This window comes from Streptomyces sp. NPDC050619 (genome assembly GCF_040654815.1).
GTDB lineage: Bacteria > Actinomycetota > Actinomycetes > Streptomycetales > Streptomycetaceae > Streptomyces.
Genome location: NZ_JBFAIR010000001.1, coordinates 171275 through 228945 on the forward strand (window position 1 = coordinate 171275; position 57671 = coordinate 228945).

The 57671-nt window shown below is 71.1% G+C and carries 48 protein-coding genes, 1 tRNA gene and 1 pseudogene (2 of these 50 running past the window's edge); 28 read left to right on the forward strand and 22 right to left on the reverse strand.

Annotated elements, in window-relative coordinates; genetic code table 11:
• Window positions 1-546, forward strand: the 3' portion of a protein-coding gene (locus tag AB0I77_RS00775) for a phosphotransferase (protein WP_363280095.1). Its footprint begins 447 nt before the window's first position; 546 of the gene's 993 nt are visible here — the last part of the coding sequence; its start codon lies beyond the left edge, outside the window; its stop codon occupies window positions 544-546.
• Between the two features lie 170 nt (window positions 547-716).
• On the opposite strand, the gene AB0I77_RS00780 is transcribed toward AB0I77_RS00775, so the two are convergent.
• Window positions 717-2174 carry an SDR family NAD(P)-dependent oxidoreductase gene (locus tag AB0I77_RS00780; RefSeq protein WP_363280096.1) on the reverse strand — a complete coding sequence of 486 codons (1458 nt, stop codon included), beginning with the start codon at window positions 2172-2174 and terminating at the stop codon, window positions 717-719.
• A gap of 68 nt (window positions 2175-2242) precedes the next feature.
• Between AB0I77_RS00780 and AB0I77_RS00785 the strand changes: the two genes are divergently transcribed.
• The 6 genes from AB0I77_RS00785 to AB0I77_RS00810 all read left to right on the forward strand — a co-directional run bounded on the left by AB0I77_RS00785 (window position 2243) and on the right by AB0I77_RS00810 (window position 9089).
• Window positions 2243-2962: a hypothetical protein gene (locus AB0I77_RS00785; RefSeq protein ID WP_363280097.1), complete on the forward strand. Its 720-nt coding sequence runs from the start codon at window positions 2243-2245 to the stop codon at window positions 2960-2962.
• 323 nt (window positions 2963-3285) lie between these two features.
• The gene (locus AB0I77_RS00790; RefSeq protein WP_363280098.1) at window positions 3286-4452 is read left to right on the forward strand and encodes a 3-dehydroquinate synthase family protein; all 1167 of its coding nucleotides are present in this window, start codon (window positions 3286-3288) and stop codon (window positions 4450-4452) included.
• A complete protein-coding gene (locus AB0I77_RS00795; RefSeq protein ID WP_363280099.1) occupies window positions 4449-6578 on the forward strand; it encodes a DegT/DnrJ/EryC1/StrS family aminotransferase in 2130 nt (709 codons plus the stop codon). The genes AB0I77_RS00790 and AB0I77_RS00795 overlap by 4 nt, the downstream gene beginning before the upstream one ends.
• Complete coding sequence (locus AB0I77_RS00800) at window positions 6575-7279, forward strand: hypothetical protein (RefSeq protein ID WP_363280100.1); 705 nt, start codon at window positions 6575-6577, stop codon at window positions 7277-7279. Before AB0I77_RS00795 ends, AB0I77_RS00800 begins: the two co-directional genes overlap by 4 nt.
• On the forward strand, window positions 7276-8019 hold the full coding sequence (locus tag AB0I77_RS00805) for an SDR family oxidoreductase (protein WP_363280101.1): 744 nt from the start codon (window positions 7276-7278) through the stop codon (window positions 8017-8019). The genes AB0I77_RS00800 and AB0I77_RS00805 overlap by 4 nt, the downstream gene beginning before the upstream one ends.
• 35 nt (window positions 8020-8054) lie before the next feature.
• Window positions 8055-9089, forward strand: coding sequence for an alcohol dehydrogenase catalytic domain-containing protein (locus tag AB0I77_RS00810; protein ID WP_363280102.1), 1035 nt, complete (start codon window positions 8055-8057; stop codon window positions 9087-9089).
• Between the two features lie 7 nt (window positions 9090-9096).
• Here the strand turns inward: AB0I77_RS00810 and AB0I77_RS00815 are convergent, their stop codons facing one another.
• A complete protein-coding gene (locus tag AB0I77_RS00815; protein WP_363280103.1) occupies window positions 9097-9873 on the reverse strand; it encodes an aminotransferase class IV in 777 nt (258 codons plus the stop codon).
• 56 nt (window positions 9874-9929) lie between these two features.
• Between AB0I77_RS00815 and AB0I77_RS00820 the strand changes: the two genes are divergently transcribed.
• Window positions 9930-10496: a nucleoside monophosphate kinase gene (locus AB0I77_RS00820; RefSeq protein WP_363280104.1), complete on the forward strand. Its 567-nt coding sequence runs from the start codon at window positions 9930-9932 to the stop codon at window positions 10494-10496.
• Here the strand turns inward: AB0I77_RS00820 and AB0I77_RS00825 are convergent.
• Window positions 10493-11587: a nucleotidyltransferase family protein gene (locus tag AB0I77_RS00825; protein ID WP_363280105.1), complete on the reverse strand. Its 1095-nt coding sequence runs from the start codon at window positions 11585-11587 to the stop codon at window positions 10493-10495. The two genes, AB0I77_RS00820 and AB0I77_RS00825, sit on opposite strands and share 4 nt — an antisense overlap.
• 326 nt (window positions 11588-11913) lie before the next feature.
• Here AB0I77_RS00825 and AB0I77_RS00830 point away from each other — a divergent pair, with 326 nt between their 5' ends.
• From AB0I77_RS00830 to AB0I77_RS00885, 12 genes are all read left to right on the forward strand, one after another.
• Complete coding sequence (locus tag AB0I77_RS00830) at window positions 11914-12120, forward strand: hypothetical protein (RefSeq protein ID WP_363280106.1); 207 nt, start codon at window positions 11914-11916, stop codon at window positions 12118-12120.
• Between the two features lie 5 nt (window positions 12121-12125).
• A complete protein-coding gene (locus AB0I77_RS00835; protein WP_363280107.1) occupies window positions 12126-13190 on the forward strand; it encodes a nucleotidyltransferase family protein in 1065 nt (354 codons plus the stop codon).
• A 397-nt stretch (window positions 13191-13587) separates the two neighbouring features.
• Entirely contained in the window at window positions 13588-14856 is a 1269-nt protein-coding gene (locus AB0I77_RS00840; protein WP_363280108.1) for a radical SAM protein, read from the forward strand.
• Window positions 14853-16379 carry a radical SAM protein gene (locus AB0I77_RS00845; protein ID WP_363280109.1) on the forward strand — a complete coding sequence of 509 codons (1527 nt, stop codon included), beginning with the start codon at window positions 14853-14855 and terminating at the stop codon, window positions 16377-16379. The genes AB0I77_RS00840 and AB0I77_RS00845 overlap by 4 nt, the downstream gene beginning before the upstream one ends.
• A complete protein-coding gene (locus AB0I77_RS00850) occupies window positions 16376-18040 on the forward strand; it encodes an AMP-binding protein (protein WP_363280110.1) in 1665 nt (554 codons plus the stop codon). The genes AB0I77_RS00845 and AB0I77_RS00850 overlap by 4 nt, the downstream gene beginning before the upstream one ends.
• 22 nt (window positions 18041-18062) lie before the next feature.
• Window positions 18063-18338, forward strand: a complete 276-nt coding sequence (locus AB0I77_RS00855) for a phosphopantetheine-binding protein (protein ID WP_363280111.1) — start codon at window positions 18063-18065, stop codon at window positions 18336-18338.
• Between the two features lie 12 nt (window positions 18339-18350).
• A complete protein-coding gene (locus tag AB0I77_RS00860) occupies window positions 18351-19598 on the forward strand; it encodes a beta-ketoacyl-[acyl-carrier-protein] synthase family protein (RefSeq protein WP_363280112.1) in 1248 nt (415 codons plus the stop codon).
• 31 nt (window positions 19599-19629) lie between these two features.
• Complete coding sequence (locus AB0I77_RS00865) at window positions 19630-20073, forward strand: PaaI family thioesterase (protein ID WP_363280113.1); 444 nt, start codon at window positions 19630-19632, stop codon at window positions 20071-20073.
• An 18-nt stretch (window positions 20074-20091) separates the two neighbouring features.
• Entirely contained in the window at window positions 20092-20829 is a 738-nt protein-coding gene (locus tag AB0I77_RS00870; RefSeq protein ID WP_363280114.1) for an enoyl-CoA hydratase/isomerase family protein, read from the forward strand.
• Window positions 20830-20852: 23 nt separating this feature from the next.
• Window positions 20853-21896 carry a N,N-8-amino-8-demethyl-D-riboflavin dimethyltransferase RosA gene (gene rosA / locus AB0I77_RS00875; RefSeq protein WP_363280115.1) on the forward strand — a complete coding sequence of 348 codons (1044 nt, stop codon included), beginning with the start codon at window positions 20853-20855 and terminating at the stop codon, window positions 21894-21896.
• Window positions 21897-21924: 28 nt separating this feature from the next.
• Window positions 21925-22593 (forward strand): 8-demethyl-8-aminoriboflavin-5'-phosphate phosphatase, encoded by a 669-nt coding sequence (rosC, locus tag AB0I77_RS00880; RefSeq protein WP_363280116.1) that lies wholly within the window; start codon window positions 21925-21927, stop codon window positions 22591-22593.
• Between the two features lie 13 nt (window positions 22594-22606).
• Window positions 22607-23389, forward strand: coding sequence for a phytanoyl-CoA dioxygenase family protein (locus tag AB0I77_RS00885; protein ID WP_363280117.1), 783 nt, complete (start codon window positions 22607-22609; stop codon window positions 23387-23389).
• Here the strand turns inward: AB0I77_RS00885 and AB0I77_RS00890 are convergent.
• The 4 genes and pseudogenes from AB0I77_RS00890 to AB0I77_RS00905 form a co-directional block, all read right to left on the reverse strand.
• On the reverse strand, window positions 23283-23747 hold the full coding sequence (locus tag AB0I77_RS00890) for a nucleotide disphospho-sugar-binding domain-containing protein (RefSeq protein ID WP_363280118.1): 465 nt from the start codon (window positions 23745-23747) through the stop codon (window positions 23283-23285). The two genes, AB0I77_RS00885 and AB0I77_RS00890, sit on opposite strands and share 107 nt — an antisense overlap.
• A gap of 47 nt (window positions 23748-23794) precedes the next feature.
• Window positions 23795-24139, reverse strand: a pseudogene (locus AB0I77_RS00895) (IS110 family transposase); the annotation flags it as partial.
• A 244-nt stretch (window positions 24140-24383) separates the two neighbouring features.
• Window positions 24384-24611 carry a hypothetical protein gene (locus AB0I77_RS00900; protein ID WP_363280119.1) on the reverse strand — a complete coding sequence of 76 codons (228 nt, stop codon included), beginning with the start codon at window positions 24609-24611 and terminating at the stop codon, window positions 24384-24386.
• A 372-nt stretch (window positions 24612-24983) separates the two neighbouring features.
• Window positions 24984-25059 (reverse strand) — tRNA-Arg (locus AB0I77_RS00905).
• Window positions 25060-25380: 321 nt separating this feature from the next.
• On the opposite strand from AB0I77_RS00905, the gene AB0I77_RS00910 reads away from it, so the two are divergent.
• The 4 genes from AB0I77_RS00910 (at window position 25381) to AB0I77_RS00925 (ending at window position 31416) form a co-directional block, all read left to right on the forward strand.
• On the forward strand, window positions 25381-26988 hold the full coding sequence (locus tag AB0I77_RS00910) for a dynamin family protein (RefSeq protein ID WP_363280120.1): 1608 nt from the start codon (window positions 25381-25383) through the stop codon (window positions 26986-26988).
• 3 nt (window positions 26989-26991) lie between these two features.
• Window positions 26992-28977, forward strand: a complete 1986-nt coding sequence (locus AB0I77_RS00915) for a YfjP family GTPase (RefSeq protein ID WP_363280121.1) — start codon at window positions 26992-26994, stop codon at window positions 28975-28977.
• Window positions 28978-29248: 271 nt separating this feature from the next.
• Window positions 29249-29719: a single-stranded DNA-binding protein gene (locus AB0I77_RS00920; RefSeq protein WP_363280122.1), complete on the forward strand. Its 471-nt coding sequence runs from the start codon at window positions 29249-29251 to the stop codon at window positions 29717-29719.
• 284 nt (window positions 29720-30003) lie between these two features.
• Window positions 30004-31416, forward strand: coding sequence for a Cys-Gln thioester bond-forming surface protein (locus tag AB0I77_RS00925; RefSeq protein WP_363280123.1), 1413 nt, complete (start codon window positions 30004-30006; stop codon window positions 31414-31416).
• A 109-nt stretch (window positions 31417-31525) separates the two neighbouring features.
• Here AB0I77_RS00925 and AB0I77_RS00930 read toward each other — a convergent pair whose 3' ends face one another.
• Complete coding sequence (locus tag AB0I77_RS00930) at window positions 31526-31930, reverse strand: pyridoxamine 5'-phosphate oxidase family protein (RefSeq protein ID WP_363280124.1); 405 nt, start codon at window positions 31928-31930, stop codon at window positions 31526-31528.
• Window positions 31931-32050: 120 nt separating this feature from the next.
• Here AB0I77_RS00930 and ettA point away from each other — a divergent pair, with 120 nt between their 5' ends.
• From ettA to AB0I77_RS00945, 3 genes are read left to right on the forward strand one after another with little or no spacing between them, the layout of a single operon-like run.
• Window positions 32051-33715 carry an energy-dependent translational throttle protein EttA gene (gene ettA / locus AB0I77_RS00935; protein ID WP_363280125.1) on the forward strand — a complete coding sequence of 555 codons (1665 nt, stop codon included), beginning with the start codon at window positions 32051-32053 and terminating at the stop codon, window positions 33713-33715.
• Window positions 33716-33719: 4 nt separating this feature from the next.
• Complete coding sequence (locus AB0I77_RS00940) at window positions 33720-34172, forward strand: thioesterase family protein (protein WP_363280126.1); 453 nt, start codon at window positions 33720-33722, stop codon at window positions 34170-34172.
• Complete coding sequence (locus tag AB0I77_RS00945) at window positions 34169-34837, forward strand: hypothetical protein (protein WP_363280127.1); 669 nt, start codon at window positions 34169-34171, stop codon at window positions 34835-34837. Before AB0I77_RS00940 ends, AB0I77_RS00945 begins: the two co-directional genes overlap by 4 nt.
• On the opposite strand, the gene AB0I77_RS00950 is transcribed toward AB0I77_RS00945, so the two are convergent.
• The 4 genes from AB0I77_RS00950 to AB0I77_RS00965 form a co-directional block, all read right to left on the reverse strand.
• The gene (locus AB0I77_RS00950; protein WP_363280128.1) at window positions 34824-35849 is read right to left on the reverse strand and encodes an ABC transporter ATP-binding protein; all 1026 of its coding nucleotides are present in this window, start codon (window positions 35847-35849) and stop codon (window positions 34824-34826) included. The genes AB0I77_RS00945 and AB0I77_RS00950 overlap by 14 nt on opposite strands.
• An 81-nt stretch (window positions 35850-35930) precedes the next feature.
• Entirely contained in the window at window positions 35931-38639 is a 2709-nt protein-coding gene (locus tag AB0I77_RS00955; protein WP_363280538.1) for an FtsX-like permease family protein, read from the reverse strand.
• 154 nt (window positions 38640-38793) lie between these two features.
• The gene (locus tag AB0I77_RS00960) at window positions 38794-42069 is read right to left on the reverse strand and encodes an FtsX-like permease family protein (RefSeq protein WP_363280129.1); all 3276 of its coding nucleotides are present in this window, start codon (window positions 42067-42069) and stop codon (window positions 38794-38796) included.
• Window positions 42070-42173: 104 nt separating this feature from the next.
• Window positions 42174-42587 (reverse strand): globin, encoded by a 414-nt coding sequence (locus AB0I77_RS00965; protein WP_363280130.1) that lies wholly within the window; start codon window positions 42585-42587, stop codon window positions 42174-42176.
• A gap of 121 nt (window positions 42588-42708) precedes the next feature.
• Here AB0I77_RS00965 and AB0I77_RS00970 point away from each other — a divergent pair, with 121 nt between their 5' ends.
• Entirely contained in the window at window positions 42709-43698 is a 990-nt protein-coding gene (locus AB0I77_RS00970; RefSeq protein WP_363280131.1) for a methyltransferase domain-containing protein, read from the forward strand.
• A gap of 35 nt (window positions 43699-43733) precedes the next feature.
• Here AB0I77_RS00970 and AB0I77_RS00975 read toward each other — a convergent pair whose 3' ends face one another.
• From AB0I77_RS00975 to AB0I77_RS01020, 10 genes are all read right to left on the reverse strand, one after another.
• Entirely contained in the window at window positions 43734-45143 is a 1410-nt protein-coding gene (locus AB0I77_RS00975; RefSeq protein WP_363280132.1) for an FHA domain-containing protein, read from the reverse strand.
• A 48-nt stretch (window positions 45144-45191) separates the two neighbouring features.
• A complete protein-coding gene (locus AB0I77_RS00980; protein ID WP_363280133.1) occupies window positions 45192-46538 on the reverse strand; it encodes a VWA domain-containing protein in 1347 nt (448 codons plus the stop codon).
• 124 nt (window positions 46539-46662) lie between these two features.
• Window positions 46663-48057 (reverse strand): PP2C family serine/threonine-protein phosphatase, encoded by a 1395-nt coding sequence (locus AB0I77_RS00985; RefSeq protein ID WP_363280134.1) that lies wholly within the window; start codon window positions 48055-48057, stop codon window positions 46663-46665.
• Window positions 48058-50562: a tetratricopeptide repeat protein gene (locus AB0I77_RS00990; RefSeq protein ID WP_363280135.1), complete on the reverse strand. Its 2505-nt coding sequence runs from the start codon at window positions 50560-50562 to the stop codon at window positions 48058-48060.
• Between the two features lie 25 nt (window positions 50563-50587).
• Complete coding sequence (locus AB0I77_RS00995) at window positions 50588-51919, reverse strand: hypothetical protein (protein WP_363280136.1); 1332 nt, start codon at window positions 51917-51919, stop codon at window positions 50588-50590.
• 52 nt (window positions 51920-51971) lie between these two features.
• Window positions 51972-53033 carry a glutamate ABC transporter substrate-binding protein gene (locus AB0I77_RS01000; RefSeq protein WP_363280137.1) on the reverse strand — a complete coding sequence of 354 codons (1062 nt, stop codon included), beginning with the start codon at window positions 53031-53033 and terminating at the stop codon, window positions 51972-51974.
• 14 nt (window positions 53034-53047) lie between these two features.
• Window positions 53048-54529 (reverse strand): hypothetical protein, encoded by a 1482-nt coding sequence (locus AB0I77_RS01005; RefSeq protein ID WP_363280138.1) that lies wholly within the window; start codon window positions 54527-54529, stop codon window positions 53048-53050.
• Window positions 54530-54815: 286 nt separating this feature from the next.
• A complete protein-coding gene (locus AB0I77_RS01010; protein WP_363280139.1) occupies window positions 54816-55838 on the reverse strand; it encodes a BadF/BadG/BcrA/BcrD ATPase family protein in 1023 nt (340 codons plus the stop codon).
• Window positions 55835-57106: a 6-phospho-beta-glucosidase gene (locus AB0I77_RS01015; protein ID WP_363280140.1), complete on the reverse strand. Its 1272-nt coding sequence runs from the start codon at window positions 57104-57106 to the stop codon at window positions 55835-55837. Before AB0I77_RS01015 ends, AB0I77_RS01010 begins: the two co-directional genes overlap by 4 nt.
• Window positions 57103-57671, reverse strand: the 3' portion of a protein-coding gene (locus AB0I77_RS01020; RefSeq protein ID WP_363280142.1) for a carbohydrate ABC transporter permease. The gene runs 349 nt beyond the window's last position; only the last 569 of its 918 coding nucleotides appear in the window; its start codon lies off the right edge, out of view; it ends in the stop codon at window positions 57103-57105. Before AB0I77_RS01020 ends, AB0I77_RS01015 begins: the two co-directional genes overlap by 4 nt.

The window sequence follows — 57671 nt, forward strand, 5'->3', positions numbered from 1 at the left end:
GGGCTCGACCGACTGCCGTGGCTGCCCGACTGGCATGGCCCCCAGGTGCGGCGCTACACGCGGTTCGAGCTGGACCGGATCGCCCGGGCCGTCGCACGGGGGCGACTGGCGCACGCGCGCCCTGTGCTCCCCCTGGTGGCCCAACTGGGCGAAAACCTGGACGAGTTCTTCGCCCTCGCGAGGGCGAGCTCGCGGACCGTCGTCCATGGCGACCTCCATATGGATCAGGTGCTTCTCCCCGAGGCCTCGGGCGCCGTGATCGTCGACTGGCAGCTCGTGCAGCGAGGCAGTGCGGGCCTGGATGTTGCGCGGCTCCTCGCCATGGGTCTGCCGACCGAGGAGCGGCGCAGGCATGAGGCCGAGTTGTTGGGCGCCTACCGAGAGGAGGCCGGCGGGGGCGTCCTCCTCGACGAGTACCGCAGGGGGATCGTCTGGACGGCGTTCATGAACACCTCGTACGCCCTGTCCAGTGGGCCGGAGACCTTCTCCAACGTCCTGTTCGGCAGGGTCGCCGCGGCGGCCGCCGACCATGGCCTCCTAGCTTGATCTTTAACGTGCGGCGTCGAACGCTCCGGCGAACTTGATCACTCGGTTCCGGGGCGAGTTCTACGCCTGTCTGACCGCTCGTTCGGACGCGTTGTTCGAGCTGGCTGATGCCGCGTACGCCAGCTGCCGAACCGAGTGATCAAGTTCGACGCCGCACGTTAAAGATCAAGTTAGGCCGCCAGGGCTCGCAGGTCCTCCCATGTCAGCGGTAGGGGAACCGACCGGTCGACCACTCCGGGCCGGTAGAGGTCGACGCGCCGACCGCCCGTGCCGACAAGGAGCCCGCTTGCCGCCTGAGGACCGCACAGCCAGCTGATCGCGGCCACATTGTTCTCGGGGTCCTGCTCCGGCGAGTTCCGGTAGGCGACCGGGTCGGTGATGCCGTGGTGCCGGGCGCGCAGGAGCTCGATCCGTCGTCGGCGGGCGCCGGGCGCCTCCGGCGCGGAGGCCCGGGTCCGGCCGCTGGGGAGCACGACGTTGACGCGGACTCCGCTGCCCGCTACCTGCTCGGCGAGCGAACGGCCGTACGCGAGCACCGCTCCCTTGGCGGTCGAGTACGTGCTCAGCCCCGGCGAGCCCGTGACCGAACGCGACGAAAACAGGACGATCCGGCCGTGTCCCCGCTCGCGCATGGGCCCGAGGCAGGCATCGACCAGGTGCCGTGCGCCCGCGACATGGACACCCAGTGCGGCGTCCCAGTCCTCGTCCGTGGCTTCCTGGACGAGCGCCTGGCGGACGACACCGGCCGCGTGGCACAGCGCATCGACCCGGCCGAAGGCGCGCACGGCGTGTGACACCAGGTCCCGGCACTCGTCCGGCCGCGAGACATCCGTACAGAACGCGAGGGCGCGTCCGCCGCGCCGCGTGATCGCGTCGGCGGTTTCCTCGGCGAAGGCCGGGTCCCGGCCGCGGCCGTCCGCGTCACAGCCGAGGTCGGCCACGACGACGGTCGCGCCCTCTTCGGCGAGTCCGGTCGCCACCGCGCGTCCGATCCCGCCGCCACCCCCGGTCACGATCACCACCCGGTCTGCCAGACCGTGTTCGGCCGGTGCCCCGAACGCCTCCGCGACCTGCGCGGTGGTCGGACGCCCGTCCGCGCGCAGGAGTTCGCGTTCCACGCTCGGGGCCGCAACCCGGCTGACGTCCGTGCCGCTGACGAGGTAGATCTGCCCCGTCGCGGCCGGGTCGGGCCGATCCGTCAGCAGATGGACGAGCCGCGCCCCCTCGGTCCTCTCAGCCATCAGCACGCCCTGGACCGACACGCCGTAGAACGACAGCTCGGCCGCCGCCGACCGCACGAATCCGGACAATGACTCGCAAGCCGTTCGACCGGTTTTGACGGCGTCTTCGGGCAGCAGCAGAACGCAGACGAGGACTCCGCCGCGCTGCCCGGCCAGCAGCCGGGCGGCCCCGCGAGCGCGCCGCGCGGCGGCCGCGACACAGCGAAGCTCATCGCCGTCCGCCATGGTCAGGGCAGCCCCCACCACGACGGCACGCACCGGGCCCGCCGCGGGCAGGGAGGCGTGGATATCGCCGCCGAATGCGGCGGACAGGGGCTCGATGAGGGGTTCGTCGGCCAGAACCGAAACGATCCCGTCGCCCTCGCGGGGCTGATGGTGCCGTTTCATGGCCGCACCATCGATGTCGCCCTATCGTGGGTCAGCACGACGATTAACCGAGACATAAGGACGATTCCATGAGTGAATCCGACTGGCTCGACCACATATCGATCGACTGGAACGACTTCGACGGTGCGAGCCGGATCTCAGGTGAGATCGTGCGGCATCTGGCTGCCGACCGGGCCTCGCTGCGGCGCATGGTGATGGAGGCTCAGCAGGACGAACGCCTGCGCCCGCTCGCCGAAAAGCACTACGAACTCACATACATCGTACTGTACGACGCTCTGGACCGGGGCCTGCGCGTGCGCCTCCATCGCTTCACCAAGGGCCTGGAGGACATCCCCCACAACCACCGGTTCTCCTTCTCCTCCGCACTGTTGGCGGGCTCGTACGTGCACACCATCTTCGACCTGGAGCGGCCCGAGGACGCCGAACCGGGGAGCCGGCTGTGGACCCTCGACCAGCCGCAAGGCACCCACGAGGGCGCATCCGTCCAGCAGTTGGAGATGGTCGGACTGCGGCCGGCGCTGGCCACCGTGCAGAACGCCGGAAGCTCCTACACGCTCCATCACTCCACGATCCACAAGACGGCGATGCCCGACGAGACCGCCTTCTCGGTCTTCTGCCGCGGTCCGGCCCAGAAGCCCTGCGCGCTCCAGCTGCAGCCCGACAGCGAGAGCTACCTGTGGAAGTTCGGCCGGGCGAACGAGACGCCCGACGTGCTCGCCTCCCGCGGACTGAGCGACGAGGAGTACCGCGGCTTCATCACGGTGCTCGAAGAGGCGGAAGTCATCTGACATGCCGCATCGCCGCTCCCGGCTGGCGCGTAATGAGCCAAAGGGGTTGATGGCACTGGGCAGTTCATTCAAGATGAGGGGCCGCACCGCCCGGCGCGCCGAGCGGCCGGACGGCCGCGGCCTCATGAGAGCGGCTCTGAATCACCGCCCGCTCGGATCGCGTACGGAGAGCAGGACACCATCGCAACGATCCGTCGCTCTCGCCGCGTCGCCCCGTTCCAGCCTGGTACCTCCGTGTGTTCGCACCAGGACTACCAGGACGGTCATGCGATGCCCGGTCATTGAGACCGCCAGCAGGGTCACCCACGAGGAGGAGACAGCCGATGCCACTGGGACACGGGACGCTGGACTTACGTGAGGACCCCGACGGCACGCTCTCCGTCGAGGTGACACGGCAGGACACGTACCCGGTGATCATCGGCCCAGGCAAGCTCGATACTCTGCCCGCGCTGACCGAACAGATGGGCCTGAACGACTCGACGTTCGTCGTCACCGACACCGATGTCGCCGACGTGCTGCTGCAACGCACCCTCGACGTGTTCCGGGACAGCGGTATCAGGGCAGAGCCGATCATCATCCCCGCCGGTGAGGCCTCAAAGTCCTGGCCCGTGCTCCAGAGCGTGATCGAGGCGCTGCTGGCCCGGGGCGTGAAGCGCCGCTCGGTGCTGGTGGCCCTGGGCGGCGGTGTCGTCGTCGACTCGGTCGGGTTCCTCGCGTCGGTCGTCATGCGGGGACTGCCGTACATCAATGTCCCGACCTCACTGGTGGCCCAGCTCGACGCGGCCATCGGGGGCAAGACGGGGATCGACCACGACGGCTCCAAGAACCTCCTCGGCGGCTTCTATCACCCGGCGGCCGTCCTCATCGACCCCGAACTGCTGCGCACCCTGCCCCCACGGGAGATCAGAAGCGGCCTGGCGGAGGCGGTGAAGGTGGGCATCCTCCATGCACCGCTCTTCACCAAACTGGAGAAACTCGACCCGGGCACCCCGTACGACATCGAGGCCCTCACCGCCATCACCCGCGACGCGGCCACCTACAAGATGCACCTGCTGAAGGACGACCCCTTCGAGCGGTCACTGGTGCGAGTGCTCAATCTGGGCCACTCCTTCGGACACGCCCTGGAGGCGGCGACCCGGTTCGAGGTGTACCGCCACGGCGAGGCGATAGCCGTGGGCATGGCGCTGGCCACGATGATGAGCCGGCACCGCGGACTGTGCAGCGCCGAGACCAAGGACCGCATCCTGGCCTGCCTCGCGCACTGCGGCCTCCAGGTTTCGCTGCCGCTGTCGCAGACGGCCGCGACCTGGGACGAGATCGACGTCATCCGCCGGATCCGCAACGGCGTGCTCAACGAGGTGCTGCCCGTCTCGGTGGGCGAGTGCGTGGTGGTCGACGAGGTCTCCCGCGACGAATTCATGTCGGCCGCTGACGCGTTGACGGCCCTGGCAAGGACCTTTCCCCCGCGAGCCACAGCCGGCCAGCGGTGAGCGCCGCCCGGCTCCTCGTCGACGGAGGCGGCACCACCACCCGCGTCGCCCTCTGGCGCCAGGGGGACGACACACCGTCCGTGCAGTGCGACGGGCCCAGTTGCAACCCCCGTAGCGTGGGACGGGCCCGTGCCCTGGCCAACCTCGACGATGTGATGCGCACGGCGTGGCAGAGCCGTCCCCACGGGATCGACGCCCTGGATTCGGCCTGGCTGTGCCTGTCCACGGCCTCGACCCGCAAGGCGCTCGACGACTTCGCGACGGGGCTGCTGGACCTGCCCTCCTCGCTGCTGGACCAGGCAGGCGAGGTGTGGCTCGTCAACGACATCGCGCCCCTGCTGGTGCACGACGGGCGGGTGGTCGACCGCGTGGTCGTCATCTGTGGTACCGGCACCGGCTTCTGTGCCGTGAACGTCGCCAAGGGCCTGACCGCGCGCGCCTCCGGCAAGGACTATCTGCTCGCCGACGAGGGCGGCGGCTTCGACATCGGCCTGCAAGGGCTGCGCGCGGCCGTCCGCGACACCGACGGACGCGGCCCGCGCACCCGGTTGACCCAGTTGGTACGGGAGTGGCGGGACGTCGGCCAGGAAGAGCTCTTCGACCTGGTGTACGACTCCGAGGAACCCAAGGTGCTCATCGGCTCCTTCGCCCCGTATGTGCTGGCCGCCGCGGCGGAGGAGGACGAGTGCGCCCGGACCATCGTGGACCGCGCGGTGGATGAACTCGTCACCGGGGCGCGGGCCGTCGCGGAACGGGCGGGACTGTCCGGACCCCATGAGGTGGTCCTGGTCGGCTCCAATCTGGTCGGCTCAGAACAGGCCGTATTGCGCCGCGAGTTCGAGCAGAGGCTCGGCGAGGTCATGCCGGAGGCGACGGTACGGCCCTTGCGCGGGACCACCTTGACCGCTGTACGGGACATGGCCGAGCTGTTGCCCGGGGACGAGCGTCTTCAGCAACTGCTGGGGGAGTGCGTGCCGTTGAGGCGGCTGGACCGGGGCCCGGAGTCGGCTGTCACCGTCGCCCGCGGGAACAGCCGGTTCGAGTTCGCGCGGATCCTGTCTCCCGTGCTCGCCGAGTTCGAGAGTGTGCTGCTGTCCGGCGAAGCCATCCTCTCCCTGGAAGTACGCCGGTTCGAGCAGGCGTTCGCGGACTACATCGGCTGCCGGCACGCGCTGGGCGTGAACAGTGGGACCGACGCCCTGACGCTCGCCCTGGAAGCACTGGGCATAGGCCCCGGCGACGAAGTGATCACCGTGGCCAACACCTTCCACGCGACCGCACTGGCGATCAGCCGCGCCGGTGCCACCCCGGTGCTCGTCGACGCCCGCCCCGACGACTACCTGATGAACACCGACGTCCTCGAAGTGGCCGTGACACCACGCACCAAAGCCGTCGTGGCCGTGCACCTCTTCGGCCTGCCGCTCGACCTCGGGCCGGTCGTCGAGGTGTGTGAGCGACACGGGATACCCCTGGTGGAGGACTGCGCACAGGCCGTCGGGGCACGGGTCGGCGGCCGGCGCATCGGCTCCATCGGGGCGATCGGCTGCTTCAGCTTCCACCCGAGCAAGAACCTCGGCGCCGCCGGCGACGCCGGACTGATCACCACGAACAGCACCGAACTGGCCGAACGGGTGCGAGGTCTGCGCTACTTCGGCCAGCGTCAGCGCAAGGTGCACAGCGAGCTGGGGCACAACTCCAAACTGGACGCCCTGCAAGCCGTCGTCCTGCACCACAAACTCCCGTTCCTCGACGCATGGAACGCGGCACGCGCGGAGCGGGCGGCACGGTACCGGGCGGCGCTCGCGGATCTGCCCGTCGGCTTCCAGACCCCGGGCGAAGAGCACGTGTACCACCTGTTCCAGTTGCACACCGACGAGCGGGACGCGCTGCTCGCTCATCTCGGCGGCCGGGGCATCGACGCGGTGGTCCGCTATCCGCGCCCGATCCATCTGCAACCGGCGTTCGCACACCTGGGATACGGCGAGGGCGCGTTCCCGGTCGCCGAGCACCTCGCCGACACCCTGCTCTGTCTGCCGCTGCGTCCCGATCTCGGCGAGCGGGAGATGGCCGCGGTGGTGGCGGCGGTGCGCGAGTACTTCGGTCAGGACGGGCGGCGTACGACATGACCTGGAGCGACGCACCCCAACTGCCCTTCGGACCGAATCCGGGCCCCGGCCGGCTGATCACCATCGACGGTCTGGACGGCTCCGGCAAGACCACGCTCACCGCGGCACTGCGCGACCACCTCACGGCGGCGGGCGTACCCGTGCTCACCACCCGGCTGCCGACGACGCAGATGCGCGAGACCTCGTTCTTCCGTCTGCTGCGCGACCAGGGCCGCACGGATCTGGTGGACCCGGTCGCCTTCGAGGTCGCGTACATGGTCGACCGGATCCAGCACTGCCGTACCGTCATCGCGCCCGCGCTCCGCGACGGCCGGACCGTCATCACGGACAGATACGCGCTGTCGTCCATCGGCACCCTGCTGCTGCGCCTGCCCGCGATGCGCAGGACGGTCCTGGACTCGCTGTTCAGCGAGGCATGGTTCATCGACCTGTGCCGCCATCTGATCCGGCCGGATGTGTCCTTCGTCCTGTGGACCGAGCCGGAGACCGGCGCACAGCGGCTGCACTCCCGCCCCGGGGAGGCCGACGCGGGCTTCGACCCCCTCGACTACGCGGAGCTTCAACGGCTGCTGCTGGAGCTGGCCGCGGCGAACCACATGGTCCCGGTCGACTCCGGGGGCAGCCCCGAGGAGGTGGTCGCCGTCTGTCTCGAACATCTGGACGGGAGTCGTCGGCCGGCCGTACAGCGGGGACGCGCGTGACCCCTGGGGCGATCCTCACCACCGGCGGGTCGCGCGGGATCGGGGCCGCCATCGCCTCGACGATCGCTGCGTCCGGACGACGGGTCGCGGTCCTGTCGAGGAGACGGCCGTCCCCCGACGACCAGAGCTGGGCGGAGCCGGCAGGGCAGCCGCGCGTCGACCGCGTCGAGGCCGATCTCGCGGACGCCCGGGCCACGAACGCCGCGATCCGCGCCTGGCGCGGGAGCATCGCCGAACCGCTCGACGGAATCGTCCTGAGCGCCGTGTCGTACGGACACGGTCCCAGGCACCCGGTGCTCGCGACCCCGTTGGAGGAGTGGGACGAGGTGATGGCCGTCAACCTCAGGGGACAGTTCGTCGCGGTCTCCGCCGTGCTCGCCGAACTCGTCGCCAGACCACGGGCGATGATCCTCTCGGTCAGCTCGACCGCAGCACTCGAATCCGCGCCCGGCCGCGCCCACTACGCGGCCTCGAAGGCCGGCGCGCTGGCGTTCTTCCGGGCACTGACGGAGGAACTCAGGGACACGAACGTGTCCGTGGTGCAGGTGATGCCCAGAAACCAGGTCGCCACCCCCGGGCTGGCGGCGCGCAGACCACCGGGCTTCTCGTTCGAGGGCTACGACCCGCCGACCGTGTTCGACGCGTTCGTCCGGACAGCGCTGTCGGACTTGGGAGCGCGGTTCGACGGGGCGCTCGTCACCGTCGACAGCGACGGCCGCTGGGAGGCGGCGCGCGCGTGAGGCCCGGCACCACCGAAGACAAAGGAGGGGCAGGCATGACACGCGAGGGCACCATGCGCATCGCCCGCTACTACGACAACCGGACCGTCCGCGTCGAGTCGATGCCACGCCCGGTCATCGGGGACGGAGAGGTACTCGTCCGCGTCATGGCGAGCGGCATCTGCGGCAGCGACGTGATGGAGTGGTTCCGGGTGCCCAAGAGCCCGCGGATTCTCGGGCACGAGATCAGCGGAGTGGTCGCCGAGTCGCGGACGGACGCGTTCGCGGCGGGGGACAGGGTCGTGGTCCGCAATCAGATTCCCTGCGGTACCTGTCACGCCTGCCGGTACGGCCATCAGGCCGTCTGCGAGCAGCAGGTGGAGATCGAGCCGGGCGGCATGGCCGAATACATCCGCGTGCCAGGGGAGTTGGCGGACCGTGGACTGACCCCGCTGCCGTCCGGCCTGTCGTTCCAGGCCGGCACGCTGGCCGAACCCCTGGCGTGCACCCTGCACTCCCAGGCCCTGGCCCGGATCGAACCGCACCACTGCGTCCTGGTCCTGGGCTGCGGTGTCTTCGGACTGCTGCACATCCAGGCGGCCCTGGCCGCGGGAGTGGAGCGGGTCATCGCCGTGGACAAGGTGGCGTTCCGCAGGGAGGCGGCCACGCGTGCGGGCGCGACCCTGGTCCTCGACACGGACGCCGACCTCGCGAGCGAGGTGCGCCGGATCAACGACGGGCGCATGGCGGACGTGGCGGTGCTGGCCACCGCCGCCCCGGAGGCGCTCGTGGCGGCGTCGGACGCACTCGCCCGGCACGGCACCGTCCTGCTCTTCGGCGCCCCCGCCCCGGGAACCCCGGTGCCGCTGACGCTCAACCAGATGTTCTGGCGGCGGGAGTTGACCATGGTGAGCAGTTACGGCGCCGGGGACGTCGATCTGGCCCGCGGGCTGGAACTGATGGAGAAGGGCGCCGTGGACGGCGAGGCGCTGATCACGCACAGCGTGCCGCTGGCGGAGGTGCAGCGGGCCTTCACCACCGTCACCGAGGCCCGCGACTCGCTCAAGGTCGCCCTCGACCTCTCCCCGTGAGGATGCGTCAGATCTCGTCGCCCGGAAGGGACTCGTAGAGCTCGACGAGTCCCTTCACCCGGTCCTCGGCCAGGGGCAGCGCCACGCCGTTGACCTGTGACACCGCCGCGATGCCCCGCGAGTTGGTGATGAACACGCCGTCGAACGAGGGCAGTTCAGCCACCTGGATCGGCCGCTTCGCGGAGTCCGGGCCGTGCGCGACGAGCAGTTGCATGGTGATCCCGGCGAGCAGCGGAGCCTTGGGCCAGACGACCGCCGTACCGTCGAAGAAGCCGATGTTGGCGGTGGCGGTCTCCGACACCGTGCCGCCGGGGGCCATCAGCAGGGCGTCGTCGTGACCGCCGCGCCGGGCCAGCCGCTGGTAGTAGGCCTGGCCGAAGTCACCGATGTGCTTCACCTCGGCGACGGACCGTTGGTAGGGGACGGTCATCAGGCGGCGGGCCGAGTTCGGCGGCTGCTTCGGCGGTCGTACGGCGACCAGGACCGCCGTGGCATCGCCCCGGTCCGCCGGATAGACGTGCACCCGCACGGAGGCGTCACGGATGTCGTCGCCGAGAGCGTGCCGGATGCGATGGCGGATCAGTTCGCCGTCGAGACCCGTGCCGAACAGGTCGCGGTGTGCGGTGTCGAGACGCGCCAGATGCAGCGCCAGCCCTCTGACCCGCCCTGCGCGGACCTGCATCGCGGTGAAGTGCCCGTACGCCCGCAGCACCGGCCCGAACAGGTCCTCGGCGGTGGCCACGCGGCCGTCGATCTCGAAACGAGGTAACGCGGCGTCCGTCATGACCTCAGGGTAGCGAGGCCGACCAGGACGCGGTGGGTTCGGGTAGCGTCTGCCCGGTGACATTGCCTCCCATCATCGCGGTCCTCGGCGTGCCCGGCGCGGGCAAGAGCACTCAGGCGAAGGAGGTCGCGCGCAGCCTGGGCGGCACTGCCGTCTCCGTCGGCGACTGGCTGCGGGCTCTCGCGGCAGCCGGTGACGAGGACGCCCGGTCGACCGTGGCGAGCGGCTCGGCGATCACACCGGCCCAGTACGAGCGGTTTCTGCGCCATGTACGGGAGCAGGTGTCGGCGAAGGTGCTCGTACTCGACGGATCTCCACGCGACGAGCGGCACGTCCCGGTGCTCGCCGACGGCCACCCGGGCCGGGTGTTCGGCGTGCTGCTCCAACTGCCCACCACCGTCGCCGAGTCACGCATCCGCGTCCGCAAAGACAGCGCATCCTCGGACCGGCCGGACGACTCCGACGAGGTGGCGGCCCACCGGATGGCGCTTCAGACGGCGGCGCTGGCCCGCCTGGCGGAGAGCTTCGAGGCCCGGTGGCCGCTGGTGACCATCGACGCCACCGAGGACGAGCCCCTGGTCACGCGACGGATCCTGGAGTCGCTGCCCGAGGACTGGGCCTAATACGGACGGACGGTGACCTGGTCGCCCAGGGCGCCGTGCGGGCCCAACTCGGCCACCACGCCGATGTCGAGGAACGCCGGCAGACAGTCACCGAGGTTCATCAGCGGTGCGGTCGTACTCCGAATGCTCTCCAGGTCCGGCAGTCCGGTGACCTCCATCTCGCAGATCTGGCCGGCCGCCCGCAGCGCGTAGTACAGGGTCGGCGCGATGTAGGGGAAGCGCTGCGCCTCCTCGTGGACGTGCTCGGTGTTCAACCGTCCCTGTTTCCACAGGAGTTTGAGGTGGCAGAGCGCCTTGATGTTCGGGTCGCCGAGCAGCATGCAGTCCGCGTACAGGCGGTGCAGCAGCGTCCAGGTCAGGACCCGGTCGCTCAGGGTCGCCACGTCCTGGTCCCCGACCCGGATCGTCTGGGTGTCGGCCCACCAGTCGTTCTCTGACGGTTTGACGCGGGTGCCGACGTCATCGGTCAGCAGGTTGAGGGTGTAGTGCAGATCGACGGAGAGCTTTGAGTGCAGCCGGTCGTCGACGAAACAGAAGCGGTGCGGCATCAGCGCGCGCAGCCGCGTCCCCAGGTCCGCCAACTCGGGCATCGGCACGAGCTTTTCGTGCGGCAGTAACTGTCCGAAGGAGTAGAGGGACTCCTCGGTCATGTGGGTGATTCGCGGCGGCATGCGCCGCACCTTGCCGCTGTCGATCCGCAGATCGGGCTCGTAGCCGAGGGAGATCAGCACCTCCCGTGCCTCGGCCAGGCTCTTTCGCCGTACGAGCAGGTCGATGTCACTGCTCAGCGAGGGCGCGGCGGTGTTGTCGAGGAGAAGGTCAAGGGCCAGGCCCTTGTAGGCGATCAGCGGGATGTCGCGGCCGTGCAGCACCTCGGCGACGCGGACGAGCTCGGCGCGGTGCAGCTCGCGCATGGCCAGACCGGCCGTGCGGAAGAGCTGGAAGGGGCCGTCCGGATCCTGTACGACGGGATGCCAGGCGTGGCTGACCAATGCGGCGTTGACGATCCTCCGGCGCTTCAGATAGTCGAAGACCGTACGCGGGCCGTGCGTGTCGAGGATCCGCGAAAAGCAGTCACGCTGGTAATCCACGGAAACGTCTGGAAACGGAATCAGGGTCGCCCGAACGAGATCGATCCGATCGGCAACGGGCAGTGCCGATAATTCAGCCATTTCGCCAGTCCTTGTGTGTGGCGGTGATGGTGCCTCGGTACTGATCACGCGGTTGATCAGCCTAAGTCGCGCACGTGTGCGATGCAAGGGCCGCCCCGGCCTGCTGTTGCGGGCGCAAGCCGACTCCTTCGGCGTGCTCATTCGGTAGCCATGCAATAGCCTGGACGAAGCGCTTGCGCGCTCCTCCGAGTCCGAGGAAGTGATCTGTGGTGTCCGAGGAATTCAGTGCTGAAACACCCGTTTCCGTGAGCCTGTCGCTGCGCGACTCCGCCGATGTCTCCGCACTGGTGAGGGTGTTGCGCGGCACTCTCGCGGAGGTCACCGACTCGGTCGCCGTATCGGTCAGAGGTTCGAAATCGGTGATCGTCGGTCTTCTGTCGGACCTGGAGGACAGTACCGTGGCCGTCTCGGCCAGGATTTCCCTGCGGGCGGACCGGCCCGTGAAGGAGTAGGCGGGTTGTCGAACGCCCACGCCGCATTCCAACTGCTTCGATGGTGCGCCGATCGCGGCCATGACCCTGGAATCGGTCCATCCGGCGACGGTGTCCGCCCGTTCCTGAGATCGCGGAACATCGACTCACTGCTGGCCCTGTCGTCGGGGACCGACGACGCATGGCAAACGGCCTACGACACGGTGTGGCAGCACCAGCTCTCGGCACTTCACCAGGTCGTCGACGCCCTGACGGGCACCGGAGTGCGCACGCTCACCTTCAAAGGCGGGGAGTTGCTCCCGCGGCACTTCCCCGGACATTCCCTGGGCCTCATGGGGGACGGGGACATCCTGGTACCGCGCGACCGGATCGAAACGGTCAAGTCGGTGCTGTACGGACTCGGATTTCGCCATGCCGTCTTCGACGCGGCGCAGGGAACCGTAAGGGACCGCGATCTATGCGACGTGGCGGAAACCGAGTTGCGCCATTACGAGCTCGCCTCGTTCGTGAAAACGGTCGAGGTGACTGACCCGGTGGTCCTCGAAGCGGCGCGGGCCCACCACGCACACCCCCTTTACGCGCTGCCGGACCGAGCGGTGATTCTCACCGCGATCGACGTCCACCACAATGTCGCCCTGGACGCGGACCCCGGCCCGCTCTTCGACCGCGCGGTCCCCAGTTGTCTGGGAGTGGGGGAGACGCTGTCACCGGCCGACCATGTCTGGCTCAACCTCAGCCGGTACTACAACGAGGTGGCCATCCACGGCGCGTGCTCGCTGCGTCCCTTCGCCTACACGATCCCCGAGATCGCCGCCGGTGACGTGGCGTGGGACGTCGTCGAACAGGTCGCCCGTGAGCTCGCGCTCGGCCCGACGCTGTCGTACTTCCTGCGCTTCTGCGACCAGGTGGCCCCGGGGCGGATTCCCCCGGGCACGCTCGCCGCCGTACACCAGTCGGCCGGCAGCCGGGTGCGTGACTGGGGTTGGCAGCTCGCGAAGCTCTTCGACTTCCAAGAGGCGTTTCCCGCCGACGCGTTCGCGCCTGAGCCGACGATCTCCCACGCGAGAAAACAGGCCACGCACCCCAGTTGACGAAGTCCGCGGAGGCATCCGATCCGGCCATTGGCCCGGCCACCGAAACCGTCTGCGGCATCCACGCGTCGGCCTGCCGTCGCCCGTGGCCGCGGACGCCCGGAAATCAGCAAACCACCTGGTCTTTCCCGGCGCGCTGCCAGTGATCGGAATTCGCGCCGGGGGCCACCGTCGGCCGAGCGGATGCCCTGGTGGCCGGGTGGCGTGAATTTGGTGGCCGTCATGGCCGGAGTGCTGCTCCTGGGTTGACGCCCGAGTTGACGCGAACTTAGGGTCAAAAACTCGGAGCACTCTCGAAATCGAAGTCTTTTACCGGTGCTATTGCGTGTAACGGTGTATTCGAAGCGAAGGGGGCGCGATGAAGAAAGTGCTCTTGGCGACAGCTCCGAAAGAAGCCTTGGTCGAGGCAGATGGAGTCGGTGGAAACTGGTACGACCGCACCGACACCTATATGGCCTGGACCTGTGCGGTCGACCTGGAGGACCGGCTTTCCGTCACCTGTCCGCCGACCGGGCTCCGTTTCATCAAGCACAATGTGCCGGATGTCGAGATTCTCGAGTACCCGACCTGGCAGGAATACCTCGACGCACTGCACGCCGAGGACTGGGACATGGTCGGCCTCAGCTTCTACACCTGGTCCACACCGGTCGCGATCGAGATGGCCGAGCACGCCAGGGAAGCCGGTGTGCAGGAGATCTGGGCCGGTAACTACGGCGTCCTCTCGCCCGGCATCGACCAGTACTTCACCCGGCTGGTGAAGGGCGCCGGCGAGGGCCCGATCCACCAGTACGTCTATGACGAACCGCTGCCGCGGGTGCGGCACCCCGCGATGCTGGGGGAGAGCGGATTCCGCGGGATGAGTTCGCCGGTCGGTTATCTGTACTCCAAGCGTGGGTGCAACATCGGCTGTACCTTCTGCTCGACCCCGATCTTCAATCCCAAAGAAGAAGCCATATTCATGGAGGACACGTACGCGGCGCTCGACGCGTACCGGGATGCCAAGGTCGCTCACGTCATCATCTACGACGAGAGCTTCTTCCTCACCAACCAACTGGCCGAACAGGTCGTGGACGCCCTCGCGGAACGCGAGCTGCCATGGATCTGTCTCACCCGCGCCGACCTGATCCGGGGCCGGATTCCCGAACTCACCGACCGCTATATGGACGGAGCGATCGTCGGTATCGAGTCCTATCGGGACAAGAACGTCGCCGACGTGAAAAAGCGCGACGACGTCTACAACGTACGGCAGACCGTGCGTGAGCTCATCGACAACGGCCGCCGGGCGCTCGGCACCTTCATGGTCGGCTTCGCCGAGGACAGCATCGAGGACATGCAGTACGACATAGAGCAGCTCAGCGAGGAAGGGCTGTTCGCCTGCCAGTTGACCCTGCTGACCCCTTTCCACGGCACCCGGCTCTACCGTCAGATGGAGAACCTGATCGACGAGCCGGACCTGAGCAAGCACGATCTGTACAACCTGGTGTGGAAGCACCCGAAGATGAACCGCACCGAAGCGCGCGAACTGCTCGCCTGGGCGCAGCGCCGGGTCAACGACCCGGATCGTATCGCCGCCCGGCTCAAGCAGGAGATGAAGACGAAGCTCCGCGGCGAACTCGCGCGCCGCCACGCCGAGCGGCAGGTCAGCCCCTCGGGATCGCCGTCATGAGGAAGCTGAACGTCCTCTGCGTCCAACTGGGCTTCCACGACGCCTATCCCGACGCCTCCACCCTGGCGACGACCTACAACGACGGCATCTACTACGTGGCGTCCTTCGTCCAGCAGGAGTTCCCGGACGCCCGCGTCGAGATGTGCCAGATGTTCTGGGGGGAGAAGCCCGACGACTTCCCCCTGGCCGCCTACGACTACATCCTGATCTCGGCGCTCGCCACCCACTTCTGGTCCAACCTTGAGGCGCTGGAGCTGATCCAGCGCGAGAAGCGCTCCGACTGCATGGTGATCATGGGCGGGCCGCATGCCGCGTTCGCGCCCTACGAGGCCCTGCGCTACGCCGACTACGCGGTGATCGCCGAGGGAGAGATCCCGTCCGTCCAGCTGATCAAGGCGCTGGAGGCCGGCGACCCGGTCACCGGGGTCGACAACCTCGCCTACATCGGTGCGGACGGCCAACTGGTCCTCAGCCAGGTCGCCCGGTACGGCAACATCGCCAACGCGATCAATCCCCAACTCCTGGCACGGGCGCCCAAACTGCACTGGGCCACGGTCTCCATGTCCCGCGGCTGCCCCTTCGACTGCTCCTTCTGCTACGCGATCCGCCTGCTCGGCCGGAAGTTCCGCACCAAGACCGCGGAGGACGTCCGCGGCGAGCTGGACGCCATCTACGAGCAGACCGGCTGCAACCGCTTCTACGTCACCGACCTCAACTTCACGACCCGCAAGAACTACTGCCGGGAGATCGCCGAGACCTTCCGGGACCGGGGCTACAAGTTCATCGCCATGAGCCGGGTCAACCACGCCGACGACATGGACCTCGTCCTCGACCTCAAGCGGTCGGGTTTCGAGGAGTACTGCCTGGGCGTGGAGTCGGAGGACCCGAGCGTCCTCAAGGCGTTCAACAAGCGCGTCGACCCCTCGGAACAGACCCGGCGCCTGCTGCGCTTCGCCGAGAACGACATCGCCATCCACTCGGCCATCATCTTCGGCCTCGATGTACAGGACCGCCAGGCGATCGAGGCCACCGCCCAGTGGTGCGCCGAGGCGCGCATCATGCACCCGGTCTTCGTGTGCCTGGCCGAATACCCCTTCCAGGACCTGCTGTACGGGGCCCGGCAGGACGTCGAGGACCACCGGATCATCATGGAGGTGCCGACCTACCAGCACTACTCCTTCGTCGGCATCTTCCCGCGCCAGATGCGTCCGAGCGAACTCCAGCAAGGCATCCTCGACAGCTACGACATCTTCTTCAAGCGGGCGTTCGAGATCGAGCAACGGCCGCAGAGGCGGGCCCGGTTGAAGTCCTACGCCCGCAGTGTGGACCGCGGACGCGCGGGCATGGAGCAGCACATCCGCTTCTTGGAGGACCTGGAGAAGCCGTACTACACCACCTCCGGGACGCTGAAGGAGGACCTCCTGAAAGCCGACTTCGACTCCCGTCACGGAGAGCTCCGCGACTGGCTGGCGAAGTCCTCCAAGCGTTCCGACGTCGAGTTCGTGAAGCGATACGCGCGATGACGGGGACGGTCATCCACACACTGCTCGACAGCGCCCGACACACCCCGGACCGGCTCGCCTTCCGGGTGATCGAGAGATCCGAGGAGGAGTTCGCCCTCAGCTGTGCGGACGTGGCCCGCATGATCGGCGAGACTGCGGCGGGCCTCAGCGCGGAAGGGCTCGGCGAGGGAGACGTCGTCGTCCTCGTGCTGCCCACCTCCCGCAACTTCCTGTCGGCGTACCTCGGCTGTCTCTACGCCGGGGTCGTACCGATCGTCGCCGCAGAGCCGTCGGGCGGCAGCAGCGAGCGCTATACGGCGAACCTGCGCAGGCTCGCCGAGCACGCGGGGGCCCGCCGGATCATCGCGCCCCCGCCCCTGGCAGCCGACCTGCCGCTCCCGGTCAGCACACCGGACGCGCTGCGCGGCACCTACCTCCCGCCCGACGCGCCGCGCGCGAGGCCGGAGTCGCTCGCCCATCTCCAGGCCACCTCCGGCTCGACCGGCGTCCCCAAGCTCGCCATGATCCGGCACGGCAACATCGTCGCCAACGTCCGCGCGATCGGCGAGGCGATCCGGGCCAGACCGGACGACTCGCTGGTGAGCTGGCTGCCCCTCTTCCACGACATGGGCCTCATCGGGATCTCCTACGCCCTCCAGGCCCGTATCCCGATGGTCCTGGGGGACCCCGTCAACTTCCTGCGCAACCCCATGTCGTGGCTCCGCTGGATCAGCCACTACGGCGGCACCCTCTCGCCCGCCCCGAGCTCCGCCTTCCACATCTGCGCCCGGGTCGCGCGGCGCCGCCCGCCGAGCGATCTCGACCTGTCGACCTGGCGTGTCGCCCTGTGCGGCGCGGAACCGGTGCACGAGACCACCATGCGCGAATTCCAGGCCGCGTTCGGCGGGTTCGGCCTGCCCGAGACGACGCTCAGGCCGGTGTACGGGCTGGCGGAGGCGACGCTCGCGGTGACCATCCCCGATGTCGGCCGCCCCTATGCGGTGGACCGGGTGGACGCCGAGGCCGTCGCGGCGAAGGGCCATGCCGAACCCCGCCCCGCCGATGACCCGCGCAGTGTCAGCATGATGTGCGTGGGCCCGGTGCTGCCCGGGCACCGGTTGCGAGTGGTCGACGAGGACGGCAGGACGGTGCCGGAGCGGGCGATCGGTGAGATCGAGGTGTCCGGGCCCAGCGTCATCGACGGCTACCTGCCGGGGCCGGACCAGGAGACCGACGACGAGTTCAGGACCGCGGACGGATATCTCCGTACCGGCGATCTCGGTTACCGGCTCGACGGAGAGGTCTATGTCACCGGCCGCCGCAAGGACATCGTGATCATCGCAGGCCGCAACTACATCCCGGACCAGCTGGAGCGGTTCGTGGAAACGGTCACGGAGTCCCCGCGCACCCCGGCGGTCGTGGCGGTCGGCGTCCCCGACCCGATCCTGCCCACAGAGCAGCTCCACCTGCTGCTCGACGAGCGGCTGGCCGAGGAGGGCGACCGACAGGCCGTCACCGACCGGGTCGGCCGCGCACTCACCGAGGCCTTCGGGATAGCCGGCGCCAACTTCCACTGGATTGCCCGGTCGAAACTCCCGCGGACCACCAGCGGCAAGATCCAGCGCCATCTGTGCCGAAAGATGATCGAGGAACAGCTCACCGCGCCCGGCCGACACGCATGACCGATGGGGGAGGCCCACCACGATGCAGGACGAGAAGCAGGACCTGGAACTGTTCGACAAACTCGTCGGGCACATCGGGGAGTTCGTCGAACGGGATGTCTCCCACCTCACTCCGCAGTCGCACATCAACAACTCCATCGAGGGGATGAGCTCGCTCAAGATGATCGAGCTGCTGCTCTATCTGGAGGACTGCTTCGGGATCGACTTCGAGGAGTCCGCCATGGACAGGCTGGAGACCATGCAGGACCTGGAGGATTACATACGGCAGATACTGGACGCGTCCCGGCAGCAGGCATGACCCGGTGACGACGTGCCGCGCAGCGTAGTGGTCACGGGGATGGGGGTCGTCTGCTCGCTCGGCCCGGACGTCGACGAGCTGTGGCAGGGCCTTCTCTCCGGACGCTCCGGGATCGGTCCGGTGACCCGCTTCGACCCCGACAGGTTCCGGTCCCGCCACGCCGGTGAGGTCGACGACACCCTGGTGACCTTCGAGCCGGGCCCGCTCCAGTTCGAGATCAGACGCATGAGCGCGTTCGTGCGCTACGCGGTGTTCGCCGCGGACCGCGCCCTGAAGGACAGCGGCCTCGCCGGGCCGGGAGGCCAGCAGCCGCGCGCTCACCCGCCGGGCGGCGCCGTCTACCTCGGCGTGGCCATGGGCGGACTGCCCAGCATCGAGGCGGGCGTGCTGAAACAGGAACAGCAAGGGACACGGAAGACCAGTCCCTTTCTGATTCCCTCGCTGATTCCCAACATGGCGGCGAGTGTGATCGCGCTGCGCCACGGCATCGAGGGGGAACAGGTGACGGTCGCCGGCGCCTGCGCGAGCGGCTGTCAGGCGCTGGGGCACGCGATGCGGGCGATCCGCTCCGGTGCCCGCACCTGGGCCGTCGCGGGCGGAGCCGAGGCGGTGACCACGCCGATCACCTACTCCGGCTTCGAGGCGATGAGGGCGCTCAGCCGCTGTGCGGACCCCGAGCTGACTCCCCGTCCGTTCGACCATCAGCGGGACGGAATGATCGTCGGTGAGGCGGCCGCCGTCTTCGTGCTGGAGGAGCGGGCCCACGCAGAAGCGCGGGGCGCGGTGATCCACGGCGAGCTGACCGGCTTCGCCGCGAACAGCGGCGGCGACGGCATCACGGGCCTTTCGACCCGCCACATCGTGCGGTGCATGGCGGACGCGCTGGCCGACGCCGGACTGGCACCGGACGCGGTCGACTGTGTGTTCGCGCAGGCATCCGGCCTGGTTCAGGGCGACGCGGCCGAACTGGAGGCGGTGCGGGCCGCGACCGAGGGAGCCCGCCGCAAGCCGGTGGTCACCTCGATCAAGGGGCACACCGGTTACGCGTTCGCCGCGAACGGTCCGATGAATCTGGCCGTGTCGCTCATGGCGCTGCGCCACCAGACCGTGCCGCCCACCGTGAAACTGGACCGGACCGAACCCTCCTTCGCCGACGTCGACATCGCCCGCGAGCCGCGCGGGACCGGGATCCGACGTTGTCTGATCAACGCGTTCGGATTCGGTGGGATCAATGCCAGCCTGGTGGTGTCCCGTGCATAGCCGTGCCACCGCACTCACAAGGAGCACCGTCTTGAGTTCCGCGTCCACGCATTTCGAGAAGCTGACCCGCTGCTGCATGCGCTGCAAGATCTCCAGGTTCCTCGACAAGACCATCGAGATCGAGAAGGCAGGGGGCGCGCGGGTCGCCATTCCGTTCCAGCCCGATCTGACGCAGAACGCGGACTTCCTCCACGCGGCCATGCTCTTCGAGGTCGGGGACACCGCAGGCTTCATGGCCGCCAACTCGATGGAGGAGACGTACAGCGTCCTGACGGTCGACTACCACATCAACCTGATCCGGCCGGTACAGAAGGAGGGCATCTACGCCGTCGGCGAGGTGGTCACCGCGGGCAAGACCATCTACGTCGCCCGCAGCGACGTCTACTCCGAGAGCGGCAAACTCGTGGCGGCGGGGCAGGGCACGTACACGGTGTCCAAGATCCTGCTGACCGACCTCGACGGCTATGACGACTGAACCGGCAAGGACCGCTTGGTGATCGATACGGCCGACCACGACGGCATCATCGTCCTGACGCTGCGTCATGGACCGGTGAACGCCCTGGATCTGGAGTTGCTCACCGCCCTGCCCGAGGCCCTGGCGGACGCCGCCGACTCCCGCGGTGTCGTGCTGACCGGCAGCGGACGGACGTTCTCGGCAGGGGTGGACCTGAAGCGGATCGTCGAGGGCGGTCCGCGGTACGTCGAGGCGTTCCTGCCGGCGCTGCATCGCGCGACGCTCGCCCTGTTCGGGCATCCCAAGCCGGTCGTCGCCGCGCTGAACGGCCATGCGCTGGCCGGCGGATGCGTGCTGGCCGCCGCCTGTGACCTGCGGCTGATGTGCGGCGGAACCATCGGGCTCACCGAGCTCGCCGCCGGAGTGCCGTTCCCCACGGCGTGCCTTGAGGTCATGCGCCACGCCGTCGGCCCGGCACTGGACACGATGGTCCTCGGGGCCGGCCGTCGCACGCCCGAGGAGGCCGTCCCGATCGGCCTGGTGCACGAGATCGTCGAGCCCGACCGGCTGCTGCCCGCCGCACTGCGCCGGACGGAAGAACTCTGCTCAGCCCCACCGGAGGTGTACGCCCTGTCCAAACGCCAGCTACACCGGCCCGTCCTCCGACGCATCGCCGCCGCCGCGCCGTTGGAGGACCCCGAGGTGGCGACGGTCTGGAGCGCCGAGCGCACGGCCCGGATCCTGCGCGGGTACCTCTCGTCCCTGCGCCGAACGTAACGACCCCCACCGAGAGAGGACACATGCAGTCGGAATCGATCGAGAACCCCGAACGCGCCGCGGCCCAACGGCTCTACCAGTACAACGTCGATCTCAAGGTCGCCTTCGTGCTGTATGCCGTGGCCAAGCTGAACATCCCTGATCTCCTCGCCGACGGGCCGCGCAGCACCGCGGACCTGGCGGCGGCGACCGGCTCCGACCCGCATCGGCTCCGCCGACTGCTGCGCGCGGCGGCCGGCGTCGACGCCCTGACGGAGGAACCCGACGACAGCTTCGCCCTGGCCGCGATGGGCGACCTGCTGCGCTCCGGCCACCCCCGCAGCATGCGCGGCATGACGACGTTCTTCTGCGAACCCGACGTCCTCGCCGCCTACGGAGGCCTGGTGGAGTCGGTCCGCACGGGAGTTCCGGCGTTCCAACTGCGGCACCAGGAACCGCTGTACGACTTCCTCGCCCGCCCCCAGAAGAAGGAAGTCCGCGACGAGTTCGACGCGGCGATGGTGGAGTTCGGCCAGTACTTCGCCGACGACTTCCTGACGTCGTTCGACTTCTCGCGCTTCTCCCGCTTCGCCGACATCGGCGGCGGCCGTGGGCAGTTCCTGAGCGGCGTGCTGACGGCGGTTCCGTCGGCGACCGGGGTGCTCGTGGACGGGCCCGCCGTGGCCGACAGCGCCCACAAGTTCCTCGCGACGCAGAATCTGAGCGACCGGGTCGAGGTGCGGATCGGGGACTTCTTCGACATCCTCCCCGCCGGGTGCGACGCGTACGTCCTCAGGGGAGTACTGGAGGACTGGGCGGACGCGGACGCCGTACGCCTGCTCTCGCGCATTCGCCAGGCCATGGGCGACACCCCAGGGGCCCGACTGCTCATCCTGGACTCGGTCATCGGTGAGACCGGGGAGCTCGGCAAGGTGCTGGACCTGGACATGCAGGTGCTGGTCGAGGGCGAGCACCGGACCCGCGCCCAGTGGGACGACGTGCTGGCGCGGGCGGGCTTCGACATCGTCGGCATCCACCCCGCGGGGGACGTGTGGGCCGTCATCGAATGCCGCAGCACCGCCGGCTGAACCGGTGAAGGACGGATCGGAGAACGACGTGAGCGACGGACGCGACAGCTTTCTTCAGGTCATGCGCTCGGTGTACGAGCGCTACCTCGTGGGGGTCCCCGGTGTCAGCGAGGTCTGGCTGATCCGGCACGCCGACTCCTACAAGGGGCTCGAGGACTACGAGGGCGACCCGCGCGACCCGGCGCTGTCCGACAAGGGCAGAGCACAGGCAAGGTTCCTGGCGGCCCGGCTCGCGGGCGTGCCGTTGCACGGTGTGTGGGCCAGCGGGGCCAACCGCGCCCAGCAGACGGCCTCGGCCGTCGCCGCCGAGCACGGCCTGCGCGTCCAGACGGATCCGCGGCTGCGGGAGGTGCGTACCAACTGGGACGACGGGCGGCCCAGCGAACTCAAGCCGCACGGGGTGTACCCCTTCCCCGAACCGGAGAAGGAGGTCGCCGAGCGCATGCGGGAGGCGGTCGCGGCAGCCGTCGTGGCCACCCCGGCGGCGCCCGACGGGACGACCCGCATCGCGGTGGTCGGGCACGACTCGGCTCTGGTCATCCTGCTCGGCAGCCTGATGAACCTGGGCTGGGGCCAACTGGACATGATCCTCCCGCTGACCAGCGTCTCCGTGCTCGCCGTCAAGGACGACCGCATGGTCGTACGGTCCATCGGCGACGCCACTCATCTCGCCGCGGCGCCGTCCGACGTCGTGTGAGGGTGCCCCGCCGATGAGGAGCCAGGAGACATACGCGGACCAGGGCTGGTTCGTGGCACCGCAGAGGCTCGGCCCGGACGCGCTCGCCAAGGTCCGCGCGAGCATCCGGGCGATCTCCGGCAGCGCGCGTCCGGAAGTGGTGTACGAGGAGGGCACTCGGACGGTCCGCGCCCTGCACGGCTGTCACCGCTACGACGACGTCTGTGCCGAACTCGTGCGCCACCCCGTGCTGTTGGACCTGGCGGAGGGCCTGATCGGCGGGCCGGTCTACCTCTACCAGTTCAAGGTCAACATCAAGGCCCCGCGCCAGGGCCGGGAGTGGCCCTGGCACCAGGACTACGCGTTCTGGGCCCACGAGGACGGCATGCCGGCGCCGGACGCGGTGAACATCGCCCTGCACCTCGACGATGTGCACGAGTCGAACGGCCCGCTGACCGTGCTGTCGGGCTCGCACACGCTGGGTCTCGTGGCCGCCAACGAGGCGGCGGCGAGGTCCGGCCGGGACTGGCAGGACCATGTCTCGGCCAGACTCACCTACATCATCCCGGAGGAGGAGATACACGAGCTGGCGGGGAGGTTCCCGGCGCGACGGCTGCTGGGACCGGCGGGAACCGTGGCCGCCTTCCATCCGTCGATCGTGCATTCGTCCACGAACAACACGTCCGACGACCGTCGCGCCGTACTCCTGCTCACTTACAACTCGGTGTCCAACGCCCCGACGCGCCTGACCCGCCCCGCCTTCCTGGTCGACCCGGACACAACTCCCGTACGGCGCCTGGCGAACGCCCTGGCCTGACCGGTGCCTCAGACCGCGTCGAGGAGCAGCTTCGCGGCTGCCGTCGGCGCGGACCGTGCCGGCCATGTCCTGCGTCCGTGCGGTCGTCTCGGGGGGCCAGGGCCGCCTTGAGCGCGGCCGACAGGGACTCGAAGGTCGGAGTAGGACCGTCGTGCGCCACACCGACGCCGAGGTCGGCCACCCGGCCCGCCCAGTACGGCTGGTCCGCCAACTGCGGTGCCACCTGAGGCGCGCCGGACCGTGTGGCCGTCGTCGTGGTGCCCGCGCCCCCGTGGTGCACGACGGCGGCCACCCGGCCGGACAGCACCTGATGGTTGGCCTCGCCGACGACGAAGCGGTCGTCCTGATCGTCGACCACGGGCCAGCACCAGCCGGCGGCCCTGCGCCCGGACTGAACTCGGTGACCAGTTCGTCCCCGGGCCGCACGGGCATCAGATCGCGGCGGACACGGGCCTGGTCGGCAATGACCGCCGCGTCCTTCGCGTCCGTCTTGCCGTCGCCCCGGTAGCTCTCGGAGGCCCGGTTGACGGAGCGGCCGGGGATGTAGAGCAGGTGCTGTCCGTGATTGAGCAGGATCTCGATGATGAGGGCGGCACCGCCGTCGGCCAGGTCGATGCCCCAGGCCGTCACCTTGCCCAGCGCGAGGACATCGGCCACGAGCTGGAGCAGTTCCGTCTCGTCGTTGGCCACGCGGCGGGACAGCAGCCGCTTGCCGGTGTAGTCGATCACCACACAGTGAGGTTTTCTCACAGAACTGGATCAGTCAGGTGTGGGGTCGGGCCGGGGTAGGCCGGTACAGGCGGTCCGACCAGGCCGCGCCGTGTGCGTCGCCCAGCAGGCCGGCCAGTACCGGCAGGTCGTCCGGCACGGCGTGGCGGCCTTCGACACGGGTGAACGTCGGGGTCTGAGGGGCGATCGCCGTCAGCTCCGGCTGGCGTAGCGGCCCTGCGTGGGTGGCGAGCCATCGGTGGTGGCGTCGGCAGCGGCGGCTGCCTCAGCGGTCTCGTAGCGCTTGATGAAGGTCACCACGGAACTCCTCCGCAGGCGCGGGCCACCACGTAGCGGCGTGGTCGAGCCCGGCGAACGTGAAGCGGTGCTCCTCCTCGCGGACGGTGAGGATGTCGAGGGAAGGGGCTGCGAGTGCGGCGAGGTTGCCGCTGTGGGCGCTGGCGTAGAGACGGTCGCGGTGTTCGGCGTACGGGTCGAGACCGGCGGCTGCCACCAGGGTGTCCAGCTCGCGGTAGCTGTCGAGGGACGACGACCGGGCAGCAAGACAGCGCCAGGCCCAGCGAGAGCAGCTCCAGCACACTCTCGACGGACTCTCGAACCGACAGCAGAACATTTTGCGCCAGGCCGAGACCGGCGATCCCCACGACCCCTTCACCAAGGGCTTGCGCGCGAAGTACAACCAGCTGGAGACGGAGCGAGAGGCCGCGCTCGCCACCCTCGCGGAGCTGGACGCGGTAGACGTCGCCGAGCCCGGGCGTCCGACTCCGAGGTCATCCAGCTCACGGATGCAAGAGTCCATGCATGCCATGCCGAAGCCGCAGGTCCGCCAGGGGGCAGCTACGCACCGTATACGTACAGATCCTGTTGGCGCCCCCGGCAGGACTCGAACCTGCGGCCAAGCGCTTAGAAGGCGCCTGCTCTATCCACTGAGCTACGGGGGCCGGTGTGGTGGCCTCTGTCGTGGGTGCCCGGGTGTGGGCCGATCCGTGACGTTGCCGGGGACAAGGATAGGGCTCCCGGTTCCATGTCCCTGTTGCTTCGCCTCCGTGGCTCGATGTGGAGGTTCGGTGAAGCGGTCCTGATAATCGCAGGCAGGTGCGAATCGTGCACCGCTTTTGAGCCCTCGCGCCCCCGGTGTTGTGCACTCGTTATGCCTGAACCGTGCCCGCGTCCCAGTCGCCCCTTCCGTCCCTTGTGTTCCGTCGGCGCGCAGACATGCGCATATGCTTCAGAATTCCCCTAAAATTGGGCATTCTTCGCATGTGGTGACCTTGGACGTACGGCCTCAGCTGCTCGACGCACTCTCCGCCCTGCGCGACCGTGTCGCCGCCGCACGCTTCCCGCTGCCCCTGGCGGGGGCCCCACGCGCGCGTGCCAACCGCGACGAACTGCTCGCCCAGCTCGATGACTACCTGGTGCCCCGGTTGAGGGAACCCGAAGCGCCCTTGCTGGCCGTCATCGGGGGATCCACCGGGGCCGGGAAGTCGACGCTCGTCAACTCGCTCGTGGGGCGGCGGGTCAGCGAGGCGGGCGTACTGCGGCCGACCACGCGGACCCCCGTGCTGGTGTGCCATCCGGAGGACCATCACTGGTTCAGCGGAATGCGGGTGCTGCCCGACCTCACGCGCGTGTGGGTGCCTCCGGGGGACCCGGGGGACGAGCTCCTGCTGCCCGGCGAGGACCCCACGCGCGTGCTGCGGATCGAGACCGCCGACACCGTGCCGCCCGGCCTCGCCCTCCTCGACGCCCCCGACATCGACTCCCTCGTCGCGGACAACCGCGTCCTCGCCGCCGAGCTGATCTGCGCGGCAGACATCTGGGTCATGGTCACGACGGCAGCCCGCTACGCCGACGCCGTGCCCTGGCATCTGCTGCGCACCGCCAAGGAGTACAAGGCCACCCTCGTGACCGTGCTCGACCGGGTGCCCCACCAGGTCGTGTCCGAGGTCTCGCGGCAGTACGGCGCGCTGCTCACCAAGGCCGGGCTCGGCGACGTACCGCGCTTCACCGTGCCCGAACTGCCCGAGTCGGCCTGGGGCGGCGGGCTCCTGCCGGCCACCGCGGTGGCGTCGCTGCGGACCTGGCTGGTCCATCAGGCGCAGGACCCCGTCGCCCGGCAGTACTCCCTCGCCCGTACGGCGTACGGCGTCCTCGACTCCCTCAAGGCCCGGATGCCCGAGCTGGCCGGTGCGGCCGCCGCCCAGTACGCGGCCGCGCTGCGGCTCACCACCGCCGTCGAGGGGGCCTACGACAGCGAGCACGCGCGCGTGCGGGGGCGTTTGCAGGCGGGTGCCGTGCTCGCCGGCGACGCCCTGAAGCGCTGGCGTGCCTTTCCGCTCGACTGCACCGCCGGCGAACTCCTCGACGCGCTCGTGGAGAGCCTGGCCGCGCTCCTGCTGTGCGCGGTCACCGCCGCCGACGAGCGCGTGGACGAGGCCTGGCGGCGCGAACCGGCAGCGCGGGCCCCGGAACTGGCGAACCGTGATCCGTCCCTGGAGAGCGCGGAACACCGGATCGGGATGGCCGTACGGCGGTGGCGGCGGGAGCTCGAGGAGTGCGCCGAGGAGGAGGTGCGCGAGCTCGACCGGAGTGTCGCGCCGGATCCCGAGGTGGTCGCCGCTCTCGTCGCCACCGCACTGCTGGGCGGTCGCCGCGCGCGGTCGGCCGGTGAGGGGCTCGCCGAACGGATCGGCGCGCACGGTGCGCTGCGGCTGCGCGACCGGGGCCTGCGGATGCTCGCCGACCATGTGGACCGGGTCATGCACACCGAACGCGAGCGCCGCCTCGCCCCGCTCGACGCTCTCGACGTACACCCCGAACCCCAGGCCGAACTCATCGCCGCGCTGTCCGTACTGCAGAAGGAGAGGTGACCGGTGAGCGCCGTCACAGACCAGGACCAGAATCAGCAGCACGACCACACCGAGCGTGCGGACCACGCCGGTGACGCGGGCCGCGGGGACGAGCGTCCTGAAGGCGTCGCTCCTGGCGAGCCTGTAGACCCCGCAGATCCTGTCGACCGCGTCGCCGGTGTCGTCCCTGAGGAGGATGCCGTCAACGGCGAGGAGCCCGAGGGGTCTGACGTACCCGAGAAGCGCGCCAACGCCCGCCACGCGCGCGTGGAGAGCAACGACGACACCGCCGGTCGTACCGACTCCGAGAGCGCCTGGGATGACGGCCTGATCGCGCGGCGGGTCACCGAGGAGAGCGCCGCGCAGCATGTCGCCGTCGTGGAGACCCGGCCGCCCAGTCCGCAGGCCATGACCCAGCTCGTGTACGACGGGCCGCTGCGGTCGCGGCTCGACGCGCTGCGCGAGCTGGTGGGGCTGTCCCGGACGCGGCTCGACAGCAGGACGCTCGCCCAGGCGGGCCGCGTCCTCGACGAGGCGGCGGCGCGGCGGCGGCTGTCCGGGCAGCACACCGTCGTCGCCATCGCGGGCGCCACCGGCAGCGGCAAGTCGCAGCTGTTCAACGCGCTCGCCGGAGTGACCATTTCGGAGACGGGCGTACGACGGCCCACCACGGCCGCGCCCATCGTGTGCAGCTGGAGCGACGGAGCGGCGAACCTCATCGACCGGCTCGGCGTCCCGGGCCGGCTGCGGCGGCGCCCGGTGCAGAGCCCTCAGGCGGAGGCGCAGCTGCGCGGGCTCGTCCTGGTCGACCTGCCCGACCACGACTCGGCCGCAGTGCAGCACCGCGAGCAGGTGGACCGCGTCCTGGCGCTCGTCGACGCGGTCATCTGGGTCGTCGACCCGGAGAAGTACGCCGACGCCATGCTGCACGAGCGCTATCTGCGGCCCATGGCGGGCCACGCGGAGGTCATGTTCATCGTCCTCAACCAGATCGACCGGCTGCCCGGGGAGGCCGCCGAGCAGGTCCTCGACGACCTGCGGCGGCTGCTCGACGAGGACGGGATCGCGCTGGGGGAGTACGGCGAACCGGGCGCGACCGTGCTGGCGCTGTCCGCGCTCACCGGGGACGGCGTCGGCGAACTGCGCGAGGTGCTCGGCCAGTTCGTCGCCGAGCGCGGGGCCGCGGCGCGGCGGATCTCGGCCGATGTGGACGGCGCCGCGTGGCGGCTGCGGCCCGTCTACGCCACGGGGCGGCGGACCGGGCTCAGCGAGGAGGCGCGCGACGAGTTCGCCGCCCGGCTCGCGGACGCGGTGGGCGCCACCGCGGCGGGGGAGGCGGCCGAACGTGCCTGGCTGCGCAACGCCAACCGCGCGTGCGGGACGCCCTGGCTGCGGCTGTGGCGCTGGTACGAGGACCGGGGTGAACCTGCCACCGGACGACTGCCGTTGCGCTCCCAGGCGGACGAGGAGGCGACGGCGCGCCAGCGGGTCGAGCAGGCGGTGCGGACGCTGGCCGACCGGGCCTCGACCGGGCTGCCCGCGCCGTGGGCGCAGGCGGTGCGGGAGGCCGCCGTACGCGGCTCGCAGGGGCTGCCCGAGGCGCTGGACGAGCTGGCGGCGCGGGCGGGACTGCCGCCGGGGCGCCCGCCGCGGCCGGGCTGGTGGCCGGCGGCCGTCCTGGCGCAGGCCTCCATGACGATCCTCCAAGTCGTCGGTGGCCTGTGGCTGTTGGGGCAGATCATCGGGTTCATGGCGCCGAATCTCGGGGTCCCGGTGCTGCTGATGGTGGCCGGCATCATCGGCGGCCCGCTCGTCGAGTGGAGCTGCCGGATGGCGGCGCGGGGGCCCGCGCGACGGTACGGCGTGGAGGCCGAGCGCAGGCTCAGAGCGGCGGCCGCGGGATGCGGGCGGGCCCGGGTGCTGGATCCGGTGGCCTCGGAGTTGCTGCGGTACCGGGAAGTGCGGGAGCAGTACGGGCGGGTGGTGGGGGTGGGCGCGGAGGCGAGGTGAGCCTTGCCCGGGCGGGGCCGGGCGGGGCCGGGGTGGATGGGCCGGTGGGTGGTTCGGTGGGTGGGCCGGTGGATGAGTCCCTCGTCCGGGTGACGGAGTTTTCCACAGGTGGGCGGTGGTCCACAGCGCCCAGCGGGCTCGGCCCGACGGAGGCAGTCTGGCTCTGCGGCGATCGCGACGGACGCGGTCGTCACAGCAGACGCAGCCGTACGGGACGGGCCCGTACGTGTATCCGCTCGGCGTGAGTGGCCGGGCGCGGGAGGGATTCGAGATGAACGAGACGGTCATCTGCGCGGTGGGCAACGTGGCGACACGGCCGGTGTTCCTGGAGCTGGCGTCGGGTGCGTCGGCGCGCTTCCGGCTGGCGGCGACCTCGCGCTACTGGGACCGCGAGAAGAGTACGTGGACCGACGGCCACACCAACTTCTTCACGGTGTGGGCCAATCGGCAGCTCGCCGCCAACGTGATGGCGTCGCTCGACGTGGGCCACCCCGTCGTCGTGCAGGGCAGGCTGAAGGTGCGTACCGACGTGCGCGAGGGCTCGTCGCAGAACTGGACCTCGGCGGACATCGACGCGGTGGCGATCGGCCACGACCTCGCGCGGGGCACCTCGGCCTTCAAGCGCACGTACAAGGGGGAGACGGCGACCGCCGGCGCGCCCTCGCAGCCGGAGCCGACCTGGGAGACATCTCCCGCCGACCCGGCTGCCCAACGGGCCCCCGAACCGGCGGGAGTGACGTGACGTCAGCCATCGGCCGAAGCCGGCGAGAGCTGACCGGGAGCTGACCGAACTGCGGCTTATCGACGAATGCGTTCCGTGCGATCACGGTGGATTTGTCGATAAGCCCTGCTCGCGGGCGGTCTCGGCGATAACGATTCCGAGTCGGATCGGTTGACCGACAGCATCCCCGGGAAGCGCGGTGCGCCGCGTCCCTAGGATGCCGAACGTAGCTCTCGGGGCTTCTGATTCTGCTGGTGGGACCGTAACCCCCCCACGTCAACGGGTCCTGCTCGAAGGGGAATTCTGTGTTTTCTTCGTTCTCTGCCGCGCTGTCGGCACGTAAGCGAGGGGCGGCCCGCCTCGTCGCCGCCACATTGGTGCCCGGGCTCGTCGCCGTCGGTGTGATGGCCGGTGCCGGTACGGCCTCCGCCGACGAGACGGCGCAGAACCAGGGCGGGGCGACCGCCACCATAGGTGGCCTGAAGACGTACGGCGACGCCGTGATCCACGACGAGGCCGGGGACCTGACGGTGTCGGCGGGCCTGTTCGAGATGTCCGTCGAGGGCGGCGGCACCCTGCAGACGTACTGCGTCGACCTCCACAACCCCACACAGCGGGACGCCAAGTACCACGAGACCCCCTGGAGCGGCACCTCGCTCGGCGTCAACAAGGACGCCGGAAAGATCCGCTGGATCCTGCAGCACTCCTACCCGCAGGTCAACGACCTCGCGGCGCTGGCCGCCGCGGCGGGCGTGGGCAGCGGTCTCACCGAGCAGGACGCGGCGGCCGGCACCCAGGTGGCCATCTGGCGCTACTCGGACGGCGCGGACGTGGACGCCGTCGACCCGCAGGCCGAGAAGCTCGCGGACCACCTCCAGAAGAGCGCCCGGAACATGGCGGAGCCTAAGGCCTCGCTGACGCTCGACCCGCCCGCGGTCTCCGGTCACCCCGGGGAGTTGCTCGGCCCGGTCACGGTGCACACCAACGCCGGCAGCGTGACGGTGACGCCGCCGGCGGACGCCGCCACGAGCGGGGTGCGGATCGTCGGCAAGGACGGCAAGGCCATGACGTCCGCGGTGGACGGCAGCCAGGTGTTCTTCGACGTGCCCGAGGACGCGGCGGCCGGCTCGGCCGAACTGACGGCGCAGGCCTCGACGACCGTGCCGGTCGGCCGGGCCTTCGCCTCGGAGAGCCGTAGCCAGACGCAGATCCTGGCCGGCTCCAGCGAGTCGACGGTCTCGGCGACAGCCGCCGCGGCCTGGGCGAAGCAGGGCGCGATACCCGCTCTGTCCGCGAAGAAGAACTGCGCCAAGGGCGGCCTGGACCTCACCGCGGCCAACGTGGGCGACGAGACGTTCACCTTCGAGCTGCTGGGCATCCGGTACGCCGTCGCGGCGGGCGAGTCCCGGACGGTGACGGTCCCGTTGCAGGAGGACCAGGCGTACGACTTCACGATCAAGGGGCCGGGCGGCTTCGAGGAGCGGTTCACCGGCCTCCTCGACTGCCGGACACAGGGCAGCGTGAGCGGCGACTCGGCCCAGACGCTCAGCGAGCCGAGACCGGCCACGGTGGGCGGCACCGCGACGGACGTGAACCTCGCCGAAACCGGCGGCTCCAGCGCGACCTTGGTGATCGCGGGCGTGGCCATCGCCCTGGTCGTGATCGGCGGCGCGGCACTGGTCGTCCTCCGCGGGAGGCAGACGCCGACGCGGGACTGAGTTGGTCGGGACTGAGTTGGTCGGGACTGAGTGGTCCGGACTGAGGGGTACGGAACCTTGTCAACTCAACAGTGAGTGATGTGGCGGTGACTCTCTGGCCGGGGAGGGCTCACTGAGCCACACCGGCGAGCAACCAGCGCCGTACGGGAACTTCGACGAGGACGCGGTCTCCGCCCCGGTTGTGCGGGGCGGAGACATCCCAGTCGTACTTCGCGGCGAAGGCCTCCGTGATCTCCGAGGGGAACGCACCGCGGTGCAGCACCGCCTCCCCCTCGGCGACAACGGGAAACCGGCCGTCCTCCAGCGCCAGGGAGACGCGCGAGAACTTCTCGATGTTGCGGACCTTGACCGAACCTCCGTCCGCCCCGACCCACCAGGTGTCCCGCAAGAAGACGAACCAGACCGGCGTCACATGGGGAGAGCCGTCCGGACGCATGGTGCACAGCCAGGCGTTCTTCTCCTGGATCAGGCGGACGCGAACAGCGGGGCCGGGCGGAGACACGGGTTCACTCATAGCCCTATCTCACGCCTTGGGCCGGAGGCCCGACCATATGGGTTACCACCCAAGGGTGGACGTCAGGCAAGATGGGGTGTATCTGCCCACTGCCAGTTTCAAGCTGCCGGACGGTTTCTCTTGGCTGAGTTCATTTACACCATGCGCAAGGCGCGTAAAGCGCACGGCGACAAGGTGATCCTCGACGACGTGACGACGAGCTTCCTCCCGGGGGCGAAGATCGGCGTCGTCGGCCCGAACGGCGCCGGCAAGTCGACGATCCTCAAGATCATGGCGGGTATCGAGCAGCCGTCGAACGGTGACGCCTTCCTCACCCCGGGTTACAGCGTCGGCATCCTGCTCCAGGAGCCTCCGCTGACCGAGGAGAAGACCGTCCTGGAGAACGTCCAGGAAGGGGTCGCCGAGATCAAGGGCAAGCTCGACCGGTTCAACGAGATCGCCGAGCAGATGGCCACCGACTACTCCGACGCGCTCCTCGATGAGATGGGCAAGCTTCAGGAGGAGCTCGACCACGCCAACGCGTGGGACCTGGATGCCCAGCTGGAACAGGCCATGGACGCGCTGGGCTGCCCGCCCGGCGACTGGCCCGTGACCAACCTCTCCGGTGGTGAGAAGCGCCGCGTCGCGCTGTGCAAGCTCCTGCTCGAGCAGCCCGACCTGCTGCTGCTCGACGAGCCCACCAACCACCTCGACGCCGAGTCGGTGAACTGGCTGGAGCAGCACCTGGCCAAGTACCCCGGCACCGTCGTAGCCGTCACCCACGATCGCTACTTCCTCGACAACGTCGCGCAGTGGATCTGTGAGGTCGACCGCGGCCGCCTCTTCCCCTATGAGGGCAACTACTCCAAGTACCTGGAGACCAAGGCCGCCCGGCTCAAGGTCGAGGGCCAGAAGGACGTCAAGCGGCAGAAGCGGCTCAGGGAAGAGCTGGAGTGGGTGCGGTCGAACGCCAAGGGGCGCCAGGCCAAGTCCAAGGCGCGCCTCGCCCGCTACGAGGAGATGGCGGCCGAGGCCGACAAGATGCGGAAGCTGGACTTCGAGGAGATCCAGATTCCGCCGGGGCCGCGGCTGGGCAGCATCGTCGTCGAGGTCAACAACCTCAGCAAGGGCTTCGGGGAGAAGGTGCTCATCGACGACCTCTCCTTCACGCTGCCGCGCAACGGCATCGTGGGCATCATCGGCCCGAACGGCGCCGGCAAGACGACGCTGTTCAAGATGATCCAGGGATTCGAGGAGCCCGACTCCGGTTCGATCAAGGTCGGCGACACCGTCAAGATCTCCTACGTCGACCAGAGCCGCGAGAACATCGACCCCAAGAAGACGCTGTGGGCCGTTGTCTCGGACGAGCTGGACTACATCAACGTCGGCCAGGTCGAGATGCCCTCGCGGGCGTACGTGTCGGCCTTCGGCTTCAAGGGGCCGGACCAGCAGAAGCCGGCCGGTGTCCTGTCCGGCGGTGAGCGCAACCGGCTGAACCTGGCGCTCACGCTCAAGCTGGGCGGCAACCTGCTGCTCCTCGACGAGCCGACCAACGACCTGGACGTGGAGACCCTGTCCTCGCTGGAGAACGCGCTGCTGGAGTTCCCCGGCTGCGCCGTGGTCGTCTCCCACGACCGGTGGTTCCTGGACCGCGTGGCGACGCACATCCTCGCCTACGAGGGCGAGTCCAAGTGGTTCTGGTTCGAGGGCAACTTCGAGTCGTACGAGAAGAACAAGATCGAGCGGCTCGGTGCGGATGCCGCGCGTCCGCACCGCGCCACCTACAAGAAGCTGACCCGGGGCTGATCTCTTGCGGCACATCTACCGCTGCCCGCTGCGCTGGGCGGACATGGACGCGTACGGCCACGTCAACAACGTGGAGTTCCTCCGCTACCTGGAGGAAGCCCGTATCGACTTCCTGTTCCGCCCGGACAAGGATTTCCAGCAGGGGTCCGTGGTGGCGCGCCACGAGATCGACTACAAGCGGCAGCTCGTCCACCGGCACACACCCGTTGACGTCGAGCTGTGGGTGACGCAGATAAGGGCGGCGTCCTTCACGCTCGCCTACGAGGTCAAGGACCCGGACCAGGTCTACGTCCGGGCCGCCACGGTGATCGTGCCGTTCGACTTCGAGGCGCAGCGGCCGCGCCGGATCACCGCGGAGGAGAAGGAGTTCCTCCAGGAGTACATGGACGACTGCGACTCCGCTGCCGGTGACGCCGATGACACGGCCGACGACGAGGAGGAGGCCGCCGCCGCATGACGGTGCTCCACCTCGCCGACGAGGGGGAGGCAGCGGACCTCGCCGCCTTCCTCTCCCGGCTGCTCCACTACGACCGTGGAGCAGCGGTGCGTCTCCAGGCGGCCGGCACCGCGCTCGCCGTCTTCGGGCGGCCGCCGTCCTTCGAGGTGCTGGCGATCCGCGCGGTCCGGCTCGCCAAGCCCTACGAGAACGGGCTCGACGACACGCTGGATGTGACCGTGTCCGCGGGTGAGCTCCTGGAGGCCATCGACGAGACGGGGGCCACGGCGCTGGTGCCGGCCGCCGTCACCGGTCCGCCGTGGGCCGGCGTGCTGCCGCCGCGCGGCGGCTGGCAACCGGAGACGGGACTGCCCGCGCCGGACGCACTGCGGGCGATGGTCGCCGCCGGGGTCGCCGAATTCCGGTCGCGCACACAGGAGTTGACGCCCGAGCAGCGTACGAGGGCCGAACTCGACCGGGTCGGGCGGGAGATCTGGTCCCGGACGGTGGGGGCCACCGGGCTGCCGGTGCGGGCCGTGCACGCGGCGCAGTCGCTGGGATTCCTGCGGGGCGAGGGCGGGTTGGGGTTGTTCTCCTCCGGCGCGTGGCTCAGGCTGCGGACGCCGTACGGGTCGATCGCCGTCCGGCGGGCGGGGGTCGGGGCGCTCGGCCTCAGCGTTCGTTGAGCCGTTCGTCGGGGCCGTCGGCCCCGCTGCCCGCGGCGAGCCCTTCGCTGGGCCGGTCGCTGTCGTCCGGCCAGACGCCGATGTGGTCCGGTTCCAGTTCCAGCGCCACGCGGTCGCGCATGTCCAGGGCCCGGGTGTAGTCGGCGGGCAGCTGGAGGCGGCCCGCGCGGTCGAGCATGGCGTACTCGCGGGCCACCACCGTCTCGTGGCCGGTCGTCGCGTCGACCTCGCTGCGGCGCAGGACCTCCGTGGAGGTACGGCCGTCGCGGATGGCGACCGTGCGGCGGACCTCGCCGGCGACCGCCTGGTCGTGGGTGACGATGACGATGGTGGTGCCCAGCTGCTCGTTCGCGGTGCGGAAGGCGGCGAAGATCTGTTCCGCGGTGTGGGAGTCGAGTTCGCCGGTGGGCTCGTCGGCGAGCAGGACCGCGGGGGCGTTGGCGAGGGCCACGGCGATGGCGACGCGTTGCTGCTGGCCGCCGGACATCTGGTGCGGGCGACGGTCGCGGCAGTCGGCGACTGACAGCAACTCCAGGAGTTCCAGGGCGCGTTCGGAGCGGGCGCGGCGGGATGTGCCACGGGTTCTCCGCCCCGACAGTTGCATCGGGAGGGCGGTGTTCTGGGCGGCGGTCAGATAGGGGAGGAGGTTGCGGGCGGTCTGCTGCCAGACGAAGCCGACGACTTCGCGGCGGTAGGCGAGGCGGTCCTTGGCCGTCATGGTGAGCAGGTCGCGGCCGGCCACGCGGGCCGCGCCCGCGGTGGGGGTGTCGAGGCCCGCGAGGATGTTCATGAGCGTGGACTTGCCGCTGCCGGAGGCGCCCACGAGGGCCATGAGTTCGCCCTCGCGGACCAGCAGGTCGAGGCCTTGGAGGGCTTGGACTTCTATGCCGTCCGTGGTGAAGATGCGGACCAGGCGGTCGCAGCTGATCAGGGCGTCGTGGCCGTAGGCGGGGCGGTTGCGGTGTTGTTCGGCGCGATGGGCCAGGTCGGTGAGGGTCGGGTTCGTGGTCATGCGGTGTCTCCTGAAGGGGAGTTCGTCTCGAGGGGAGTTCGTCGACAGTCGCCGTCGCCCGGGTTCAACTCGTGTCCCCCTTCATCTCGTATCCCCCGCCCTCAACTCCCGCACCGACCCCCTCCGCCCCGACCACCACGCCTGAGCCACCGCCACCCCCACCGCCAGCAGCAGGACGGCGATCGCCGGCAGCGTCAGTGACAGCGCGTCCGTCCGCAACGCGGCCTCTCCCGCGGGGCCTTGCGCCGACGCCAGGGCGATGGTCGTCAGGTCGATGCCCGGGGAGAGGAGGCGGATGGCGGCCCAGCCCGTCAGCGCGCCCCCTGCCGCGGCCAGGACGGCCTGGGGCAGCGACTCCAGGACGAGGAGGCGGCGGCCCTGTGCTCGGGTGAGGCCCATGGTGCGGAGGCGGGCGAGGAGGGCGATGCGTTCGGGGGCGGCGCGCAGGAGGGCGAGGAGGAGGGCCAGGACGGCGTAGCCGGCGCCGGCGGCGACCGCGGCGGTGTAGATGCGTTCGGCGCCGGACTGGAGGGGCGAGTCGACGTACCGCGCGCGTTCCTCGGCCCGCAGGCTGACGGACACGGAATCGCCCGCCGCCCGGCGCAGGGCGGCCGCATCCAGGTGATCGCCCGTCAGCAGCAGTGCCGTCGGCCGGGCCGCGGCGGCGCTCAGTCCGGCGCGGTCCACGACCAGGAAGTCGGTGCCGGTCACCGCGGGTGTCCGGTCCCGGACGGCGGTGATCCGGACGGTGACCGTGGTGCCGTCCTCCAGGCGTACCGGAAAGGGCCGGGTGCCGTAGGTCCGGGCGGTGGCCGGGGAGGCCAGCGCGGGAAGCGGGGCTGTGGCCGTGTCGGCGGCCGGCCGCCTCAGCTCGCCCTCCCCGAAGGCGCCCAGGCCGGTCTGTCCCGCCAGCGTCGCGTAGTCCGCGGGGTCCACGCCCACCACCGGCACCGACTGCCGGTCGTCGTCCGGCTTCGCCTGGTACGCGATGCTCACCTCGGCCAGTCCGCGCACGCCGGGGGAGCGGCGGATCCGCTCGGGCAGGGTGGACGGCAGTGCGCCGGTCGCCTCGATACGGGCGTCGGCGCCGATGGAGAGGAGGGCCGCGTGGTCGCGGGCCTCGCGCACGCCGGTGAGGACCGAGCCGCCGAAGGCCGCCGTGGTCAGGGCGGTCAGCAGCGCCAGCAGGGGCAGCACGGCCGAGACGGACGTGCGGCCCGCGCGGGCCAGGGAGAGGTGGCCCACCGCCCCCCGCAGCCGGCCGGCCGGTCGGGCCAGCGCGCGCAGCGGCAGCGGATAGAGCCTGACCAGGACCAGCGCCGCGATCACCCCCACCAACACCGGCGCCGCCGACACCAGTTGGTCGGTGCCCGGGCCCGACGTGCCGCGTCTGCGGAGGGTCGCGACCGCTGTGGCCGCCAGGATCACCAGGGTGAGTTCCGCGACAGTACGGCGCCGGGAGGGACGTACGGATGTCACGTCCGTGCGGCCGCCGTGGACGCGGACCACCCGGTGCGCCGCTGCCGCTCGCAGGGGCAGCGCGGCGCAGGCGACGGCGGTGACCGCCGTGGCCGCAGCGATCGGGGGGAGGGCGCGGGCCGCGGGGAGCGCGAGCAGGGCGGCCGTGAGGCCGAGGGCGCCCGCGGGCAGGGCGATCACGGTCGTCTCGGCGAAGAGCCGCCCCGCCACGCCCCGCAGGGAGGCGCCCCGGGCGCGCAGGAGGGCGAGTTCGGTGCGGCGGCGGTCGGCGGCGAGGCCGCCCGCCATCAGGAGGACGACGACGGCGACCGTCCCGGTACCGAACGCGGCGACGGCGACCAGCGGGGCGACTCCCTCGCGCAGCCGGGTGTAGGAGGTGAGCACGTCGTCGAGGTCGGTGCCCGCGTCCGTGGGGCCGCCGGTCACCGTCCGTATCTTCCACAGCCCCGGCCCGGTCTCCAGGGAGGCGATCGCGGAGTGGAGAGCCGTCACGTCGTGGGCGTGCAGGGCGTCGGTGGCGGGCGCCAACTGCCAGTAGCGCCGCGGGTTTCCGGGGGTGCCCAGCAGGGCGGGGGCCGCGTCCGGGGCGAGGAGCAGGGCGCCGAGCCAGTACCGGTCGGCGTCCGCGGCCGGCCCCGGCAGGCGGACCAGGGAGGGGGTGCGCAGCAGGGGCTGGGTGGACCAGTAGGCGCCGGCCGGGTCGCGCGGGGTGACGATGCCGGTGACACGGACGGCGAGCGGATCGCGGTCCAGGCCGGGTACGTGGATCACCGAACCGGTCTTGATACGCAGGGTCTTGGCGGTCTCGGCGGTGACCGCGGCCTCCACCTCGGCTGTCCCGGCGGTGATCTCGTCGTCCGCGCGCGGAAGGCGGCCCGCGCGTATCCCGGCGTGGTCGGCGAGGCCGGGCTGGGCGACGAGGGCCACCTGCGCGGGCAGTCCCGTCGGCCTCGGGAGCCAGGGGTCCGGTACCTCCAGGTCATTGGCGTTGCGCACGCCGTACGTCGACTGGGCGGGGTCGGTGGTGAGCGGTCGTTCGACGGTGGCGCGGATCTTGGCGTACTGCCTGTTCAGGGTGGCGGGGCGCAGGGCGTCCTCCCGCATCGCCTGGGGCAGGAAGGGGTCGGGCTGCTGGGTGGCGAACTGAAGGGTGGTCCGCTCGGGGCGGGCCTGCTCGACGGCTCGACGCAGACCGGCGTCCTCGTACCGGTCCACCGCCCGGGGGAACGCGGCGGCCAGACACGCGGTCAGCGCCACCAGCAGCGCGAGGGCCCAGGCCGCACCGGGGGCGGCCCGCAGGCGGGTGCGGATCCAGGGGGCGACGGGGGGATGCGCCGGCCGCGGGCGGGTACGGCCCCCGCGGGACTCGTCCGGATTCACCTCATTCACCGCTCTGCTCACCCCTCTCCTCACCGCCAGACTCACCGCCCCACTCACCGCCCGACTCACCGCTCTCCTCTTCGCCCTACTCACCCCCCTGCTCGCGCAACGACGTCACCGGATCCGCGCGGCGCACCGCGAGAGCCGCTGTGACCAGGAGAGGGGTGATCGCCACGGCCACCAGCAGGGCGGCGACTTCAGGGATCGGGAGTTCGACCAGTACGCCCGGCACCGGGCGCGTGGCCTCGGAGGTCAGCACGACCAGCGGGATCACGGCCCGGGTCAGCAGTGCGCCGAGGGCCGCGCCCACCAGCAGCGCCAGCGCCACCAGGACACCCTGTTCGACGGCGATCGTGCGGGCCAGCCGGCGGCGCTGGGCGCCCAGGGCGCGCAGTACGGCGAACTCGGGGCCACGCTCGCGCAGGGAGCCCGTCGCGCTCACCGCGAAACCGACCGCGGCCAGCGCCGCCGCCACCCCGGCCGCCACGGCGAACGCCGCCTCGGGGCCCGCGCCGAACGGGTCGTCGCGCAACTGCTCGGCGAGCTCGTCCCGCACCACCACCAGCGCGGGATCCATGTCGGGCCGCGCCCGCAACGCGGCGGCGACCCGAGCTGTGTCGCCTGAGTCCGGCCCGGGCCGCAGCCACCACTCCGTCGGCGTGACGCTCGCCCCGTACCGCGCCTCCAGCACCCGGTTCACCGACCGGAGATCGACGAACAGCGCCCCGCCGCTCGACTCCTCGGTCGTCGGCAGCGCCCGGATCGAGTCCACGATCCGCACCGGCAGGCTCTGGCCGCCGAAGGCCACGTCCACGCGCTGCCCGGGGCGGGCGCCCGCCGAGGCGAGGAAGGCGTCGGTCGCGACGGCGGTGACCTCGGCCGCCTTGGGCTGGTTGACCCGCAGACGCACCGTCAACGACCCGATGACCCAGGTGTCTTCGCGCGGTACGTACCCCGTGCCGTACTCGACCACCGGCCGCCCGGACGACGTGCCCGGGCGCGGCTTCGTCGGCGTCATGGTGTCGTCCGGCGACGACACCTGGTCGCTGCTCGAGACGGCGGTCCAGTCCGTGGGCAGGGGCACCCGCCGCACCGTCCCGTCGGTGGCCGTGGCGGTCAACTCGTCCAGCACAAGGCGCTGTTGCTGCGCGCGGCCCCTCGGCTGGGTCACGACCAGTTCCAGTCCGGTGAGAGTCAGCGGGCCCGGACCGACGGGGAGGGCCAGCGTGTGCCTGCGGCCGTCGGCGGGGAGTTCGCCGGCCGGGACCCGGTACGGGGTGCCCCAGCGGTCCTCCAGGGTGGCCGTCACGTCCGCCGTCCGGGCGGAGCCCGAGCCGGTCAGGGTCGCCGCCAGCCGCAGCCGGGCGGTGCCCGCGGGCACCTTCGCCCCCGCGGACGGCTCCTTCGGGCCCAGCCCCGCCAGCAGCGGCCGTACCGGTGCGGACGCCAGGTCGGACCGCATCAGGACCGCGTCGGCGGCGTGCGCGGTGTCCAGCGCCAGCACCGTCGCCGTACGGTCGCCGGACAGCGGCAGCTCCGTACGGACGGCCGGGGCGGCCTCGCGTACGTGCGGGACGGCCGCGTACTCGTCGGTGCGGCCGAGACCGGCGTCCCCGGCGGCGAGCACGCGCACCGGCGCGCCGGCGGTGAAGTCCGCCTGGTCGTCCTGCGAACGGTCCCAGGAGGCGCCCTGCCCGATCGCCAGCATGCCCAGCGCGACGGCGAGGACCAGCAGCAGCACCGGACCCGCACCGCGCATCGGGCGGCGGGCGATCTGCCAGCCCGCCAGCGCCGCGGTCAGCCCGCGTCCGCCGGCCGCCCGCCGCTCGGCGAGCCGCGCCATCGGCGGCAGCAGCCGCAGCGTCAGGACCGTCCCGGCCAGCAGCGCGAGGGCGGGGGCCGCCACCAGCAGGGGGTCGATGCCAAGGGTGCCCGAGCTGTTGTCGGTCACCACGCCGGAGGTCTGGCCGTCGAGCTGCCAGTACGCGACCCCGGCCACCGCCAGCAGCCCGAGGTCCGCGCCGGAGCGCACCAGGGAGGGCAGGGCGTGGGCCCGGCGCGCACGGAAGCCGACCGAGGCCAGCGCGGGCAGCGTCACCGCCAGCGCGCACCCCAGCGCCACGCCCGCCGCGACCAGCCACACCCCCATGGCCCCGCCGGCCGGCACCTCGAGACGCAGCCCGATCCGGGCCAGGGGCCCCTGCACGGCCAGCAGCCGGGTGAGCGGTCCCGCCAGCAGGGGCGCGCAGATCACCGAGGGGACCGCGAGCAGCAGCGCCTCCAGGGCGGCGAGGCCCGCGATCCGGGGCCGGGAGGCGCCGCGGGCCAGCAGCAGGCGGGTCTCGCCGGTGCGTTCGGTGCTCAGCAGCCGGGCCACCAGGAGCAGGGCACAGCCCGCGAGCAGCACCAGCTGGAGGGCGACGATCAGCAGCGTGGAGCGAGAGACGAGCAGCGAGCGGTCGATGCGGTCGAGGACCTGGGGCAGCTCGGTAGCCGCGGCCGTCGTGCCGCTGAGCGCCGGCTGCCCGCGCAGTCCCGCGCTTCCCGCCCGGGCCGCCTCGCGCAGCGCGTCGATCCGCTCGGTGGTCAGCGTCGAGAAGTCGGCCGAGGCCAGCCAGGCCGACGACCCGGAGCTCACCCTCCCGCCGGTCAGGACACCGGGATCGGCCAGGAGGGGCCCGTAGGCGGTGAAGTCGAGTTTGGTGATGCCCCGGCCGCGCAGGTCGTCGAGCTGCCAGTAGGGGGCGTCGGTCCGGACGGGCCGGTACAGGCCGGTGACCGTGACGCGCACCGTCGGTCCGTCGAGCCGGTCGGTGAGGGTGAGGCGGGCGCCGGGTTCGAGGCTGAGGCGCCGGGCCGCGGTCTGCGGGAGGGCCACTTCGACGGCTCCGGCCACCGGGCGGGGCAGCCGTCCGGCGACGACCCGCACCTGCGTGCGGTCCAGCGCCGCGAAGTGGGTCAGATCAGGGTCCCCGGACCGCTCGCCGCGCGGTTGCAGCGAACGCGGCAGCGCGTACGGGCCCGACCGCACCAGGGTCCGCACCGTCACCGGCAGCCCGTCGAAGGTCTTCCGGGCCCCGTTCCGTACGGCGGTGTCGGCGGCCTTGCGCCCGTCCTCGGACACGTCGGCCTTGACGATCAGCGCGGTGTCGGCGGCGTTGCGGGAATCACGTAAGGAATGGCGCAGGGCCGCGTCGCCGATCGCGCCCGAGTAGGCGGCGAGGGTGGCCAGGACCGCCGTGGTCAGCAGGACCGTCAGCAGCGCGGCGGCGAGCAGCAGGCGGTGTGCCCGTGCGCGCAGGAGCACGAATCTCGCGGCTCCGCCCAACCCCGTCACTCGGCCCCCCGCCGTTGTGCACATCTCTGAACGATGTTGTCAGAGGAGACAGGGCAGGGGTGAGCGGTTTTGGACCGGGCTTGACCGGATTGTGATCGGCGTCCGTGCGGAAGTAGTCAGTGCGATGGTCAGTCCGGTGTGTTCACCATCGAGGCCGCCGCGTACGTCAGGTAGCTCCACAGCGTGTGCTCGTGCTCCTCGGACAGGCCGAGCGAGTCGACGGCCTCCCGCATGTGCTGCAGCCAGGCGTCGTGCGCCTCGCGGTTCACGGTGAACGGGGCGTGGCGCATGCGCAGGCGGGGGTGGCCGCGGTTGTCGCTGTACGTCGTCGGGCCGCCCCAGTACTGGATCAGGAAGAGCGTGAGGCGGTCCTCGGCCGGACCCAGGTCCTCCTCGGGATACATGGGCCGCAGGACCGGGTCCTCGGCGACTCCCTCGTAGAAACGGTGGACGAGGCGGCGGAAGGTCTCCTCCCCGCCGACCTGCTCGTAGAAGGTCTGCTCCTGAAGCGTGCCGCGCCGAATCTCTTTCACGCCCTCCATGCTCTCAGACCGTGCGGCCCAGGACTCAAGGCCTAGGACCACTCCCGGACAAGGGACGACTCCCGGACAAGTACTGACGAAACAGCTCGCTTCCCCACGACTTCCGCAGGACAGTGGACCTATGAGCGCGAACGATCTCGACCTGGACGCCAAGGGCCTCGCCGACCTCGCCGCCTCGGCCCGGGCGGCGCTGGTGCGCGAGATCGACCGGAGTGGGGCCTGGAACGCCGATCCGGCGTGGCGGGAGGTGTTCGCGGCAGTCCCGCGGCACCTCTTCGTGCCGTACTACTACGTCGCCGTCACCAGCGGCTACGAGCGCCGGTGGGGCGAGAGTCCCGATCCGCGCACCCGCGAGCGCTGGGTGCGCGGCGCGTACGCCGACTCCCCGCTGGCCACCCGGCTGCGCGACGGCGAACTGGTCTCCTCCAGCAGCCAGCCCTCGCTGATGGCGATGATGCTGGCCGAACTGCGGGTGGAGGACGGCAACAGGGTCCTGGAGATCGGCGCGGGCACGGGATACAACGCGGCCCTGCTGGCCCACCGGCTCCGCGACGACAACCTCGTCACCACCGTCGAGCTGGAACCGGAGATCACCGAGGCCGCGCGACAGCACCTGGCCGCCGCCGGATACCACCCCGTCGTCGTCACCGGCGACGGAGCGCGCGGGGTGCCCGAACGCGCCCCGTTCGACCGGATCATCGCGACCTGCACACTGCCGACGATCCCGAGCGCCTGGCTGGCCCAGTGCCGCCCCGGCGCAAGGATCCTGACCCCGCTCGCCACGGGACTGGTGGTTCTCACGGTGCGCGACACCGGCCATGCCGAGGGCCGCTTCCTGCACACACCCGCCTACTTCGTGCCGCTGCGCGGCGCCAGGCCCGAACCGGAGTCGCCCCCGCTGGGCGGCGTGCCGCGCCGGGCCCGGGAGAACGAACTCTTCCGGTTCCTGCTGACACTGACCCGCGGCAGCCTCGATCCGCAGGAGGCGTACGCGCTGTGGGAGCGCGAGGGGCAGCCCCAGCGCGAGCGGTACGGCCTCACCGTCAGGGGCGAGCAGAAGTGGGCGTGGATGGACGATCCGGAGGGGCCGTACGCCTGGCCCCTCGCATGATTCGGAGGGGTCAGCCCTGCGGTCAACCCCTGCCGTCAGCCCCTGCGTACCGTGATCGTCGTCCAGGCACCCACGTGCACCTGGTCCCCGTCCTGCAACGGCACCGGGACGAACGGCTGGATCGGCTCCTCCGCGCCGTTGACCGTCGTACCGTTCGTCGAGTTCTGGTCGACGACCGCCCAGCTGCCGTCGGGCTGCTGGACCAGCACCGCGTGCTGGTGCGAGACGCCCGGGTCCTCCGGCGGCACCGACAGGTCGATGTCAGGGGTGTCGCCGGTGGAGTGGCGGCGGCGGCCGATGGTGACCTGGTTGCCGGTGAGGGGGCGCTGCTGCTCGGGGGAGTACGCGGGCAGGTTGAGGCCCGCGGCCTCGGGCCCCGAGCGCTGCATCATCGCCATGAAGTACTCGCGGTCCGGGCCGACGGTCGCCGTCCAGGTCGACGGCTGCTGCGGGTAGCCGGGGCCGGGCGGGGCCTGGGTCGAGCCGGGCTGCGGATAGCCATAGCCACCGCCCTGACCGGGACCGCCGGGGCCACCGGGACCGCCGGGACCGCCCGGTGCGGTCGATGACGGCGGGGAGAGCACCCAGTCGTCGTCACCGCCGCCGAAGGACGGACCGCCCTGCTGCGGCCGGTTCGTCTCCTGCGGGTATCCGGGCGGACCGGGCTGACCCGACGGACCGGGCTGCTGGAACGCCTGGGGTGCCTGGGGCATGCCCGGCCCATTGGGCCCACCGGGGCCGCCAGGGCCGCCGTACGGAGGCGGACCGGGCGGCGGCGGAACCGGCCGCGACGGGTCGGCGCCGTAGGGCCCGGGCCCGCCGGGCCCACCAGGCCCACGGGGTTCGCCATATCCGCCGGGCCCACCAGGCCCACCAGGTTCGCCATATCCACCAGGCCCGCCCGGGCCACCCTGACCACCAGGTCCCCCCGGACCGCCACCAGGCCCCGAAGGCCCCGACTGCTGCCCGCCGAACGGCGGGATCGGCTCGGCGGGACGGTTCATCTGCGACGGGCGGGAGCTCTGGTACTCGTACGAGTCACCGCCGCCGCCGTAGGACGGCCCGGGCGGTGGCGGCTGCTGGAAGCGCACGGCCGGGCTGGGGCCACCGGGCCCCTGCGGACGCGGCGGGGCGGCCGGGGTGTACGAGGTCGCCGTGTTGGTCAGGAAGTTCCACCGGCACTCCTCGCAGAACGGCGCGCCGCCCTCGCGGGGCGTACGGCACTGCGGGCAGAGCTCCGGCTCGTGGTCCGGTACGGCGGACAGGTGCGACGGACGCCCGCCGGGCTGACCGGGCTGCGTGCCCGGGCCCTGCGGCGGGAAGCCGTAACCTCCGCCCGGGGGCGGCGGCGGAGGGGGCGGGGGCACGGCACCGGCCATGCGGTGACCGCAGACCTCGCACCAGTCGTCGGAACCCGACTGGTGTCCGTTCGGGCAGGTCGGCATGTCGGCGCGTCCCCCTCTCCTTCTGTGTCCTACTAGGGTCCTGCTAGGTCACTTCTTTACACGAACAGTCTTTGTCGACCGGGTTTCGAGAGTCATCTCGTCGGCCTCCTCGACCTTCGCCTTCAGTCGCACAGTACCTGTCGCCGCATCGACGACGTCCACCACCTTCGCAAGCAGTTTCGCAGTATCCGCGTTTCCGGAGGCGCTGGCGAGCTGAACGGCCCGGCCCAGTTTGGCCGTTGCTCCATCGAAGTCTCCCGATTTGCGCAGATCGAGCCCTTGTTGGATGGCTTGTGCCAGTTCGGCCTGGCCGGTGTAGTGGGCGACTTGGGGGTTGATCGACGTCGAAGCGACCATGTCGTCGGTCCACACGGCCCGTACGAGACCCTGGGCGCCGAGGTTCTGTGTGCTGCCGTCGGGCTGCGGAACCACCAGGGAGACCCGGGCGGCGAGCATCTCCTGGCCGATGCCCGCGACCGGGACCTCGACGCACACGTGGTAGTCACGGGACTCGTCTCCCCAGGAACCGGTGGGGTAGTCGCCGGAGCGCGGGCCGGACTCGGTGCGGCGGTCGGTCAACTCCTCGACGGTCGGCGCGACCTGCTTGACGAATTTCACAGTGGTGCCCACCGGCGTCCACAGGCGCAGGGCGACGTCCGCGACCTCCTTTCCCATGGCCGTCTCCATCATCTGCGTGAAGTCGGCGGCCAGGCCTGCCGGGTCGGCGACGATGTCGGCGGTGCCGAGCAGCGCGGAGGCGATTCCTGTGACTTCTTTCACTTCCCAGTCGGTGCCCACGCCGCGGGCATCACAGGTGAAGCGGCCGGCGCAGGCGTCCAGGGCGGCCTTCAGATCCTCGGCCGACTCGTGTTCGTTGCGGCCGTCGGTGAGCAGGATGCCGTGGCGTATGGCGACGTCCGCGGTGGACAGCAGGCGGTCGGCGAGGCGCAGCCAGGTGCCGATGGCCGTACCGCCGCCGGCGCTGAGCCTGCGCAGGGCCTGCTTGGCCTGGTCGCGGGTGGTGGCGTCGGCGACCGCGAGGCGCCCGCCTCCCGGGTAGACCTCCTTGGCCACGTGCGTGCCGCCGATCACCGCGAAGTGCACGCCGTCGCGCAGGGTGTCGATGGCGGCGGACGTCGCGTCCCGGGCGTTGCGCATCTTGGTCGGCGGGTAGTCCATGGAGCCGGAACAGTCGACCATGATCGCCACGGCGGCGGACGGGCCGTCTCCCGGCGCGTAGAGATGGGGTGCCGCGACCGCCGTTCCGATCGTGCCGCCGCCGGTGGCGGTCACCGTGACGATCGCGTTGACCTCGCGGGCGCCCTCCGGCAGGTACTCGTTCTGGTACACGTCCACCGAGAACTGCGGCACGTTGGACTTCGAGAAATTGGCCATGCCTACTCAAATCCCCCTTGAACGCCCCACGGTTGCGGGGCGATGACGGTGTGACGGACCGGTCCCCTCCGGTCCGTCGAGGAGTCCCCGTGCGGAAGCGAGCTGTGTCGAGCCGTACGCGGCCTCAGGCCGATCCTGCCCCCTGGGGCGGGGCCGGGAACGGCACGACGGCCACTGTTACGTTGTCGTGGCCCCCGCCGTCCAGGGCGTGACCGACCAGGACGCGGGCGCTGTGCAGGGGGCGCACGGCGGCGTCGAGCGGCACGACCTCGGCCATGTCCTGGGCCGCTTCCGCGTAGTTCCACAGGCCGTCCGTGCACACCACCACCACACCCGGCCGGTCCGGCTTGAAGGAAGCGGTGTGCGGCTCCAGTTCGTAGGCGTCCGCGCCGAGCCAGCCGGTGATCGCGTGGGCGCGCTCGTCGGCGTACGCCTCCGCCTCGTTCATCAGGCCCGCGGCGACCATCTGCGCGGCCCAGGAGTCGTCCTCGGTGAGCCGGGCCGGGGGAGCGCCGCGGTCCACCGGGACCCAGTAGGCGCGGCTGTCGCCGACCCAGCCGACGACCAGCAGCCCGGACGTCACCACCGCGCCGACGAGGGTGCAGGCGGGGGCGTTCTGGTGCGGGGCGTGCTCGCGGGCCGTGGCGGGCTCCGCGGCGAGCGAGTTGACCGCGCGCGAGGCGGCGACGATCGCGTCGTGCATGGCCTGCTGCGGGTGCGTGCCGTGCGGCAGGGCCGCGAGGATCGTCTCGCTCGCCGCCCGGGACGCGGCCAGCGAGGCGTCGTCGGGGCGGGTCGCGGAGGACACGCCGTCGCAGACGATCGCCACGACCGCGGGCGCGCCGTCGGGCAGCGTGGCGCAGCCGAGGGCGAAAGCGTCCTCGTTGCGGTGGTGGCGCAGACCGCGGTCGCTGACGGCGGCGACCGGGCCGGCGTCCTGCTCCATGTGGTCGCGCTCGCGCGGCTGGGCGTGCCCGCAGTTCTCGCAGTAGCCGTCGCTGTCGACCCGGCCGGCCCGGCAGGCCACACACACCTGGATGCCCTCCGCGGGGGTCGGGGTCTCGGCGGCCACGCGGGGGTCCGGGGCCTGGAGGGGGTACTCGTCGGGCTCCCCCGGGCGGTCGAAGCGTACGCCTGTCACCGCGGCCTGCGACGAGTCCGCGAACGGCGGCTGCGGTGGCTGTGGGGGAACCGCGAGGGGTGGCTGCGGTGCGGCCGGTGGCAGGCCGTGGCCGCCCGGATCCGTCGCCTCGCTCCCCTCCGTCCCCGTGCGGGCCGTCGGCAGCCGAGCCGGGGCGGCATGACCGCCGGCCTCGTGGGCGCCGGGCCCGGGCATGCCGGGGGCGCCGCCCGGCGGGGGCGGCGGCGCCATGCCGTTCACGGCGACGGCCGGATCGTCGCCCGGCCGTGCGGGCACGGCGGACAGGTCGTATCCGCACGCACCGCAGAAACGGTCACCCGACTCGAGCGGCTCCTCGCAGCTCGGGCAGGCGGACAGCTGGGGCATCTGCGACATCAACTACACCCATGTCCGGGGGCGGTAACGATTGGCACGTTCCACCAGGTCGATCCTCTCCTCGCCGCCCGACGCCAGCCGGGCCAGCGTGCGGTACGCACGCTCCAGGCCGAAGCGTAGGCCCCGCTCGTCCAGGCCGCTGCCGAGCAGCACCCGTCCCCCGGCGGCGGGCGGGACGGAACCCTGGTCACCGGAGAGTATCCAGTCCAGCGCACAGCCGAGGACTTCCACCGACAACTGCTCACGCCGTGCGGGGTCCAGGCCGTACGCCTCCAGGGCCTCGACCTGACCGGCGGCGGCGGTCAGATCGTCCAGGAAGGGTACGTCGGAAGCGGTCGCCGTGCGTTGCCGCAGCCGCGCCCGTACGGCCGCCACGCGCGCGGCCGTGTAGTGGATGGACGACTCCGGAACCGACTCGAGTGTCCGTACGGCCCCCTGGCGGTCGCCGCCCGCCAGCTGGACGCGGGCCAGGCCGAAGGCGGCGCTCACATAGCTCGGGTCGGTCGACCACACCAGGCGGTAGTACTCCCCGGCGTTGTCCAGCTGGCCCAGCACCTCCGCGCACAGGCCGAGGGCCAGCTTGGGCGCCATCTCGCCGGGGAAGGCGTCGTAGATCGCGTCGAAGGCGAGCGCGGCGCCCTCCTGGTCGCCGGTCACCAGCGCGGCCACGCCCCGGTACCACACGACCCGCCAGTCGTCGGGCCGCTCCTCCTCCAGCCGCACCATGGCCTCGTGCGCGGTGTACGTGTCGCCGTTCTCCAGCCAGGCGCGGATCTGGCGCAGCCGGCTCTCGACCGACTGCGCCGGAGCCGCCGCGAGAGCCCCGAGCAGCTCGGCCGGCGCGGTCGTCATCAGCCCGGCGAGGAACCCGGCGTTGGGGTCGGACTGGTCGATGTGCGGGACGGGCAGGGCGAGGGCGGCGGCCGGGGCGGGCACGAGCTTGACGAGGGCCGTCGTACCGCCGGGAGTGATCGCGGCGGCTCCGGTGCTGCCGGAACCGGCCGCCCGTGCCCCCAGCCGGGACACCTCTCCGTCCAGCTTGGGGAACAACTCCGTGTCGGTGACCTTGACTTCGGGGCCGAACAGGGTCGACAGAGCCGGTCGTGCCCGCCCCGTCTGGAGCGATACGACCTCCCGCAGGACGCCCGTCAGCTGCTCCGCCATCTCCTGCGCGGAGGCGAACCGGCGGGCCGGATCCGGGTCGGTGGCGCGGACCAGCAGCCGGTAGAAGGACTCGTACTGGCGGAAGACCTCGATGTTGTCGGGGTCGGGCAGGGAGTCCACGAACACGTTCGTGTAGCCCTGGAAGTCGAAGGTCAGGACCGCGAGGGTACGGGCGACCGTGTACAGGTCGCTCGCTACCGACGGGCCGACCTCCGCGACCTCCGGCGACTGGTAGCCGACCGTGCCGTAGATGGCCGACTCCTCGTCGTCCATCCGGCGCACCGCGCCCATGTCGATCAGCTTGAGCTGGTCCTCGGTCTGGATGGCGTTGTCGACCTTGAAGTCGCAGTACAGCAGGTTGCGGCTGTGCAGATGGCCGAGCGCTTCCAGGGCCTCGATGCCGTACGCGCACGCCTGCTCGACCGGCAGCGGATCCCGCCGTCCCTCCGGCGAACGGCGGGCGTTCGCTATCTCCTTCAGGGACTTGCCGCCGACGTACTCCATGACGATGTACCCGTCCAGCGAACCCGTCCGCTGGTCGAGGTGCTCCACGAAGTTGTAGATCCGCACGATGTTGGCGTGCTCGATCTCGGCGAGGAAGCGCCGCTCGGAGATCGCGGCGGCCATCGCGTCCTGGTCGCCGGTGTCGAGGAGGCCCTTGAGCACCACCCAGCGGTCGGAGACCGCGCGGTCCACGGCGAGGTAGACCCAGCCGAGGCCGCCGTGCGCCAGGCAGCCCACGACCTCGTACTGGCCGTGCACCACGTCGCCGGTCTTCAGCTTCGGGACGAAGGAGTACGGGTGGCCGCACTTCGTGCAGAAGCCCTCCGTGCGCCCGGGCCGCTCACCGCGCGACCGCCCCACCGGCGCCCCGCAGTCGGAGCGCGAGCAGAACCGCTTGCGCTCGGGCACCTCCGGGTTGTCCAGGACCATCGCGCGCGGGTCGGGCCGCGGCACGCCCGGCACCTCGACCAGGCCCGCGCCGAGCCGGCCCCGGGAGGAGGACCCGGCGCCGGAGCCGGAGCTGCGCACCGACACCGAACGGCCCGTCGACTTGCCCGACAGGGAGCGCGACAGCCGCCCCGACACCGAGCGCCGCGACTTCGACGACTGCGAGGACGTACGGGAGCTGCCGCGGCTGCTGGAGCGGGAACTGGCGCTGCCGGACGAACCCCGCGAGCCCCGGCCGCCGGCGGTGATGCCGGTGGGCGGTGAGCCGACCATGCCGGTCGACGAGACGACCGGCGCGAGGCCGCAGGTGTCGCAGTACAACTCGCCGCCGCCCACGTCCTCGTACATCCCGCCGCAGTCTGGCCGCTGGCAGGTCTGCTGTGCCTGACTCATGACGACGCCGTACCCCCTTTGTCGCTCACGCTCCGGGCCCCCTAAGGTCCTCGGGCCCTGTGTGTCCCGGCACGCGCGGGGCGCCGAGCAGTTCGACGGCCGCCTGCTGGTAGCGCAGCACGGCCTGTCCGGCGACGCGCAGATCGCAGGGCGCGCTCCACAGCATGCGGCGCGCCGCGTCGTACCGCTCCACCAGGAGCGGGTCCTCCGCGAGGCCGTGCCGGGCGACCTTCGCCTTGTACGCGTCGAGGCGGCCGCGCAGCTCCGCGCGGACGGCCAGCGGCGCGGTGACCGCGGTCAACGACTCGCGGGCGCGCAGCAGTTCGTCCTCCGCCTTCTGCTCCAGGGACTCCAGGAGCGGGGACAGGCGGTGCCACTGGGCGTGTCTGCGGTACTCGGCGGCCGTCGCCAGCTGCTCCTGGAGCGCGGTCGGCGGGCCGCTGACCACCGGCACCTCCGTCGAGGCGATCTTCGCGAGGACCTCGCCGCGCGCGATGCGCGCCTCGGCGAGCGTGCGGTCCGCGCGGGACAGCACGTCCCGCAGCTTGACGAGCCGGGCCTCCGCGTCCTGCCGGACCGTCAGCACGGCGTCGATCTCCCGGCGCACGTCCTCCAGGGCGCGCGCCTCGCGGTCGTAGACCGTGGTGTCGGGCTTGCCGCCGCCCGGGGCCGAACTCCCCTGCGTGGGAAGCCAGAAGGCGAGCGGGTCGGACACCACCTGCTCGCGCAGCCGCGTCAGGGTGCGCGTGATGCGCTCCAGGTCGTCGCCCGCCGGGTGCTCGCCGGGGCGTACGCCGATGGAGTGGGCGAGCCGGCGGGTGCGCTGGAGCTCCTCGGCGAGCAGATCGATGCGGGCGGGCAGCGCCGACCACACCGCGTCGGCGGCGACGACCATGTCCAGCGAGCTCGCGTACAGCTCGTTCATCCGGTCCACGAGCGTGACCAGGGAGAAGCGTTCGCTGAGCTTGCTCGGACCGCCGTGCAGCGTCGGCGCGTTGGCCGTCGCCGTGGCGGAGCCGGCGACCGTGACGGCCTCGCCGCTCAGCAGCTCGGTCAGCTCCACCAGGTCCTCGCGGCTGGACCAGCGGCGCCGGGAGCGGATGGCGCGGGCGGAGCGCAAGGCGTCCGAGTACGCGTCGAAGTACGCCCACAGCAAGGTGATCGACGCCTCCGCGGCCGTCCAGCGCTCCTTGGTGACGCCCGTCAGCTCGGCGCCTTCGAGGAGTCTGCGGCCCGCGTGGTCCTGAAGGGCGAGGAGCGAGGTCTCGATCGCCTCGTGCTCCGCGCCGAGCCGCGCCAGCGCACGGTCCACCTCGTCCCGGTCCATCACCGGCCCGGCGGGGTCCGTGACGCCCATCGATCACCTCTCGCTGCGTTGTGTTCCGGCGTGCTTTGGCGTTTTCCGTCCGTCAGCTCGTGCGCAGGTACTCCGCGGTGGGCGGCTCGGACGTCGAGGCATCCTTGCCCAGTGTCGCCGACAACCATTTGTCGTACGACGCCTGCCAGCCGTTCGCCTTGTCCGCCCGGTAGTCCACCAGGATCTGGTTGACCCGGCGTACCAGATCGTCGGCGTCCTTCTTCATCGCCACGCCGTAGTACTCGGTGGTGAAGGCGTCGCCCTTCAGCTCGACCGTCGGGTCCTGCGCGGCCTGGCTCGCGGCGAGCGCGCCGTCGGTCACCACCGCGTCCACCTCGCCGAGTTGGAGCCGCACCAGGCAGTCGAGCTGGTTGGGAACGGTGTTCTCGATGTCGGCGGAGGAGACCAGGTCGCCCGCCTTCTTGTCCCCGGCCAGCTTGGTGTTGGCGGTGGAACCCGCCGCCGTGCAGATCCTCTTCTTCGCGAGCGAGTCGTCGTACCCCGTGATCTTCGAGGACTTGGGGGCCAGGACCTGCTGGCCGGTCTTGAAGTAGGGGGCGGAGAAGGCGACGTCGGCCAGGCGGTCGCAGTTGATCGTCATCGTGCGGACGACCATGTCGACGCGGCCGTCCTGGATCGCCGGGATGCGCTGGTCGGTGGGGATGGCCTTGAACTGGACCGCGTTCTTGTCGCCGAGTATGTCCTGGGCGATCCGGTGGACCAGGTCGATGTCGAAGCCCTCCAGCTCGCCGGTGCCCCCGCTGTTCGGGTTGCGGTAGCCCCACTGGTAGCTGTTCTGGTCGACGCCGACGATCAGCTTGCGCTTCTCGCCCTGGCGGCTCTTGATCGCCTCGATCGTCCTGCCGTCCGCGCTCGCCGGGGACAGCGTCTGCTTCTCCGGGGCTTCTTCCATCGCCGGGGTGGTGCAGCCCGACTCGGCCCGGGCCTGGCTGCCGTGGGCGAGGCCCGGGCCGCCGGTGCCCGTGCTGCCGTCGCCCCGCGGCTGGGTCAGCGTCAGCAGCAGCATGAAGGCCACCGCCAAGGCGCACACGCCCGCCATCGCACCCACACCGCCCCAGCCCCTCAGGCCGGCCCGCAAGCGTTGCCCACGCATCGTCACGCCCCCTCTCACCGGTACTCCGACAGCCTGCGGCCGATGCCCAGCACGGCGCCGGCCGCGCCCAGGACCGCGAGGACGCCGGCGCCCATCGGCAGCCCGGTCATCGCGTCCAGGCCGTCGCCGGCCGCCTGCTCGAACTCGGCCTCCTCGTGGGCGAGCGCGGTGGCGAGGTTGGCGTCGACACCGTCGAAGCACTCGCCGGTCGCGCCCTTGGCGCCAATCACCTTGTCCAGCGCCGCTTCGTAGTCGCCGTTCTCGTCGTCCTCGCGGGCCGCGGCGTGGCGCTTCTTCCATTCCGTCATGTTGCCGACGGCCGTGCCGACCGGCTGCTCGCCGGCCTTGTCGTCGGCGAGCTTCTCGGCCTCGGCCAGGCCCTTGCCGAGGGTGCTCATGTTCGCGTTGAAGTCGTAGTCGTAGGCGTCCACGGTCTCCTCGCCCACCTTTTTGGTCTCGGCGCCGCGGGCCACCAGCGTCAGGTTCTCGTTGCCGCGGGCCTTGAGGGAGGCGATGCGGGCGTCATGCAGCACGTTCAGCGAGCGGACGCCGTGGTCGTAGGAGTCGTTGAGATTCGCGCGCGCGACAGTGTGGCCGACGACCAGCCAGAGCAGGACCACCGTGGCGGTGGCCGTGGCGGCGACCAGGCCCTGGTTCAGGACCCGGTTCGTGCGCCGGTAGTTGCGGTGCTGGGCCCAGGCGAGGCCGGCGAGCGCGAGGACGCCGAGGGCGATCGCCGCCCAGGGATAGGGCGTGGCGTCCGCGTAGTCGGCGCTCAGCCGCTGGTTCTCCTTCTTGTAGAGATCCTCGGCCTTCGGGAGCATCTGCGACTGCATCTTCTCGTTGGCGTACCGCAGATAGGCGCCGCCGACCGGGAAGCCCTGGCGGTTGTACGTCCGGGCGCTCTCCACCAGGCCCTTGTACTCCGGCAGCAGCCGGTTGAGCTGGGCCACGGTCTGGGCCGCCGGGGAGTCGGGGTCCGAGTTGGCCGCCGCCTTGATCAGGCCGCCGGCGGCGGTGTCGATGTCCTTCTCGTACCGCTCGCGGGTGCCGGCCGTCTCCTGCCCGCCCGCCAGGAAGCCGCTGGAGGCGGCCGTGTTGGCGTCGGCGAGCGAGCGGTAGATGTCGGCCGCGGCGCTGCTGAGCGGCTGGCTGTTGTGCAGGACGTCGTCGGCGGCGGCCGACCGCTCGGTCGTCTGCCAGGCGGTGACGGCGCCGAAGGCGACGACGAGGAGGGCGAGGACGGCGCCGATGATGCGCAGCCGGCCGGGTTCCGTGGTGGCCGCCGCGCGCAAGCGGTCGGCGCCCTCGGCGAAGGCGGTACGGCGGGGGGTTGTCTCCGGCGGGGTGGGGGGAAGGGTGCGGCCGGGGTTGCCCTGCGGGCCGGGGGGTGGGGCCGGCCGCTGGTGTGGCGGTGGCGGCTGCGGCGGTGCTCCCGGCATCGTGGGCACGCCCGATCCCGGTGGTGGCGCCGTGCTGCTCGGCGGGTGTGTCACTGTTGACCTCCCCCATGGTCATCCGTCGCCGCAAGTATCGCTGCCGGGACTGACATCTGTACCGGCCTTGACTGGATCTTGATCGGATCGCAGTGAATGCCTGCCGGCGGCTTGGCCGCGCCCCCTTCACCACCGCTTGCCCATGAATACGCCGGGGGAATCTGTTCGGTTCCCGAGTGCGGGTATGGGGTGGGTTGCGGTCCTGGGGGCTGCGCCCCCAGACCCCCCATCGGCCCGAAGGGCCTCGTCCTCAAACGCCGGACGGGCTGGATTTACTCACCGGAGTTCACGAGGTGAAGTACGCCCGTACCCGCTCGTGCACCTCCGCCCCCGCCCCCACCCGGTCCAGCCCCAGCAGCGCCGCCCCCAGTACCGGACTCTCCGTCACCACCTGCGGGACCGCCTTGGGTGCCCGTGCAGTCAGCAACTCCCGTACTCGGTCGTCGAGTTGGGGGTGCCGGGCGGCCAGGACGCCGCCGCCGAGGAGGATCGGGGTCTCCTCGTCGAGCAGGTCGAGACGGGTCAGGGCGACGACCGCCATGGTGACGACCTCCTCCGCGAGCCGGTCGACGAGGGCGCGGGCGACCGGGTCGCCGTCGGCCGCCGTGGCGAACAGGACCGGTGTCAGCTCGTGGCGCCGTTCGTGTGCGAGGTGCTTCAGGTGCAGGGCCTCGATCAGCGCGTACATGGAGTCGAGGCCGAAGTGGGCGGGCAGGGCGCGGGCCAGCGCGGTCGGGACGCCGCGGCCGTCCTCGGCGCGTGCCGCGTGCCAGACGGCTTCTTCGGCGAGGCCTCCGCCGCCGCCCCAGTCGCCGGAGAGACGGCCGATGGCGGGGAAGCGGGCGACGCGTCCGTCGGGCCGCATGCCGACGCAGTTGATGCCCGCGCCGCACACCACGGCCACGCCGTGCGGCTCTTCGACGCCGGCGCGCAGGATCGCGAAGGTGTCGTTGCGGACCTCCACCGTCGGCCCCCACGCGCGCGCGTGCAGCGCGGCGGCCAACTGCTCCTCCTCCACGGGGAGATCGGCGTTGGCGAGACAGGCGGACACGTGGGCCACGGAGGTGACGCCCGCTTCGGCGAAGGCCCCGCCGACGGCCTCGGCGAGCATGTCCACGGCCTGCCGGACCCCGACGACCGGGGGCTGGAAGCCGCCGCCGCGCGCCGTGGCGAGCACCTGCCCGTCGGCCGCGACGACGGCGACGTCGGTCTTGCTGTTCCCCGCGTCGACGGCCAGTACGGAGGCCGTAGCGGGCGCGGCGGGACCGGGCCCGGCGGCCGTGGCGGCGCCGGATCCCGATGACGTCATGCCCACGCGAGGTGCTCCCGGTTGTGCGCGATCAGCTGGTCGGTGAGGGCGTCGGCGTAGGCGTGCTGGCCGATCAGGGGATGGGCGAGCAGTGCGCGGAACACCCGGTCGCGGCCTCCGCGCAGCGCGGCGTCCAGCGCCAGGTCCTCGTAGGCCGTGACGTTCGCCATCAGGCCCGCGTACAGCGGGTCGACCGGCGGCACCGGCAGCGGCGTGGCACCCCCGGAGCCGATCGCCGCCTGCACCTCGATGACGGCGTCGTCCGGCAGGAAGGGCAGCGTCCCCTTGTTGTACGTGTTCACGACCTGGTACGGGCTTCCGCCCCGCCCCCCGCCCAGCAGCGAGGCCGCGAGGTCGACCGCCGCCTCCGAGTAGTACGCCCCGCCCCGCTTGGCGAGCAGCGCCGGCTTCTCGGCGAGTTCCGGGTCGCCGTACATGACCAGCAACTCCCGCTCCATCCGCGCGACTTCCGCGGCCCGCGAGGGCTTTGTACGCAGCTCTCGTACGACCTCGTCGTGCGCGTAGTAGTAGCGCAGGTAGTAGGAGGGGACGACGCCCAGGCGGTCGAGGACGTCGCGGGGCAGGTGCAGGTCGGCGGCGATGGCGTCGCCGTGCTCGGCGAGCAGCTTGGGGAGGACGTCCTCACCCTCGGGGCCGCCGAGCCGCACACCGGTTTCCCAGGTGAGGTGGTTGAGGCCCACATGGTCCAGGTGCACATCGGCAGGGGCGACGCCCAGGAATCCGGCGAACTTCCGCTGGAATCCGATCGCCACGTTGCACAGGCCGACCGCCTTGTGACCGGCCTGGAGCAGGGCGCGGGTCATGATGCCGACCGGGTTGGTGAAGTCGATGATCCAGGCGTCCGGGTTGGCACGCCGTACGCGCTCGGCGATGTCGAGGACCACCGGGACCGTCCGCAGTGCCTTGGCGAGGCCGCCCGCGCCGGTCGTCTCCTGACCGACGCAGCCGCACTCCAGCGGCCAGGTCTCGTCCTCCTGGCGGGCGGCCTGCCCGCCCACGCGCAGTTGGAGCAGGACGGCGTCGGCGCCCTCGATGCCCGCGTCCAGGTCGGAGGTCGTGACGATCCGGCCGGGGTGGCCCTGCTTGGCGAAGATGCGCCGGGCCAGTCCGCCGACGAGCTCCAGCCGGTCCGCGGCCGGGTCGACGAGCGCCAGTTCCGCTATGGGCAGGGTGTCCCGCAACCGGGCGAATCCGTCGATCAGTTCCGGCGTGTAGGTCGAACCTCCGCCGACGACTGCCAGCTTCACCCTTTGACTCCTGTCAGTGTGACGCCTTCGATGAAGGCTTTCTGTGCGAAGAAGAACACGGCGATCACCGGCGCCATGACGAGCAGCGTCGCGGCCATGGTGAGGTTCCAGTTCGTGTGGTGGTTGTCCTTGAAGGACTCCAACCCGTAACTGAGCGTCCAGGCCGCCGGATTGTCGCTGGCGTAGATCTGCGGGCCGAAGTAGTCGTTCCAGCAGTAGAAGAACTGGAAGAGGGCGACCGCGGCGATGCCCGGCTTGGCCAGCGGCACCACGATGCGCAGCAGGGTGCGCAGGTCGCCGCAGCCGTCGACCTTGGCCGCGTCGAGGTACTCGTCGGGGATGGTCAGCAGGAACTGGCGCAGCAGGAAGATGCTGAAGGCGTCGCCGAAGGCCATCGGGATGATCAGCGGCCACAGGGTCCCCGTCAGATGCATCTGCTTGGCCCAGAACAGGTACATGGGCACGATGATCACCTGCGGCGGCAGCATCATCGCGGAGATCACGAGCATCATCGCGAGTCGGCGCCCGCGGAAGCGGAACTTGGCCAGGGCGTAGGCCACCGGGA

Coding starts and splice junctions, on each gene's coding strand:
- AB0I77_RS00845 (WP_363280109.1), top strand. CDS start 14,853: ATGAGGAAGCTGAACGTCCTCTGCGTCCAACTGGGCTTCCACGACGCC.
- AB0I77_RS00930 (WP_363280124.1), bottom strand. CDS start 31,930: ATGAGTGAACCCGTGTCTCCGCCCGGCCCCGCTGTTCGCGTCCGCCTG.
- AB0I77_RS00780 (WP_363280096.1), bottom strand. CDS start 2,174: ATGAAACGGCACCATCAGCCCCGCGAGGGCGACGGGATCGTTTCGGTT.
- AB0I77_RS00790 (WP_363280098.1), top strand. CDS start 3,286: ATGCCACTGGGACACGGGACGCTGGACTTACGTGAGGACCCCGACGGC.
- AB0I77_RS00980 (WP_363280133.1), bottom strand. CDS start 46,538: ATGGCCAATTTCTCGAAGTCCAACGTGCCGCAGTTCTCGGTGGACGTG.
- AB0I77_RS01010 (WP_363280139.1), bottom strand. CDS start 55,838: ATGACGTCATCGGGATCCGGCGCCGCCACGGCCGCCGGGCCCGGTCCC.
- AB0I77_RS00920 (WP_363280122.1), top strand. CDS start 29,249: ATGAACGAGACGGTCATCTGCGCGGTGGGCAACGTGGCGACACGGCCG.
- AB0I77_RS00945 (WP_363280127.1), top strand. CDS start 34,169: ATGACGGTGCTCCACCTCGCCGACGAGGGGGAGGCAGCGGACCTCGCC.
- AB0I77_RS00995 (WP_363280136.1), bottom strand. CDS start 51,919: ATGGGCGTCACGGACCCCGCCGGGCCGGTGATGGACCGGGACGAGGTG.
- AB0I77_RS00785 (WP_363280097.1), top strand. CDS start 2,243: ATGAGTGAATCCGACTGGCTCGACCACATATCGATCGACTGGAACGAC.
- AB0I77_RS00990 (WP_363280135.1), bottom strand. CDS start 50,562: ATGAGTCAGGCACAGCAGACCTGCCAGCGGCCAGACTGCGGCGGGATG.
- AB0I77_RS00815 (WP_363280103.1), bottom strand. CDS start 9,873: ATGACGGACGCCGCGTTACCTCGTTTCGAGATCGACGGCCGCGTGGCC.
- AB0I77_RS00855 (WP_363280111.1), top strand. CDS start 18,063: ATGCAGGACGAGAAGCAGGACCTGGAACTGTTCGACAAACTCGTCGGG.
- AB0I77_RS00810 (WP_363280102.1), top strand. CDS start 8,055: ATGACACGCGAGGGCACCATGCGCATCGCCCGCTACTACGACAACCGG.
- AB0I77_RS00970 (WP_363280131.1), top strand. CDS start 42,709: ATGAGCGCGAACGATCTCGACCTGGACGCCAAGGGCCTCGCCGACCTC.
- AB0I77_RS01000 (WP_363280137.1), bottom strand. CDS start 53,033: ATGCGTGGGCAACGCTTGCGGGCCGGCCTGAGGGGCTGGGGCGGTGTG.
- AB0I77_RS00885 (WP_363280117.1), top strand. CDS start 22,607: ATGAGGAGCCAGGAGACATACGCGGACCAGGGCTGGTTCGTGGCACCG.
- AB0I77_RS00800 (WP_363280100.1), top strand. CDS start 6,575: ATGACCTGGAGCGACGCACCCCAACTGCCCTTCGGACCGAATCCGGGC.
- AB0I77_RS00975 (WP_363280132.1), bottom strand. CDS start 45,143: ATGCCGACCTGCCCGAACGGACACCAGTCGGGTTCCGACGACTGGTGC.
- AB0I77_RS00960 (WP_363280129.1), bottom strand. CDS start 42,069: ATGTGCACAACGGCGGGGGGCCGAGTGACGGGGTTGGGCGGAGCCGCG.
- AB0I77_RS00950 (WP_363280128.1), bottom strand. CDS start 35,849: ATGACCACGAACCCGACCCTCACCGACCTGGCCCATCGCGCCGAACAA.
- AB0I77_RS00850 (WP_363280110.1), top strand. CDS start 16,376: ATGACGGGGACGGTCATCCACACACTGCTCGACAGCGCCCGACACACC.
- AB0I77_RS00965 (WP_363280130.1), bottom strand. CDS start 42,587: ATGGAGGGCGTGAAAGAGATTCGGCGCGGCACGCTTCAGGAGCAGACC.
- rosA (WP_363280115.1), top strand. CDS start 20,853: ATGCAGTCGGAATCGATCGAGAACCCCGAACGCGCCGCGGCCCAACGG.